This window comes from Sphingobium phenoxybenzoativorans (assembly GCF_018286635.1).
Taxonomy (GTDB): Bacteria; Pseudomonadota; Alphaproteobacteria; order Sphingomonadales; family Sphingomonadaceae; genus Sphingobium; species Sphingobium phenoxybenzoativorans.
The window spans coordinates 2268810-2323820 of sequence record NZ_CP073910.1 but is presented as its reverse complement, the minus strand read 5'-3'; the positions used below and the strand labels follow the sequence as shown (position 1 = coordinate 2323820).

Annotated in this window: 59 protein-coding genes and 2 tRNA genes (2 of these 61 running past the window's edge); 30 read left to right on the top strand and 31 right to left on the bottom strand. The window is 58.9% G+C overall.

The features are described 5' to 3' along the window. The 6 genes from KFK14_RS11250 to KFK14_RS11225 all read left to right on the top strand — a co-directional run. Positions 1-1537, top strand: partial view of a hypothetical protein gene (locus KFK14_RS11250; RefSeq protein ID WP_212610855.1) — the 3' portion only. The gene continues 161 nt to the left of window position 1, outside the view; 1537 of the gene's 1698 nt are visible here — the last part of the coding sequence; its start codon lies beyond the left edge, outside the window; its stop codon occupies positions 1535-1537. Next, complete coding sequence (locus KFK14_RS11245) at positions 1534-1785, top strand: hypothetical protein (protein ID WP_212610854.1); 252 nt, start codon at positions 1534-1536, stop codon at positions 1783-1785. Before KFK14_RS11250 ends, KFK14_RS11245 begins: the two co-directional genes overlap by 4 nt. Before the next feature lies 1 nt (position 1786). Continuing rightward, on the top strand, positions 1787-2215 hold the full coding sequence (locus KFK14_RS11240; protein WP_212610853.1) for a hypothetical protein: 429 nt from the start codon (positions 1787-1789) through the stop codon (positions 2213-2215). After that, positions 2212-2661, top strand: coding sequence for a D-Ala-D-Ala carboxypeptidase family metallohydrolase (locus tag KFK14_RS11235; protein ID WP_212610852.1), 450 nt, complete (start codon positions 2212-2214; stop codon positions 2659-2661). The genes KFK14_RS11240 and KFK14_RS11235 overlap by 4 nt, the downstream gene beginning before the upstream one ends. Continuing rightward, complete coding sequence (locus KFK14_RS11230) at positions 2658-2978, top strand: hypothetical protein (RefSeq protein WP_212610851.1); 321 nt, start codon at positions 2658-2660, stop codon at positions 2976-2978. Before KFK14_RS11235 ends, KFK14_RS11230 begins: the two co-directional genes overlap by 4 nt. 369 nt (positions 2979-3347) lie before the next feature. Beyond that, a complete protein-coding gene (locus KFK14_RS11225) occupies positions 3348-3872 on the top strand; it encodes a hypothetical protein (protein WP_212610850.1) in 525 nt (174 codons plus the stop codon). Here KFK14_RS11225 and KFK14_RS11220 read toward each other — a convergent pair. From KFK14_RS11220 to KFK14_RS11165, 12 genes are all read right to left on the bottom strand, one after another. Beyond that, positions 3841-4125, bottom strand: coding sequence for a hypothetical protein (locus tag KFK14_RS11220; RefSeq protein WP_212610849.1), 285 nt, complete (start codon positions 4123-4125; stop codon positions 3841-3843). The genes KFK14_RS11225 and KFK14_RS11220 overlap by 32 nt on opposite strands. Then, positions 4122-4448, bottom strand: a complete 327-nt coding sequence (locus KFK14_RS11215; protein ID WP_212610848.1) for a hypothetical protein — start codon at positions 4446-4448, stop codon at positions 4122-4124. The genes KFK14_RS11220 and KFK14_RS11215 overlap by 4 nt, the downstream gene beginning before the upstream one ends. Then, a complete protein-coding gene (locus KFK14_RS11210; protein ID WP_212610847.1) occupies positions 4449-5747 on the bottom strand; it encodes a hypothetical protein in 1299 nt (432 codons plus the stop codon). It abuts the gene before it with no gap. Further along, entirely contained in the window at positions 5744-6013 is a 270-nt protein-coding gene (locus tag KFK14_RS11205) for a hypothetical protein (protein WP_212610846.1), read from the bottom strand. The genes KFK14_RS11210 and KFK14_RS11205 overlap by 4 nt, the downstream gene beginning before the upstream one ends. After that, positions 6013-6165, bottom strand: coding sequence for a hypothetical protein (locus KFK14_RS11200; protein ID WP_212610845.1), 153 nt, complete (start codon positions 6163-6165; stop codon positions 6013-6015). The genes KFK14_RS11205 and KFK14_RS11200 overlap by 1 nt, the downstream gene beginning before the upstream one ends. A gap of 135 nt (positions 6166-6300) precedes the next feature. Beyond that, a complete protein-coding gene (locus KFK14_RS11195; protein ID WP_212610844.1) occupies positions 6301-6486 on the bottom strand; it encodes a hypothetical protein in 186 nt (61 codons plus the stop codon). A gap of 226 nt (positions 6487-6712) precedes the next feature. Further along, positions 6713-7177 (bottom strand): hypothetical protein, encoded by a 465-nt coding sequence (locus KFK14_RS11190; RefSeq protein WP_212607932.1) that lies wholly within the window; start codon positions 7175-7177, stop codon positions 6713-6715. Further along, entirely contained in the window at positions 7174-7668 is a 495-nt protein-coding gene (locus KFK14_RS11185; protein ID WP_212610843.1) for a hypothetical protein, read from the bottom strand. Before KFK14_RS11185 ends, KFK14_RS11190 begins: the two co-directional genes overlap by 4 nt. 46 nt (positions 7669-7714) lie before the next feature. Further along, positions 7715-8284 carry an MmcB family DNA repair protein gene (locus KFK14_RS11180; RefSeq protein ID WP_212610842.1) on the bottom strand — a complete coding sequence of 190 codons (570 nt, stop codon included), beginning with the start codon at positions 8282-8284 and terminating at the stop codon, positions 7715-7717. Between the two features lie 147 nt (positions 8285-8431). Further along, the gene (locus KFK14_RS11175; RefSeq protein ID WP_212610841.1) at positions 8432-8623 is read right to left on the bottom strand and encodes a hypothetical protein; all 192 of its coding nucleotides are present in this window, start codon (positions 8621-8623) and stop codon (positions 8432-8434) included. Then, a complete protein-coding gene (locus KFK14_RS11170) occupies positions 8620-9237 on the bottom strand; it encodes a hypothetical protein (protein WP_212610840.1) in 618 nt (205 codons plus the stop codon). Before KFK14_RS11170 ends, KFK14_RS11175 begins: the two co-directional genes overlap by 4 nt. Positions 9238-9407: 170 nt before the next feature. Further along, a tRNA-Val gene (locus tag KFK14_RS11165) sits at positions 9408-9482 on the bottom strand. A gap of 146 nt (positions 9483-9628) precedes the next feature. Here KFK14_RS11165 and KFK14_RS11160 point away from each other — a divergent pair. Further along, positions 9629-9757, top strand: coding sequence for an entericidin A/B family lipoprotein (locus KFK14_RS11160; RefSeq protein WP_212610839.1), 129 nt, complete (start codon positions 9629-9631; stop codon positions 9755-9757). A 33-nt stretch (positions 9758-9790) separates the two neighbouring features. On the opposite strand, the gene KFK14_RS11155 is transcribed toward KFK14_RS11160, so the two are convergent. Then, on the bottom strand, positions 9791-9985 hold the full coding sequence (locus tag KFK14_RS11155; protein WP_212610838.1) for a hypothetical protein: 195 nt from the start codon (positions 9983-9985) through the stop codon (positions 9791-9793). A 231-nt stretch (positions 9986-10216) separates the two neighbouring features. On the opposite strand from KFK14_RS11155, the gene hslV reads away from it, so the two are divergent. Both hslV and hslU read left to right on the top strand, forming a co-directional pair. After that, positions 10217-10759: an ATP-dependent protease subunit HslV gene (gene hslV, locus KFK14_RS11150; protein WP_139139226.1), complete on the top strand. Its 543-nt coding sequence runs from the start codon at positions 10217-10219 to the stop codon at positions 10757-10759. 94 nt (positions 10760-10853) lie between these two features. Then, positions 10854-12155, top strand: coding sequence for an ATP-dependent protease ATPase subunit HslU (gene hslU / locus KFK14_RS11145; RefSeq protein WP_212610837.1), 1302 nt, complete (start codon positions 10854-10856; stop codon positions 12153-12155). A gap of 336 nt (positions 12156-12491) precedes the next feature. On the opposite strand, the gene KFK14_RS11140 is transcribed toward hslU, so the two are convergent. From KFK14_RS11140 to KFK14_RS11130, 3 genes are all read right to left on the bottom strand, one after another. After that, positions 12492-15386 (bottom strand): M16 family metallopeptidase, encoded by a 2895-nt coding sequence (locus KFK14_RS11140; protein ID WP_212610836.1) that lies wholly within the window; start codon positions 15384-15386, stop codon positions 12492-12494. Between the two features lie 129 nt (positions 15387-15515). Further along, on the bottom strand, positions 15516-16850 hold the full coding sequence (locus KFK14_RS11135) for a DEAD/DEAH box helicase (RefSeq protein ID WP_212610835.1): 1335 nt from the start codon (positions 16848-16850) through the stop codon (positions 15516-15518). A 529-nt stretch (positions 16851-17379) separates the two neighbouring features. Continuing rightward, on the bottom strand, positions 17380-17850 hold the full coding sequence (locus KFK14_RS11130; RefSeq protein WP_070154592.1) for a pyridoxamine 5'-phosphate oxidase family protein: 471 nt from the start codon (positions 17848-17850) through the stop codon (positions 17380-17382). A gap of 140 nt (positions 17851-17990) precedes the next feature. On the opposite strand from KFK14_RS11130, the gene KFK14_RS11125 reads away from it, so the two are divergent. From KFK14_RS11125 to KFK14_RS11070, 12 genes are all read left to right on the top strand, one after another. Next, positions 17991-18560, top strand: a complete 570-nt coding sequence (locus tag KFK14_RS11125) for a NifU family protein (RefSeq protein ID WP_070154590.1) — start codon at positions 17991-17993, stop codon at positions 18558-18560. A gap of 70 nt (positions 18561-18630) precedes the next feature. Next, positions 18631-19224: a malonic semialdehyde reductase gene (locus KFK14_RS11120; protein ID WP_212610834.1), complete on the top strand. Its 594-nt coding sequence runs from the start codon at positions 18631-18633 to the stop codon at positions 19222-19224. Between the two features lie 32 nt (positions 19225-19256). Next, positions 19257-19886 carry a tRNA (adenosine(37)-N6)-threonylcarbamoyltransferase complex dimerization subunit type 1 TsaB gene (tsaB, locus tag KFK14_RS11115; RefSeq protein WP_212610833.1) on the top strand — a complete coding sequence of 210 codons (630 nt, stop codon included), beginning with the start codon at positions 19257-19259 and terminating at the stop codon, positions 19884-19886. After that, positions 19886-20356 carry a ribosomal protein S18-alanine N-acetyltransferase gene (gene rimI / locus KFK14_RS11110; RefSeq protein WP_070154584.1) on the top strand — a complete coding sequence of 157 codons (471 nt, stop codon included), beginning with the start codon at positions 19886-19888 and terminating at the stop codon, positions 20354-20356. Before tsaB ends, rimI begins: the two co-directional genes overlap by 1 nt. A 119-nt stretch (positions 20357-20475) precedes the next feature. Then, positions 20476-20898 carry a Ros/MucR family transcriptional regulator gene (locus tag KFK14_RS11105; protein WP_070154582.1) on the top strand — a complete coding sequence of 141 codons (423 nt, stop codon included), beginning with the start codon at positions 20476-20478 and terminating at the stop codon, positions 20896-20898. A 114-nt stretch (positions 20899-21012) separates the two neighbouring features. Beyond that, positions 21013-21435: a Fur family transcriptional regulator gene (locus KFK14_RS11100; protein ID WP_070154647.1), complete on the top strand. Its 423-nt coding sequence runs from the start codon at positions 21013-21015 to the stop codon at positions 21433-21435. Positions 21436-21625: 190 nt separating this feature from the next. Then, positions 21626-22186: a lysophospholipid acyltransferase family protein gene (locus KFK14_RS11095; RefSeq protein ID WP_343227814.1), complete on the top strand. Its 561-nt coding sequence runs from the start codon at positions 21626-21628 to the stop codon at positions 22184-22186. A gap of 8 nt (positions 22187-22194) precedes the next feature. Then, entirely contained in the window at positions 22195-23544 is a 1350-nt protein-coding gene (gene miaB, locus KFK14_RS11090) for a tRNA (N6-isopentenyl adenosine(37)-C2)-methylthiotransferase MiaB (protein ID WP_212610832.1), read from the top strand. A gap of 109 nt (positions 23545-23653) precedes the next feature. Further along, the gene (locus tag KFK14_RS11085) at positions 23654-24649 is read left to right on the top strand and encodes a PhoH family protein (protein ID WP_070154578.1); all 996 of its coding nucleotides are present in this window, start codon (positions 23654-23656) and stop codon (positions 24647-24649) included. Further along, positions 24642-25157 (top strand): rRNA maturation RNase YbeY, encoded by a 516-nt coding sequence (gene ybeY, locus KFK14_RS11080; RefSeq protein WP_212610831.1) that lies wholly within the window; start codon positions 24642-24644, stop codon positions 25155-25157. The genes KFK14_RS11085 and ybeY overlap by 8 nt, the downstream gene beginning before the upstream one ends. A gap of 5 nt (positions 25158-25162) precedes the next feature. Next, positions 25163-26119: a hemolysin family protein gene (locus tag KFK14_RS11075; RefSeq protein WP_212610830.1), complete on the top strand. Its 957-nt coding sequence runs from the start codon at positions 25163-25165 to the stop codon at positions 26117-26119. 354 nt (positions 26120-26473) lie between these two features. Next, positions 26474-26550 (top strand) — tRNA-Pro (locus tag KFK14_RS11070). A 165-nt stretch (positions 26551-26715) separates the two neighbouring features. Here the strand turns inward: KFK14_RS11070 and KFK14_RS11065 are convergent. Next, positions 26716-27279, bottom strand: a complete 564-nt coding sequence (locus KFK14_RS11065; protein WP_212610829.1) for an FMN-dependent NADH-azoreductase — start codon at positions 27277-27279, stop codon at positions 26716-26718. A 140-nt stretch (positions 27280-27419) separates the two neighbouring features. Here KFK14_RS11065 and KFK14_RS11060 point away from each other — a divergent pair, with 140 nt between their 5' ends. Beyond that, entirely contained in the window at positions 27420-27752 is a 333-nt protein-coding gene (locus tag KFK14_RS11060; RefSeq protein ID WP_246524994.1) for a winged helix-turn-helix transcriptional regulator, read from the top strand. A gap of 133 nt (positions 27753-27885) precedes the next feature. Here the strand turns inward: KFK14_RS11060 and KFK14_RS11055 are convergent, their stop codons facing one another. Beyond that, positions 27886-30318, bottom strand: a complete 2433-nt coding sequence (locus KFK14_RS11055) for a TonB-dependent receptor (RefSeq protein ID WP_212610827.1) — start codon at positions 30316-30318, stop codon at positions 27886-27888. A gap of 500 nt (positions 30319-30818) precedes the next feature. Continuing rightward, complete coding sequence (locus KFK14_RS11050) at positions 30819-31505, bottom strand: TetR/AcrR family transcriptional regulator (protein ID WP_212610826.1); 687 nt, start codon at positions 31503-31505, stop codon at positions 30819-30821. Between the two features lie 436 nt (positions 31506-31941). On the opposite strand from KFK14_RS11050, the gene KFK14_RS11045 reads away from it, so the two are divergent. After that, positions 31942-33288, top strand: coding sequence for an MFS transporter (locus tag KFK14_RS11045; RefSeq protein WP_212610825.1), 1347 nt, complete (start codon positions 31942-31944; stop codon positions 33286-33288). Positions 33289-33377: 89 nt separating this feature from the next. Here the strand turns inward: KFK14_RS11045 and KFK14_RS11040 are convergent, their stop codons facing one another. From KFK14_RS11040 to KFK14_RS11000, 9 genes are all read right to left on the bottom strand, one after another. Then, the gene (locus KFK14_RS11040; RefSeq protein WP_212610824.1) at positions 33378-34079 is read right to left on the bottom strand and encodes a glutathione binding-like protein; all 702 of its coding nucleotides are present in this window, start codon (positions 34077-34079) and stop codon (positions 33378-33380) included. Positions 34080-34213: 134 nt separating this feature from the next. Beyond that, positions 34214-34558 carry a hypothetical protein gene (locus KFK14_RS11035; protein WP_212610823.1) on the bottom strand — a complete coding sequence of 115 codons (345 nt, stop codon included), beginning with the start codon at positions 34556-34558 and terminating at the stop codon, positions 34214-34216. A 30-nt stretch (positions 34559-34588) separates the two neighbouring features. Beyond that, a complete protein-coding gene (locus tag KFK14_RS11030) occupies positions 34589-35077 on the bottom strand; it encodes a nuclear transport factor 2 family protein (RefSeq protein WP_212610822.1) in 489 nt (162 codons plus the stop codon). 7 nt (positions 35078-35084) lie between these two features. Then, on the bottom strand, positions 35085-37298 hold the full coding sequence (locus tag KFK14_RS11025) for a TonB-dependent receptor (protein ID WP_212610821.1): 2214 nt from the start codon (positions 37296-37298) through the stop codon (positions 35085-35087). A 137-nt stretch (positions 37299-37435) separates the two neighbouring features. Continuing rightward, a complete protein-coding gene (locus KFK14_RS11020) occupies positions 37436-38266 on the bottom strand; it encodes an SDR family NAD(P)-dependent oxidoreductase (RefSeq protein WP_070154552.1) in 831 nt (276 codons plus the stop codon). Next, positions 38263-38499 carry a hypothetical protein gene (locus KFK14_RS11015; protein ID WP_212610820.1) on the bottom strand — a complete coding sequence of 79 codons (237 nt, stop codon included), beginning with the start codon at positions 38497-38499 and terminating at the stop codon, positions 38263-38265. Before KFK14_RS11015 ends, KFK14_RS11020 begins: the two co-directional genes overlap by 4 nt. 160 nt (positions 38500-38659) lie before the next feature. After that, positions 38660-41431, bottom strand: a complete 2772-nt coding sequence (locus KFK14_RS11010) for an ATP-binding protein (RefSeq protein WP_212610819.1) — start codon at positions 41429-41431, stop codon at positions 38660-38662. A gap of 363 nt (positions 41432-41794) precedes the next feature. Next, complete coding sequence (locus KFK14_RS11005) at positions 41795-42175, bottom strand: Zn-ribbon domain-containing OB-fold protein (protein ID WP_212610818.1); 381 nt, start codon at positions 42173-42175, stop codon at positions 41795-41797. A gap of 2 nt (positions 42176-42177) precedes the next feature. Continuing rightward, positions 42178-43332: a thiolase domain-containing protein gene (locus KFK14_RS11000; RefSeq protein ID WP_212610817.1), complete on the bottom strand. Its 1155-nt coding sequence runs from the start codon at positions 43330-43332 to the stop codon at positions 42178-42180. 288 nt (positions 43333-43620) lie between these two features. Here KFK14_RS11000 and KFK14_RS10995 point away from each other — a divergent pair, with 288 nt between their 5' ends. Continuing rightward, positions 43621-45276, top strand: coding sequence for an AMP-binding protein (locus KFK14_RS10995; RefSeq protein ID WP_343227807.1), 1656 nt, complete (start codon positions 43621-43623; stop codon positions 45274-45276). Next, on the top strand, positions 45273-45821 hold the full coding sequence (locus KFK14_RS10990) for a carboxymuconolactone decarboxylase family protein (protein WP_212610815.1): 549 nt from the start codon (positions 45273-45275) through the stop codon (positions 45819-45821). Before KFK14_RS10995 ends, KFK14_RS10990 begins: the two co-directional genes overlap by 4 nt. A gap of 19 nt (positions 45822-45840) precedes the next feature. Here KFK14_RS10990 and KFK14_RS10985 read toward each other — a convergent pair whose 3' ends face one another. Then, a complete protein-coding gene (locus KFK14_RS10985; RefSeq protein ID WP_212610814.1) occupies positions 45841-46503 on the bottom strand; it encodes a TetR/AcrR family transcriptional regulator in 663 nt (220 codons plus the stop codon). A 381-nt stretch (positions 46504-46884) separates the two neighbouring features. On the opposite strand from KFK14_RS10985, the gene KFK14_RS10980 reads away from it, so the two are divergent. Together KFK14_RS10980 and KFK14_RS10975 are read left to right on the top strand one after the other, a co-directional pair. Then, the gene (locus KFK14_RS10980; RefSeq protein ID WP_212610813.1) at positions 46885-48681 is read left to right on the top strand and encodes an FAD-dependent monooxygenase; all 1797 of its coding nucleotides are present in this window, start codon (positions 46885-46887) and stop codon (positions 48679-48681) included. A gap of 435 nt (positions 48682-49116) precedes the next feature. Beyond that, entirely contained in the window at positions 49117-51390 is a 2274-nt protein-coding gene (locus KFK14_RS10975) for a TonB-dependent receptor (protein WP_212610812.1), read from the top strand. A 151-nt stretch (positions 51391-51541) separates the two neighbouring features. Here KFK14_RS10975 and KFK14_RS10970 read toward each other — a convergent pair whose 3' ends face one another. Further along, the gene (locus KFK14_RS10970) at positions 51542-52075 is read right to left on the bottom strand and encodes a cupin domain-containing protein (RefSeq protein WP_212610811.1); all 534 of its coding nucleotides are present in this window, start codon (positions 52073-52075) and stop codon (positions 51542-51544) included. A gap of 88 nt (positions 52076-52163) precedes the next feature. After that, positions 52164-52736, bottom strand: coding sequence for a VOC family protein (locus tag KFK14_RS10965; protein WP_070154535.1), 573 nt, complete (start codon positions 52734-52736; stop codon positions 52164-52166). Between the two features lie 158 nt (positions 52737-52894). Here KFK14_RS10965 and KFK14_RS10960 point away from each other — a divergent pair, with 158 nt between their 5' ends. The 3 genes in view from KFK14_RS10960 to KFK14_RS10950 are tightly spaced (at most 46 nt apart) and all read left to right on the top strand, a layout consistent with a single transcriptional unit that may run on beyond the window. Continuing rightward, positions 52895-53647 carry a glucose 1-dehydrogenase gene (locus KFK14_RS10960; protein ID WP_212610810.1) on the top strand — a complete coding sequence of 251 codons (753 nt, stop codon included), beginning with the start codon at positions 52895-52897 and terminating at the stop codon, positions 53645-53647. A 46-nt stretch (positions 53648-53693) separates the two neighbouring features. Further along, the gene (locus KFK14_RS10955) at positions 53694-54944 is read left to right on the top strand and encodes a CaiB/BaiF CoA transferase family protein (protein WP_212610809.1); all 1251 of its coding nucleotides are present in this window, start codon (positions 53694-53696) and stop codon (positions 54942-54944) included. Continuing rightward, positions 54941-55011, top strand: partial view of a carboxymuconolactone decarboxylase family protein gene (locus tag KFK14_RS10950; protein WP_070154531.1) — the 5' end (the start) only. The gene runs 307 nt beyond the window's last position; 71 of the gene's 378 nt are visible here — the first part of the coding sequence; its start codon is at positions 54941-54943; its stop codon lies beyond the right edge, outside the window. Before KFK14_RS10955 ends, KFK14_RS10950 begins: the two co-directional genes overlap by 4 nt.

The window sequence follows — 55011 nt, the reverse complement described above, 5'->3', positions numbered from 1 at the left end:
GCTGACTGGGAACCGGACTTATTATGTCCGAACGAACGGATCGGATTCAAATGATGGTCTGGCAAACACCGCTGGCGGTGCCTTTGTCACTCCGCAGAAGGCCATCGACACGGTCTATCGGTCGCTGGACCTCAACGGCTTCATCGTCACAATCCAGATCGCCGATGGCACTTACATTGCGCCGATCTCGCTGCGCGGACTTCCCCTCGGCGCTACCGCCGATCAGCCGCTGCGAATGATCGGCAATGAGTCCACGCCTGCCAATGTCATCTTCAATACCACCTCGGCCAATGCGCTAACGCTTCAGGGGAGTGCCTATCTCCTTCTGGCCGGCGTCACAACGCGGACCACGACCGCAGGGGTCGGTTGGAGCGTTCAAAGCAACTCGTTGCTAGAGCATCGGAACTGTCGCTTCGGCGCGGTCGCCGGTGACATGATCCTGACCCAGCATCATGCGTCGGTGAAAGCAATCGGCCCGACCACCATAGCCGGGAATGCTGTGACATTCCTGCACGCTACCAAACACTCAGTCATCGATTTCGCCGCGCAGACGCTAACATATGACGTCTCGATACCGAGCTTCTCGACCTACCTGATGGGTGTCAACGACGCGTCCATCAATCTGGACAGCGCCACGATCGTCAACAAAGGCTCTGGTCGTATTCTCGTCCATGATGGCGGCTCGATCAATGTGTCGAGCATCACCGGCAATTTCCTAGGTGGCTTCGCGCCTGAGGAAGAGGAAGGCGGCCACATCTACTACGGCGACGTCGAATCCACGCGAACGATCTACGTGCGGACCGCCGACGGCAATGATGCCAATGATGGCCGGTTCGACTCCGCTGCCCGCGCTTTCAAGACGATCTCGGCGGCAATCAATTATCTGGCGAAACTGCCGGAAGAGCCGAAGAGATGGGCGGCCGGTGCTGGCTGGGTCATCCAGCTGGCCGACGGAACTTATACCGAGGCCGTCAATCTTCGGGACGTTCCATATTTCGACGTCACTCTGAGGGGAAATAACAGCACTCCGGCTAATGTCGTCGTTTCAAGCGCCAGTGACGCCATCATTGGCATTGGCGTTCGGACGAAATGGAATCTCGAAGGCTTCCAGGTGGCCGCATCAAGTGGCCACGGCATTCGGGCTGAACAGAATGCCAATATCGACTTCCAAAACCTTCGCTTCGGCACATGTTCCGGCGCGCACATTTACGCCATCACCGGAGCCAATGTTCGGGCTACCGGCAATTATGCCATCCCAAACAATGCCGGGTACCACGCACTCGCGCGGCTCGGCGGTCAGATTGACATCCAGAACCGCACCGTAACGCTGTCCGGCACCCCGTCGTTCACTACTTTCGCCCTGGCCGAGATGACGGCCTCTATCCGCGCATTGAACATGACGTTCAGTGGAACCGGCGCGGCTGGGAAGCGGTACGAAGCAAACCTCAATGGCACCATCAATACAAATGGCGGCGGCGCGACCTACCTGCCGGGAAATGCTAGTGGGAGCGTGGCGACCGGAGGGCAGTACGCATGATCGACCACGCCCGCCTCGCCTGCCTGGCCGTCTGGTCCGTCCTCCTTATCTGGGCTGTGCTCGGCGCGCGCTACAGCCCCCTGCGCCTCATCATCGCCTTCCAATGCTTCTCCGCGATCGGCTTCATGGCGCGACGCATCTTCGCCCCTAATGACACCGCCCTGTGGATCGGCTGCTATGTTCTATCTGCCCTTGTTGCCTTCGGTTTCTTCTATGTTGGGCGGGCCTACGACAATGGGAGCCGTTGAGATGGCTGCGGCGGTGGCTGCGATCCCCGTCAAGACGGTGGGGTTGAGCCCTACCGCGATCGGCGTGTGGACGCTGGTTGCGGGTCTACTGCTTGGCATGATCAAGGTCTGGCCCGTCCTGCGCAAGCTGGGGATTGAGGCGGATGCGTCACTACGCACGGACCTCCTGAAGCGGATATCCACGCTGGAGACCGGACAGGCGGAAATGATCCGGGGCCATGCCGATGAGGTCGCTGGCCTCAAGCACGAACTGGCCGAGCAGCGTCGCAAATGTGACGAGGAACAGGCGTCTCTGCGAAAGCAGATGGACGGCCTGATGTCTATTATCCGGCAGTTATCCATGTCCAGCGGGCATGTGATCGACCTGTCACCCCTTGCGACGGAAGCGGGCGAGCGGACGCGGCAGATACAGCAGGAGAAGGGCGAATGAACCTCTCCCCCAACTTCACCGTCGAGGAGTTCCAGAAGAGCCAGACCGCGCTGCGCAAGGGCATTCCCAACGTAATGGGGCCTGCTGAGATAGCGGCGGCCAAGTTGCTCTGCGAAAAGGTGCTGGAGCCGCTACGGGCGCATTATGGACGCCCCATCGTCTTGTCGTCCGGCTATCGCTCCCCCGCCCTCAACAAGGCCATAGGCGGGGCGGTGACCAGCCAACATGCCAAGGGACAAGCGGCGGACTTCGAAATCCCCGGCCTCGATAACTACTCGGTCGCCAAGTGGATGGAAGCACACCTCAACTACGATCAGCTTATTTTAGAAATGCACACGCCGGGGCAGCCTAACTCTGGCTGGATCCATGTCTCCTACCGGGTGCCCTATCGTAATCAGGAACTGACCTTCGACGGCAAGCGCTATCTGGAGGGGCTTCGTGCGTGAACGGCAAGACAGCCTTCGCCCTGACCCTTTCGCTGGGGTTCATACTGTTGACCGGGATAGGGTTCTTCTGGCCGATCCCGCCGGAGAATGTGAAGTCGATCGACAGCGCCATGACGGCTTTGGGAACGGCCCTGGGGGCTGCGGTGATGGCGCTCCTGCGCAACAGCCAGGCAGACGAAGTACGGGCAGCGAACACGACCAAGGCGCTGGACACCGTACAGGCCGCGCTGAACGCCTCCCCGCCCACCGATACCCCGCAACAGGTGCAGGTCGTGAACAATCCGGACAGCCCTGTGCCAGTCGAGCAAGCGCCGTGAGGGCGTCTGTCCTCCGCATCATAGGTGCATCGGAGTGACCTTCGCCCTGATCGCCACCCATATCCTCAGCTTCATCGCTGGCGGGCTAGCGGCAACGCTCCTCCTGCTTGCGGGCGACAACAAGCATCATGACGAGGATAGGATGGATCGGTGACCGTCTTTCCGGCCTGTCATCGGTTTGCCCGGCTTTCGACGACCGGGCCTCACGCATCCAGCGCACAGCAGAGAACCTGCCTATGGGGCGACCAACCGAAACCCTCGCCTCGGAAACCAGTGCAGCGGCCGGATTTGCGGTCCAGTTGCGAGCGCTACTTCATGGTGCACCATGTCCATAGTCGCGCTGTCGATGTCGCACGGTCATTATAGCCCATGCTAGGACTCCTGCCAACCCTGGCCCTCCGCCACTGGAAACTGCTGCTGAGCGGGCTTGCTGTGGCCTTGTTGCTGGCATGGGGCGGCATAGGCTGGAACCGGGCGGGGCATTGGAAGAAGGCCTACAACGCAGAACACCAAGCCTACGGCATATTCCGCGCCCGTGTGATCGACCGGACCAAGGAAGCTACGGCAGCCCAAAACGCCCTCAACGCCGCAGAGAAGGAGAAATCCAATGAAGCTGCCCGCCAGTCTCAAGCGAACTTTGATGCTCTCCAGCGCCGTTATGCTGGCCTCCTGCGGGCACAAGGAAGTTCAGGTCAGAGCGGCCGAACCAATCCCGCCGCCCAAGACGACGCTGCCGGGGTGGCTGAAGGACTGCCCACCGCTCCCGGAAGCGCTGAGGGATCAGTGTGCATGACGAGCGAGAATATGGCGCGGCTGTCGGCCTATGCCGTTGGGGCACACGATCTCGCCGCCGATCTGGTGGCTAAGGGGCTGGCTGAATGGTCCCCAGAGTGATGTCGCTCAGCGGCACCCAACCGCCTGCCTCTGGCTTGGTCTCCACCGTATACCCGCGTGATGCAGCCATGCGGCGTATCAGTTCGATGTTCTCGACATGCACCGGGAACCCAGCGTCAAAGCCACGGTCTATGATCAGCGGAGCCTCGTCATCGATTTCCCGCCAGATCATCCCGGCTTCGAAACCGAGAGTGAAGGATTCGGAGGCGTCGGGAAATGCGAAGAGCATGCCGAGTTCGGAGTCGTTGGTCATGGGCGGCTCGCTTTGTAGGTATCCGCCCAATTCCACTGGACAGCGAACCCCCGATAAATCTTCGGGAAGGTGAGACGCGCGAATGTGACGTGCCAGCCTTCATCGTCAGTCGCCTTTCCGGGACCGACATGGTGCACGCAGAAGAAGCCGAAATTCCAGCGGCGATGCAATGCCCATCCAGGCGCTTGTTCGTTATACATGTAGAACTGCCACCCCCGACCAGGCTTGCTGCCGAACAGGCGGCGATGCCCTGCGATGCACTCCAGATTGTCGGCGCTGTAATACAGACCGGGGATGCGGCGAATTTTGAAACGCTGTCCCATCTACTCCCCTCCTCCCAGGGCTGTGCGTGCTGTCTCGCTGATAAAGGAAGTGTCCCGTCCTCCAGCTTCGCAGTAGGATTTGATCTTTGTTAGCGCCTCCAACAAAGCACCTGCGGATGGTTGGAGGGTGGAGAGGGCATCCTTGGTCGCAAGTTCATAGCTTATCTCATCACGCGGACCGTCAGGGCCATTGGGATGTGAATAAGAAATCGCCTCCTCCAGCGTGTAGCGACCGGCTTCGGCCTTATTCGAGGTGTAACCCTGCGCGTTCGGCCGGTAATAGTATCCGCCCTTCCGAATGAAGTATTCCGCTTCCTTCAGCCCCTCCGCTTCCTCCCCCGTATGCGTGGTTGTGGCGAGGGCGTTTCGGCCGCACCGTTCATTGAGGCGCTTCAATGCGGCTGCATGATCGTCAGGCGTCCAGTTGAAATCATCTATCGATCGAGCGCGTCGGAGCATCTCGATACAATCGGAGCACCCGTCCCAGCTATCGGCCCCGACCCACAAGATTGCGGCCCGGTATGCCTCCAGCGCTTCCACCTCCCTCTCCGGTTGCGGCGGGGAGGCGTAGAGCGGGATTTCTTCGTAACCCTCCGCTCTATAACGATCTGCCAACTTGCTATATTCATCTGCGAGAAAGTCACCGATCATTCCGTCTTTTGATCGATAGAAATATCCGAAAGGCTCTGCTGGCTGAACTTGGAGGGCGCGAGCCGCATCATGTCGCCAGTTTGCATAGTGTTCAGGTAAGATTTCCAAGCCGCGTTCGACTAAGCGACGCAATGGAGCATCCGCATTGATCTGGCCCTCAACAGCGTTTTTGATCGCCTCGAATTTCGCTGTTGGTATCAGCACATAGCCGGGATGATGGTTTTCACTGGTCATGTAATCATCTGCTATGTCTGCGCAGGCAACTTGCAAAGCCTCCCCCGCCACGTCCCCGGATGGCTCTTGAGCGGCAGGCGGTTCCGTTACATCATCGAAGTCAGGCAACCATTCCCACGCATCGCCGTTCCAGCGGTGAGACGCTTCTGTTCCGCCGACAGGGTAGAACGTATCCCCGACATAGCTGCCCGGCTCGTCAGGTTGACGGACCAACCTTTTCAGACGGACAGCGAGGCATTCGATGGCCAAGATGCGGCGCTCGTAGTCTAGCCGTTCGTCATAGGATGGCTCTTGAGCCATGAGGGAGGCTAGGGCTTCGATGATGTTTCGAACAATGACTGGATGGTCGCTGGCGTCAATAGCGGCCAACGCGCTTTCCAGCGCATCCTTGGCGGTGGTGAGTGTCATAGTCATCGGCGTAAATCCTGTTTCTGCTGCCAAGCGGCGCGATGCTGCTCGTCAAGCGTGACTGGTGGTTCGGACATGGCGTCTTGGGCCTGTCGTTCGGCGGCAGCGTCCAATTCATCATCCGTCATCGGACGCCAGCCATGACCGCAGCACGTTCCGCATTCGACCTCGTAAATACCGGGGCCAAGACGAGGTTGACGTTTCATGGTAAATCCGTTGCCGTCGCAGTCTGTGCATTCGACATCGGGCACAAAACCGTTGAGGTAGTGCATCACGCCTTCCCTTCGATTGCATGGTGAAGACACTCTTCCAGCGCCTCGGCGCAACGGCGGTTGTAATCGCGCAATTCCATGTTTCCGCTGGTCGCCGCCTCGCGCCAGAGCCTCAGCTTGTCTTCAAGCAATTCGATATAATCCTGTCGCATTGTCATTTCCAATACTCCCACCATGTCTGGTCATCGGGATTGAGGCGAAACGTACCGCGCCTCACGCGGTGAACATTGCGGAGCCATGCCCATTTGCCCGATTGCAATTTGACCGGGTGCCATGCGAACCAAAGGTCACTCATGGTTCTGATCCTCCATCTCGATTGCGACGAGCAAGGGATCGCGCCAGTTGACGATGCCGTCCCGCGCCTTCATCGCCTCGGCAATCAGGTCATATGCCTGCCCGAAGCGGCCATCTTTCCATCCGCCTGCTTCACCCTCGTACAGGTGGCGAGCGGGAATGCGGTCATAGCTGTCCATCACCCCTTCTCCCGCAGCAGGTCGCGGATGGCGAGGCCGAGGGCGCTGATCTGCCACCGCTTAGGCTTGCCGCAGTGCGCGATAAGGCCACGCTGGCGTAACGTTCGTCGCAAACTGTCCTGTGCGCGACTGGCAGGTAAAAGCCGTTGCCCATTCGTGAGGCGGTTTAGAATGTCCGCGTGCGCAGCGCCGAGGCAGGCAGCTATCTGCTTTACTGTCCTATCGGTCATGGCTTCCTCCGCGCACCCGCTCGAATTGCCGAGAAAAGCGCATCGTCCAGATGCTCAAGACCACCGTTGCCATCGACGACTATTTCATTCATGAATGCGTCTATCGCGGCTTCAATGTCCGGCTCGGCAAGGATTTCGTTTAGGATGTTGCGGGCAGCCAGATAGCAATTGCGCCGTTCAGTCTGATCAGACACATAGGATGCTATGTTCCGCGCCAAATCTGCCCCGGCGGTGTAATCGCTCGCATTCTGCTGTCCGTTGGTAAGCGTATCGGGGTCAGGCTGTTTGCCTTCCGCGCCGATCCAGTGCTCAGCCGAAAAATCGCCGTCATCACAGATGTTGCATTTGTCGTGCTCGATACGAGCCACCCAGGACGGCACATCCGGGAAGTCCGTGCGGCGGAAATCGACCGAGCGCTTGCATTTGCGGCAATGAAGTTCGATCATCTGCTTATCGGTCATGGCTCACCTTTATGGGTTGGGTCTTGGGGTGTGGAAGCGAGCGCACGGAATCTTTCCTTGCGCGCCTCATTTTCAGCCTTCTCCGCTTCAGTCGGGCGATACAGGACAGGGCGTGATGGCCATACATCGCCGCCGTCAAAGCAATACCAGTGACCGTCTGGCCATGTGCCTGAGTAATGCGTCTCATGGATGCCGGTACTGCCCGGCTCCACCGCGTCGAACGTGCTGCCGTCCTTCGGGCAGTAGATCGCTTCTCGCCAGCCCAGGTCCTTCAGCCGCGTGTAAGCCTCATGCATAAGATTGATTGCATCTTGCTCTGTCGGCATCAGGGCGGCGCGCGCTGCATCGCGGGCGGCGAACACGTCCGTGCTGGCGTCCCATTCTTCGGCAGTCACGCTGATACGGTTACTGCCATAGCGGCCGAACAATTCCGTAACATGCTCAGAACATTCCTTGTCGGCGTCGTGCAACGCCTGCAAACGGTCCTTCATAGATCCCTCGCCTTCATTGCTGCACTGGCAAGAGCAAGGGCGGGGGTCACAGGCCGAACTCCCATGCTTTGCGCCCCTGATTTTCGATGCTCTTGCGTGCGTGGGCTATCTGCCGCTCGGCATTGCGTAGCCGCAGCTTCAAGAGGTCGGTGTCGCGGTTGACGTTGCCACTGTTGCGGATCAGCGAGACGACCAGTTCCCATGTGGGCGCATCCTTGTCGCGGTAGGGCGCGTGGATAATGGTCTTGAACTTGCCATCACCATATTCGATCAACCCCGCCCAATCGGGTATCTCGTCCGGCTTCATCATCCCGGCGGGCGTGACGTAGAAGAACTGATCGGAGAATAGCCGTGCTTCCCGCTGCTTAATCGCGCTGTCACGCCGGAAGTCCGCGCGGGAGATTTTCACCTCGTAAGCGCGCGCCTTAAACCCCGCTGATGAGTTGGCGCTGATCGTCCATAGGTCGCAGCGGCGCGCGCCTTGGCAGAAGGCTAGTTCCGTCGCGAAGATGGCGTCACCCAAGGACGCGGACAACGCTTCGACGATCTGCTGAGCCAGTGGCACTTCCCTGCTTGGACCGGTAAGGGCTTCTAGGCGGGTGGATAACTCACTCATGGCTTAGCCCTCCGCTGCTTCCAACACCGATCGCAAACCTCGTCGCGTTCCAAGCTGCCCAGGACCATGAACTTTGACAGCCGCCACTCATGGAAGCCGAGCAGACAAGGAATGCGCCTGCGGAACCGCGCTATGCGGGACGATAACTCACTCATGGCCGTCTCCATGCGAAGTGTTGGGCCGCAGCAGGCTATAGATCGCGCAGAACGTGCAGAGCGCTATGTCGGCCTGGTCGCCTATGTCCCAATCCCGCCAGAGCGGTATGCCCATGCCCTTGGCAAAGAACATGGCGACGAGCGCGACCATGAGCGCGATCCAGATGCGACGGCCCGCGCTCATTCTCCGCCTCCCGTAGAGGCTTTGGCGAGGGCGGCGCGGAACTGTTTCAGCCTGCTTTCGGCGACCGACAGGGGCATGCGGTCGTACAGTCCAGCCAGCGCCGGGGGCTCTTTGCCGCTCTCTACGGGCACAAATGTCATCGTCGGATTGTCGCCGACCACATCTTCATGCTGGTATAGCAGCAATATCGTATCCGGCTGGGTGATGCGGATGGTGTGAATCTCTTCAGCATCGCACCAATAGCTGGCATATTTCCCGCCTGCACGATGCCGCTGATGCGACGACATGGCCAGCCAAATGGGATATAGATATTGAAACCCATCGCCTCCCAGAAGCGGTGTCCGCCAATGAAAGCATTCGTAATTGGCCTCTGGCGTGTGGTTGGAGATGTAATAGCGCAAATGCTCGCTCGCGCCCGCCAGCACGTGCGTCGAGAACGGATAGCGGTGGTCATGCGGGTTCACGACTTCCGGCGTCAGAGCGCCCGCGACGTCATAGAAATATGCCTTGATCGTCAGTTCCGGTGACCTGTGCAGGCAGAGGTAATCCAAGCCCTTTGCATGGAAATTGCGGAAGCTGTTCGCGGCGATGGTGTCGAGGTCGTCGGTCAGCATCCCTCCCCTCCTATGGTGGAGGGGGAGAGCCGCGCCTCGCTGCATGTTCGTACGGGTTTTGTACGAGCGAGCGTCGAAACTTGCGGTTTGTTCCCGCATTGTTCATGGCGATATTGGGATGGCCGCTTGGCCAAAATTCCACTAAATCGCTTTGATATAAGGCGATTTAGTGGTGGGCGCGGCAAGGATTGAACTTGCGACCCCACCCGTGTGAAGGGTGTGCTCTACCACTGAGCTACGCGCCCCCGTTTCCGGAGGGAGCCGCCATTGGCACCGGGCGGGACGGGAGTCAAGGGAAGCGCGGGCATCCCTCTGCTCAGTAACCCTTTTCCCCGCCGGTCCCTTTGGCTATGCAAAGATTACGGTTGCAGAACTACGGAGACAAGCGACGATGAAACGGAAGATTGCCCTGACCCTCGTGACATTGGGGCTGGTTGCCCTGACCGCCTGCAACACCGTTCAGGGCGCCGGACGGGACATCGAGTCGGTCGGACGCAAGGGCAAGGAAGTCATCAACTGACGCAGTAGATGGTCAGGCGGGCGGCATGCGGCCTTATTGCAGCGTGCCGCCGCCAAGGCCCGCATAGGGCGCGCGGTGGAGCTGCACTCCATCACAATCCGCCTCCCCGCAGGCGCAGGCGTGAATCTCATAACGAACGCCGCACATCACCAGAACATCATGATCGAAGGAATAGTTGGCGATCCCCGCCCGCTCGATCTTTTCCTGTGCTCTGGCCTTCAACGACATGCGCGAAACCTCCATCAACGAGTCGGCCGGGATAGCCGTTGCTGCATTGCACAATGGCCATCGTCTTGGATCAAGACGGTTTTCGATGAAGGGTGATGCAGGTGCGTCAATTTGGGACAGGTTGCGCCAGATGGCGTTTCCCCTGCGACAAGCCGCCGCCGCCTGCGCCCGCTTGCGTCCGTTCAAAACACCACCCATATGCTGGCCATGAGCGGAACACAGCATAGCGCCATGCCCACCTGGCACGGCACAACCATCATGTCGGTTCGGAAAGAAGGCAAGGTCATCGTCGCAGGCGACGGCCAGGTCAGCATGGGCCAGACGATCATGAAACCCAATGCGAAGAAGGTGCGCCGGCTGCATGACGGATCGGTCATTGGCGGTTTCGCTGGCGCGACGGCCGACGCCTTCACTCTGTTCGAACGGCTGGAGGCGAAGCTGGAGCGGCATAATGGCCAGTTGATGCGGGCCGCGGTCGAACTCGCCAAGGATTGGCGGACGGACAAATATCTGCGCAATCTGGAGGCGATGATGATCGTCGCCGACAAGGAAGTTACGCTGATCCTGACCGGCAATGGCGATGTGCTGGAGCCGGTCGGCGGTGTCGCCGCGATAGGTTCGGGTGGTAATTACGCCCTCGCCGCCGCCCGCGCCCTGGTCGATTATGAGAAGGACCCGGAAACGATCGCGCGCAAGGCGATGGCTATCGCGGGCGACCTTTGCGTCTACACCAACGATCAGTTGACCGTCGAAAGCCTGGATAGCGCGACCTAGGTTCGGTTCGGGCTGAGCCTTTCGAAGCCCTGCCCTTCCCTTGAAAAAAGCACAGCCCTCCGACAAGCTCAGGGCGAACGGATTTCTTAGCAATATGAACGACAATCTGACCCCCAAAGCCATTGTTGCCGCGCTTGACGCCCATATCATCGGCCAGAAGGACGCCAAGCGCGCCGTGGCCGTGGCGCTGCGCAACCGCTGGCGGCGGCAGAAGCTCGACGCGGCGCTGCGCGACGAGGTGACGCCCAAGAATATCCTGATGATCGGCCCCACGGGCTGCGGCAAGACGGAGATCAGCCGCCGCCTCGCCAAGCTGGCCGACGCCCCCTTCGTAAAGGTCGAGGCGACCAAGTTCACCGAGGTCGGCTATGTCGGGCGCGACGTGGAGCAAATCGTGCGCGATCTGGTGGAGGAGGCGATCCGGCTGGAGCGGGACCGCCGCCGGGAATCCGTTCGGGAGGCAGCATCCGAAGCAGCGATGAACCGCCTGCTCGACGCCCTGACCGGCAAGGAAGCAAGCGAGGCGACGCGCCTGTCCTTCCGCCAGAAGATCGAAGCGAACCAGATGAACGACGTCGAGGTCGAGGTGGAAGTCGCCGACGCCCCGAACATGCCGATGGAGATACCGGGCATGGGCGGACAGGTCGGGATGATCAACCTGTCCGACATGATGAGCAAGGCGTTCGGTCAGCAACAGAAGAAGCGCCGCCGCCTGCGCGTCGCTGACGCCTGGGACAAGCTGGTCGAGGAGGAGCAGGACAAGCGGCTGGACCAGGATGATGTCGCCCGCGTCGCCATCGCCAGCGCAGAACAGAATGGCATCGTCTTTCTCGATGAGGTCGACAAGATCGCCGTCAGCGACGTGCGCGGCGGATCGGTCAGCCGCGAAGGCGTGCAGCGCGACCTGCTGCCGCTGATCGAAGGAACGACCGTTGCCACCAAATATGGCCCGCTCAAGACCGACCATATCCTGTTTATCGCGTCCGGCGCCTTCCACGTCGCCAAGCCGAGCGACCTGCTGCCCGAACTGCAGGGCCGCTTGCCGATCCGGGTGGAGCTGAAAGCGCTGACCGAGGAGGATTTCGTCGCGATCCTCTCCGACACCAAGGCGTCGTTGGCAGAACAATATAAGGCGCTGCTGGCGACCGAGGGCGTGACCATAGATCTTCGCGAGGACGGCATTCGCGCTGTGGCGAAGATCGCCGCCGACGTGAACGAGCAGGTCGAGAATATCGGCGCGCGCCGGCTGCAGACGGTGATGGAAAAGCTGTTGGAGGATGTCAGCTTCGACGCCGAGGACCGGGTGGGCGAGACGCTCGTCGTGGATGGCGACTATGTGCGCAAGCAGCTTGAGGGCGTGGCGAAGAACACGGATTTGAGCCGGTACGTGCTTTGAGGCTTGCGGCGGGCTTCAGATAAAACCGTTCGGGCTGAACCTGTCGAAGCTGCACACTTTCCCTCGACGAGAAGGGCAGCCCCCTTTGACTGCCTGCCAAGGCAGGCGCTCAGGTTCGAACGAGGCGCGTGACTCGTTCGAAGCTTCGACAGGCTCAGGGCGAACGGACGGCAAAGTGAACGTGCTCCTGCGAAAGCAGGAGTCCAGTTCAGACGGTGGGACTGGGCTCCTGCTTTCGCAGGAGCATGCTTGTTCCCCGGTTTCGCGCTAGCTTCTCGACTTCGCTCGAAGCGAACGGATGTTTTTTGCCCAAGTGAAACGGCAGCGCGTTCCCGCTTACTTCCCCGCCTCTACGCCGTCCGGCAGAACCATCGCGGACCAGCTCTTGCCGGGCACGAGATATTTCTTCGCCAGCGCCTGGATGTCGGCGGGGGTCACGTCCAGCATATCGGGACCCATGCTTTTCATGACGTCGATATAGCGCGGATCGCGGGTCGCCCCTTCCATCTGCGACATCCAGAAGGCGTTGCCGGTGCTGGCGCGTGACAGCAATTGCCGCATCGGCGCGACCGCACGCTGTAGCTCGTCGTCATCGACCGGTTTGGAGGCCAGATTGGCGGCCGTATCCTTGATGAGCTTGAAGAAATAGCCGATCTTCTCCGGCTTGATCTGGCTGTTCACCAGGATGTAGCCGCCGCTGTCATAGGAGAAAGGCCAGTTATTCTGGACGCTTGGCGAATAGGCCGCGCCGTCGGTCGCCCGCAGCCCTTCAAAAAGCCGGTCATTGAATATCTGGGTCAGGATTTCGAGCTGCCGGCTCTCCCTGGAGGCTGCAAACCCGCCTGACGTTGGCCAGGCCATAACGGCCGAAGCCTGATCCTTGTCGCCGCTGTGGCGCAGGACCAGCGGCTTGTCATTATGCGCGGGGAAGCGCATCCGCCGGTTGGCGGCGGGCACCGGCTGCTCCTTGCGCTGCGGGAGAGCGCCGAATGTGGCGGCGACCTTTGCTATTGCATCATCCGCCTTCACCTGCCCGAAAATCTGGATCTCGATCGGACCGGAGGCGAGGATCGGTTCCCATGTCTTGCGGAATTGCTCCGGGGTCAGCGCGGCAATCTCCGCCTTGTCGGGCGTACGGTAGCGCACGTCCTTGTCGCGAAGCAGCCAGTTGAGGTCCCTGCTAAGCACGCCGTCGGGTGAGGAGGACATGGTGTCATAGGCGGCGGTGATCCCCGCCTTCAACCGCGCGATCGGCGCAGGGTCCCAGCGCGGCTCCGCCAGTTTCGCTGCAAACAGGCGAAGTTGATCGGCATAATCCGCCGGCCGGGTGACGGCCGCAAATTCAAACGCATCGTCATCGATGGAAAAACCGAAGTCGAGGCGGCGGCCATTGGTCAGGTCATCCAGTTCGCGCTGCCCCAGCTTGCCGATGCCGCTCGCCACCAGGGCATAGCCCGCCGCCCATGACGGCACGGGATTGGTGGGCGAGAAATCCTGCTGTCCATGGCCGAAGCGCACATTGATGCGCACCTTCTCCGTCTCCGCATCATTGGCGAACAGGGTCAGCTTCACGCCGTTGGAGAAAGTAATGATCTCCATCCCGTTGAGGCCGCCAGCCGGAACGCGCGAGACGACCGTGGCGGGCGGGCCGAATTTGGGCAGGTCGTCCATCGTTACAGTGCCGTCGGCGAGGCGGGCGTTCTTGGCCGCCTCCACCTGGGCCGCGAGAGCCGCCGTCAACTTCTCCTGCGCGCCCGGAATAGCCGTGGGCGTCATCAGTAATGCGCGCACCACATCGGCGGAAAAGAGCCTGCGGGTGGATTCCAGCATCGCCTGCGGCGTCATGCCGGGCTTGCCGGAGCGGAAAATGTCGAGGGCCGCCTGCGAGCTGACCGTGGTTTCCCGGATATCGACAGCGCTGACCATGTCAGACGCCTGTTTGGACCCAGCCTCCGTATCCTGATTTTCCACCTGAATGGCCAGAGCGGTGTCGAACTGCGCATATTCGCGGTCGATCTCCGTTTGCGTCGGCGGGGTCGCCTTCGCATCCTCAATGATCGCGCGCACATCGTTCAGCGCCTTTTCCCAATCCGCGCCGGAAGGCAGGATGGTGACGAAGGTCCCGTCCACGGACCGGGCGACATCCTGCTGATCTACGCTGGCCTGCAGGAAGCTGCCCCCTGCCCTTGCCGCCTGTTCCAGACGGCGGTTGATCATCTGCAGCGCCAGCATGTCGGTCAGCTTGCCCTGATTATAGACGATGGTGTCGGCGCGCGGGCGCCATGGGCGCTCCCACGCCAGATTGATGCCGGTTGGGATGCCCGGCTCCACAACCACGGCTGCCGCCGGATATTTGGGGCTTGGATCCCCGAAATCGGGGATTGGTTCGGCCTTTCCGGGCACGGTCCAGGCGGAAAAATGCTTCTTCACCAGCGCTTCCATGGCCGCCGGATCGGCATCGCCCGCAATGGAGATCACTGCGTTTTCCGGGCGATACCAGCGCTGATGAAACGCCTCCATCGCCGCGGCGGTCGCGGCGTTCAGGGTGGCGGCCGTGCCGATGGGGGAGCGTTCGGCCATTGGCTGCCCGGCGAAGAAGAATTTGCGGCTGGCGTCCGCTATCCGCGACTGGGGACCAGTGGACTCGCGCATTTCGGCGAGAACCACGGCGCGTTCCGCATTGACGGCGCCGTCGACGATATTAGGTTCCGTCATCATGCCAGAGAGAATCTTCATGCTCTCGTCCAGGCCCTCCGGGCTGGCCTGCGGCAGATCGAGCGCATAGGTGGTGCCGGTCGCGGTCGTTTGCGCATTGCTGTCGCTGCCGAAGGTCACGCCCAGCCTTTGCCAGATGCGCTTGGACTCGCCATCGGGAACATGCTTCGACCCACGAAAAGTCAGATGCTCCATATAATGGGCGAAGCCGCGCTCCTCCGGCCTTTCCATGAGCGCGCCCGCGTCAATCCGCAGGCGGATGGATACCTGCCCCGGAGGCACGCCGTTGCGCCGGATGGCGTAGCGCAGGCCGTTGGGCAGTTCGCCGAACAGCCATTCCGGGTCGATCGGCACGTCGCTATTTTCATAGAGCCAGGGGCGCTTCTGCGCGGTGGCGATGCCCTGTTTGGTGGAGGCGATGGGCGACGCATTGGCCAAGGCAGGCGGCGCGGAGCCGGCAAGCAGGATAGCGAGGATGGACGCGGAGGCGGCTGTGCGCCGGAAGGAAGATGTCATAGGCGCAGGAACCTAGCGCCATTTTTCTGAATAACCACTGACAAAGCGGTCGGGCGATGTCCGGTTATGATCCGGCCATGGTCCAGTCCGGCCCCCGCGCCTGCTCCGGGCGGGGGCCGGCGGATCAGCCTATCGCGAGCCGCCCGTGCGTTGCACAGCGCCCTTGTGCGCGCCAACGCCGTTGCGCCGGCCGCGGAACGGTTTGCGCGGACGATCGCCCTCAGGACGGTGCGCCCGCTCGGAGCTTCCCCGGCCGCCATTGTGCGAACGGCCGCGCTCGCCAGTGGTGACGGCGCGAGGCGCTGGCTTGGGCAGGTTGCGCACAGCTTCGGAGAAATTCTCCGGCAAGGGCACGATTTCCAGCTTCACGCGCGTCGCGCGCTCGATGGACTTGAGGTAGGGCCGCTCATCATCAGCGATAAAACTGATGGCGATGCCCTCCGCCCCGGCACGCGCCGTCCGGCCAATGCGGTGCACATATTGCTCCGGCACGTTCGGCAGTTCGAAATTGATCACATGGCTGACGCCCGACACGTCAATGCCGCGCGCGGCGATGTCCGTCGCGACCAGCAGCTTGATCTCGCCGGAACGAAACGCCTGCAACGCCGTGGTGCGCTGCGCCTGGCTCTTGTTGCCATGGATCGCCATCGCCCGGATGCCAGCGCCTTCCAGGCCGCGCACAACCTTGTCGGCGCCATGCTTGGTGCGGGTGAAGATGAGCGCTCGGTCGATCGGTTCGCCCTTGATGGTCAGGGTCAGCAGCGCCTGCTTCTCGCCCTGGTTGACGAAGCTGCCATATTGGCGGACGCGCTCGGCTGTGGTCGATTGCGGCGCGACCGAGACGCGCACCGGATCGTTCAGGAACTGCGCGCCCAGATCGGCGATCGCCTTGGGCATGGTGGCGGAGAAGAACAGGCTCTGCCGGTCCTTGGGCAGCATGCGGTCGATGCGCTTCAGGGGCTGGATGAAGCCCAGGTCCATCATCTGGTCGGCCTCGTCGAGCACGAAGATTTCCACATGGCCGATCGTCAGGGCGCGCTGATCGATCAAATCCAGCAGGCGGCCCGGCGTGGCGACCAGGATGTCAACGCCGCCGCGAAGCTGATTGATCTGCCGGTTGATCGGCACGCCGCCGAACACCGTCGCGACCGTCAGCTTCATGAAGCGGGCATAGTCGCGGAAGCTGTCGGCGATCTGCGCGGCAAGCTCGCGGGTGGGCGAGAGCACCAGCATCCGGCACGCCTTTTGCGGCGTATGCTTGGGATGATGATGGAAATAGTCCAGCGAAGGCAGCGCGAAGGCCGCCGTCTTGCCAGTGCCTGTCTGGGCGATGCCGCACAGATCGCGGCCGTCGAGCAGCGCGGGAATGGCCTGCGTCTGGATAGGCGTCGGAACGGAATAATTCTTGGCGGCGAGCGCCTTCAAAATCGGCTCGGCGAGGCCAAGGTCCTTAAATTCGGTCAAGTTAGATACTCACATGTGAGCGATGCGCTCACGGCATGCAGACGCACACCGGGCGCAAGGCGGGTTACGAAACGACCCGCGTGAAAAGGGAAGCCTCAGGCAAAGCGCAGGTCATTGGCCGGTCCTTTGCCCTTCGGGAGCTGGGACGATCACGCTGCCAATCGCTACGGGGCCGAAATGGCCCGGTTGCTGCGCTGCGGCGCATATGGCGGCGGCGCGGCAAAAATGCAAGCGGTTTCAATAGCGAAACGCAACCTTTGAGAGCCTGCAGGAGAAGAACAGGCTATGGATGGACGATTGCCGGACAGTCCAATTCGCATATTTGCCTGTCCTACAATCGCCCCATCAAGTCATCCTTGGGCTTTACTACAGGGCCACCAGACTATGCCGGATTATAAAGAAAAAGCTTTCTTTTTCATACCCTTATCGGAATCTTCCCAAGATATGGAAGCCCGGCGCGGAAGTTGCGGGACGACATACGTCCGATACCCGCAACTTCCGCAACTTCGTAGGACATCGTTCGAGGACCCTACAGGGCCACCTCCGCATGCTTGCCCTTCTCCTCTGCGGCGACGGATTTGCCGATCATCATGCGGAAAATGCCCTTCAGGGACATATCGGCCAGCCAAATCTCTGCGTCGCCCAGTTCGAAACGCAGCATCAGGAGGTTGGGATCGTCGCGTCCGCCGGGATACCAGGCCGCGACTTCGTTGGACCAATATCGGTCAATGACGGCCGGATCGGTCTCCTCGACCAGCGTTCCGGCGATGCAGGCGAACAGATGATGTCCCTGATCCGCAAATTGGGCCATGGCAGGGCCGCCGCCGGCGAGCCGGTTGTCCCTGGAGGTGTAGAACCAGAAGGCATGATCCGCATTCTTGTCCAGTTGTGCGGTCATGGGCACACTGTGCTGATGGCCGCCATCCAGAGCCACCATCAGATAAGGACTTTCGGCCAGTTCCTTCCAGAAACGCTGCTTGATTTCGGCTTGGCTGCTCATCTTTCTCTCCATCGGTTCAGTATGAAACCAATCCCTCACCGGCCATAGGGTTCCAGCCTAAGGGGGCCAGACACACCGACGGGCAGAAAGTCGAGAGAACTTCGCTTGATCTGGCGCGCCAACCGCCCCACATAGCGGCCATGCTGATCGAGACCGAAACAACGCCAAACCCTTCGACCCTGAAGTTTCTGCCTGGACAGGCGGTGATGTCAGGCGGCACGCGGGACTTTGCGGATGCGCAAGAGGCGGAAGCGTCTCCGCTGGCGGAAGCGCTGTTCACCCTCGGCGATGTCACAGGCGTGTTTTTCGGGCAGGATTTCGTGTCCGTCACTGTAGGTCCCGGCGCGGCCTGGACTGATGTGAAGCCGGATGTGATCAGCATATTGCTCGACCATTTTTCCGCTGGCATGCCGTTATTCCGCGCTGGCAGCGCCGCTGACATCTCCGTCCCGGACGATGCGCCGGCCGACAACCCGGAGGATGCGGAGATCGTCGCGCAGATCAAGGAATTGATCGAAACCCGCGTCCGTCCCGCCGTGGCCAATGATGGCGGCGATATCATCTATCGCGGCTTCGACAGCGGCAAGGTCTATCTGAAGATGCAGGGCGCGTGCGCAGGATGCCCCTCATCCACCGCGACGCTCAAGCAGGGCATTGAGTCCCTTTTGAAGCATTATGTTCCGGAAGTGACCGAAGTGCGCGCCGTCTGAACACCCTGTTTGGGCGCTCCGTGACTACGCGGCCGCCACTATAACGCTCCCTACCCAAGGAAAACGCCCAATGACCAAGCCGTTGCCGCAGGAATCCCTCGACCAGATCTTCCTGACCGCCCGGAGTTTCAACGGCTATCTCGACACACCGGTTTCAGAAGACCAGATTCACGCCCTCTGGGACCTGATGAAGATGGGGCCGACATCGGCCAACCTTCTGCCCGCCCGTCTGGTCTGGTGCGTCAGCCCGGAAGCCAAGGAGAAGCTCGCCGCGCTCGCGCTCAACACCAATGGCGACAAGATTCGGAAAGCGCCTGTCTCCGTGATCATCGGCATGGATATCGATTTCCATGAACAGGGGCCGGAGCTGTTTCCCCATGTTCCGAATATAAAGGACTGGTTTCCCGATCCGGCGGTGCGCGAGGTCATGGCGTTGCGCAACAGTTCGCTGCAGGGTGCCTATTTCATCATGGCGGCGCGCGCGCTTGGGCTGGACACCGGTCCGATGTCGGGTTTCGACAATGCCGGGGTGGACGCCGCCTTTTTCGGGGACACGCCGAATATAAAGTCGAATTTCATCTCGACACTTGGCTATGGGGACCGCGCGACGATTTTTGATCGCCTGCCCCGCCCGGCATTTGGCAAATTCAACCGGATCGACTAACCGCGTAGCTTCATGCGGTTCAGGGGTGAACATTGCGGACATTGGTGATCGATACGGCGACACAGGCGTTGTCGATCGCCCTGTTCGACAATGGCGATCTGATCGCCCACCATCATGAAATCGCCGGCCGCGGACATGCCGAAAAGCTGATGCCCGCCATCGCGGCGCTCCCCGGCGGCGGGCGCGCGAATCGGGTGGCTGTCGATGTCGGCCCAGGCAGCTTCACCGGCGTTCGCATCGGCATCGCCGCCGCCCGCGCACTCGCCTTCGCCTGGCAGGCGGATCTGACTGGATACAGCGCGATGACGCTGATCGCCGCAGCCGCCCGGCAGGACGGCGCAAAGCAATGGCCGGTGGCGGTGGCCATTACTGGCGGGCATGGCGAACTGTTCTGGCAGATGTTCGACAGTGAACTTTCCCCCGGTGGCGATCTGGAATCCGTCCCGATCGCTGCGCTGGCGGCGCAAGTGTCGGCAGAAGTCATATATGGCTCAGGCGCGGAGGCGCTGTGCGCGGCGCGAGGAAATGGTCTTGCCGTCCCGCTTCATCCTGACAGCCGCTTGTTCCCGCACATTCCCGAACATGGCTTGGTTCCGCCCCACCCCCTTTATGGCCGGGGCGCGGATGCGAAGCCGATGGCGACACCGGCAGGTGCGGGTTGATGTACGGTCTCACGCTGATACTGCATGAACGCCCCGGCAGGCGCGCGCAGGCGGCGGCGATGTCGGTCATGGAGCGCGCCTTTGATCCGGCCTTCGGCGAGGCATGGACGGCGCCGCAGCTTGCGGGCCTGACAAGCCTGGGTGGATGCTGGCTCACATTGGCGCAAATGGACGGGGCGACGCTTGGATTTGCGCTCGTCCGTTCGATATTCGATGAATCGGAACTACTGCTTCTGGCCGTGGACCCCGCCTGGAGACGGCATGCGATAGGATCGGCTTTGCTGGATCACAGCGTCGCTGCGGCGCGATCGCGCAACATAAAATCCATGTTTCTGGAAGTCCGCGCGGATAATCCGGCAGTCGCGTTGTATAGAAAAACTGGTTTCCAGCATGTAAATACGCGACCTGATTATTATCGCGGCGACGACGGTAAACTATATGATGCATTAAGCTTCCGTCTTGAGATATGATTTTCATGCCTACGCCTTGAATTGATGCAGAAATGGGCCTACTGACGGCGCGTCCAAGCCTGAGAATCCAAATGATTCAGGGCCGGGTCGTCACACAAAACCAAAAGGAGCATCGGGCAATGGAGCAAGAATCGGCAAAAGATGAAATGCTGATCACTCTGACGTCAGATATTGTCGCCGCACATGTCACCAACAATACCGTCGCGGTTTCTGATCTGCCGGTGCTGATACAGAATGTGTATTCCGCGCTTTCCGGTCTTTCGGCCAGCCCTGCCGCGCCCGAAGTAAAACTTGAGCCTGCCGTATCTGTACGGTCGTCAATCAAGCCTGACTATATTGTCTGCCTTGAGGACGGAAAGAAGTTGAAGATGCTCAAGCGCCACCTGATGACCCATTATCAGATGACGCCGGAGGATTACCGGGCCAAGTGGAACCTGCCGCTGGACTATCCGATGGTCGCCCCCAATTATGCAGAGCAGCGCCGCACCCTGGCGAAGAAGATCGGCCTGGGCACGAAGCGCCGCCGCCGCGGCGCGAAATAAGGCTTTCGAGGCTTTGGGAAAAGGGAGGGAACCGGCCACGGTTTCCCTCCCTTTCGCGTACGCAAAAAAGCCGCTAGGCTGCCCCATGTTATCGTTAAGATGGAAACGGAACCAATGAACCGCAAGATCGATGTCGAAGCACTTTGTGCCGAAAAAGGCCTTCGCATTACCGAACAGCGCCGGGTCATTGCGCAGGTTTTATCGGAAGCGGAGGACCATCCCGACGTTGAGAAACTTCATGCGCGCGCTTCGGCGGTGGATCCCGGCATTTCCATCGCCACCGTCTATCGGACCGTGCGGCTTTTCGAAGAAGCCGGCATTCTGGAACGGCATGATTTCGGCGATGGACGCGCCCGCTATGAAGCCGCGCCCGAATCCCATCACGATCATCTGATCGATGTCGAAACCGGCAATGTGATTGAATTTGTCGACCCGGAACTGGAGCAGTTGCAGCGCCAGATCGCCGAAAAGCTGGGGTTCCGCCTCGTCGATCATCGCATGGAGCTTTACGGCGTTTCCCTCGACCGGAAGAACTGACCTGCGCAGTCGGCTGCGCCGATGGCGGCGCATCGCAGCATTGCTGGGTGCGTTGCTGGTCTGCCTTCCCCCGCATCTCCTGTGGAAACTGTCGGGGAGGCGCTCTCCCTGGCCGCCCATTTTCCTGGGCCTGGCGGCGCGCGCCGTTGGCGTTGACCTGCTCATATCCGGTGTCCCCCTGACAAAAGATGTGTTCTTCGCCTGCAATCATGTGAGCTGGATGGACATCCTTGCGCTGGGCGGTGCGACGGGGACGGCGTTCATCGCCCATGACGGCATAGAAAAATGGCCGGTGATTGGCTGGCTGGCGGCGCAGAATAATACTATCTTCGTCGCGCGGGAGCGCCGCAGAGGCGTGACCGAGCAGGTGGATGTCCTGCGCTCGGCGCTGCGCGAGCATCAGCCGGTCACATTATTTCCCGAAGGAACGACCGGCGACGGCCTTGCCCTCCTGCCCTTCAAGCCCGCCTTGTTCGCCGTCATGATGCCCCCGCCCCGCGATCTGGACGTGCAGCCCGTCTATCTGGATTATGGAAGCGCAGCGGCGGAAATCGCATGGCATGGCGACGAAAGCGCTGGTGCGAACGCCACACGGATTTTAGGCAGGAAAGGCAAAGTGCGGCTAACCCTTCACTTCCTCGATCCCTTCGATCCGGAAGATATGCCGGATCGAAAGGCGATAGCGGCCGAAGTGAGGAAAAGGATCGAGGCGCGTCTCCAGCCTTCCTTGGTCTCGTTCCCGGCTGTATAGAGGGACCAATGAATCAAACGCGCGCCCCGAAGTCCCCGGCTACATTCCACGTCAAATCCTTTGGCTGCCAGATGAACGTCTATGATGGCGAGCGCATGGCCGAGATGCTTGGCGCGCAGGGCATGACACAGGCTGCTGAAGGATCGGAAGCCGACATTGTTGTCCTGAACACCTGCCATATTCGCGAAAAAGCGGTGGATAAGGTCTATTCCGACATAGGCCGCCTGCGCCGTGAGGATGGCAGCCGCCCGATGATCGCTGTCGCGGGCTGCGTGGCCCAAGCGGAGGGGGCGGAGATTGCCCGGCGCGCGCCGACCGTTGATATTGTCGTGGGTCCGCAGGCCTATCATCGCCTGCCCGACCTGATAGGCAAAGCGGCGCGCGGCGAGGAAGCGCTGGACACCGACATGCCCGCCGCGTCGAAGTTCGGCGCACTGCCGGGCCGCGGCAAGCAAAGCCGCCCGACCGCCTTCCTGACGATCCAGGAAGGATGCGACAAATTCTGCACCTATTGCGTCGTGCCCTATACGCGGGGCGCAGAGATCAGCCGCCCCTTTGCCGCCATCATGGACGAGGCGAAGGCGCTGATAGATGGCGGGGTGCGGGAGATCACCCTGCTTGGGCAGAATGTGAATGCCTGGAGCGAAGATAATGACCGGGGCGCCGCAATCGGTTTCGACGGCCTGATTCGCGCGCTTGCCGACCTGTCCGGCATTGATCGCATCCGTTACACCACCAGTCATCCCAACGACATGACCGATGGCCTGATCGCGGCGCATGCCGAGGTCGAGAAGCTCATGCCCTTCCTCCATCTGCCCGTGCAGTCCGGCTCCAATCCGATTTTGAAGGCGATGAACCGCAGCCATACGGCGGATAGCTATCTGGCAATATTGGACAAAGTGCGTGCCGCCCGGCCGGATATCGCCTTGTCCGGCGACTTCATCGTCGGTTTCCCCGGAGAAACCGATGCGGATTTCGAAGCGACGCTCGCCCTGGTCGAGCGGGTCCGGTACGCCCAATGCTATTCCTTCAAATATAGCCCCAGGCCCGGCACGCCGGCCGCCGACATGGACCGGCAGATCGCGCCGGAAGTGATGGACGAGCGGCTTGCCCGGCTGCAGGCGGCGATCAATCGCCATCAGGTGGAGTTCAACCAGGCAATGGTGGGACGCAGCACCAGCATCCTGCTGGAACGTCCCGGCCGCCATCCCGGTCAGATCGTCGGAAAGACCCCCTGGATGCAGTCCGTGCATGTTCTAGCGGAAGGCGCCGTCATCGGGGACATGATAGATGTCGATATCGTCTCGGCCGGGCCGAACAGCCTTGCCGGGGAATTAGTGAGGAGGAAAGCCGCTTGAACCCAAATCCCATCGCCATATCCACCCGTCCGCCAGCATCATGCCAGGGACCGGACAAGGGAAGATGGCTTTCCGCTCTGGCGGATCCAACGGGAGGGAGAAAAGCCTGATGGCCAAGCGACATATCCGCGCCGAAGCGGGCGAACGCGCCCGGTTGGAAGTCACTTTTGAAAAGCCGCATCTGCTGGGCACACTGTTCGGCCAATATGACCAGAATCTGGTGGCGATCGAGAATCGGCTGGGCGTCTATATCGCCGCGCGGGGCAACAAGCTGCAGATTGAGGGCGAGGCCGAGGCGGCGGGCCGCGCGCGCGACGTGCTGTCCGGCCTCTACAACCGTATCGTCGCGGGCCAGGAGATCGATTCGGGCGCCGTCGAGGCCGTGATCGCCATGTCGTCCGAACCGACATTGGACGGCATCATCCGCCATGATGTGGCCGAGCCGCCCAAGGTGATGATCCGCACCCGGAAAAAGACGATTGTTCCCCGGTCCGCGACGCAGGTTACCTATATGGAGGAACTGGCGCGGCAGGACGTGATCTTCGCGCTTGGGCCAGCAGGCACCGGCAAGACCTATCTGGCCGTCGCGCAGGCGGTAAGCCAGCTTATCTCCGGCAGCGTGGATCGCCTGATCCTGTCCCGCCCTGCGGTAGAGGCCGGGGAGCGGCTGGGCTTCCTGCCTGGCGACATGAAGGAGAAGGTCGATCCCTATCTCCGTCCGATCTATGACGCATTGTACGACACCCTGCCGGCCGAACAGGTCGAGCGGCGGATCGCCAGCGGCGAGATTGAGATCGCTCCCCTCGCCTTCATGCGCGGCCGCACTTTGGCCAACGCCTTCATCGTACTGGACGAGGCGCAGAACACGACCATTGCCCAGATGAAGATGTTCCTCACCCGCTTCGGCGAGAACAGCCGGATGGTCATTTGCGGCGATCCCAAGCAGGTCGATCTTCCCCAGCCCGGCGTATCCGGCCTGGCCGATGCCGTCGCGCGGCTTGAGGGCGTGGAAGGTGTCGCCGTCGTGCCCTTCAATATCGCCGACGTTGTGCGGCATCCGATCGTCGGCCGCATCGTCCAGGCTTATGAGGGCCCGGATGCTTGATGTCGCGGTGCTCCGGGAAAGTGCGGAATGGCCTGAGCTGGATTGGGATGCCCTGGCTCTGAAGGCGGTGACCGCTGCCCTGCGCCACAGCCCCAATGCGGATTATGCCACGCAGGCGGCGACCTATGAAATCGCGGTCAAACTGACCGATGATGACGAGGTCCAGTCGCTCAACCGCAGTTACCGGGGTAAGGACAAACCGACAAATGTCCTCTCCTTCCCCATGGTTCAGCGCGACCTTCTGGAGGCCATGGCCAATACCGACGATGGCGAGGTTTTGCTGGGCGATATCGTGCTTGCAGCGGGCGTCTGCGCGGCCGAGGCAGCCGAAAAAGGCATAGCCGTTCCCGACCATGCTGCGCATCTAATCGTTCACGGGACTTTTCATTTGCTCGGTTATGACCATATGATCGACGTGGAAGCCGAGGAGATGGAGGCGCTTGAGGTACAGGCGCTCTCCAGCATTGGCCTTCGCAATCCATATCTGGATACAACAGGGGATCATTGAACATCATGGCTGACGACAGCCCATCCACCCCGAAAGAGGCGGACAGTAGCAGCGCCAACAGCAGTGAAGGCGGCAGTATATGGCAGGGACTGAAGTCCCTGATCTTCGGCGACGAGAGCGAACAGAGCCTCCGCAAGGAGATTGAAGAAGCCATCGACGAATATGATGGCGAGGAACAGGAGAGCGGCAGCGCTTCCTCCACAGCGAAAAAGGGCGACCTGTCCGCGATCGAGCGGCAGATGCTTCGCAACCTTCTGCATTTCAGCGAGCACACGGTGGACGATGTCGCCGTTCCCCGCGCGGACATTATAGCGATCGAGGAAAAGGCCAGCTTCGCCGAACTTGCTGCCCTGTTTGCGGAGGCCGGTCACAGCCGCATCCCCGTGTATCGCGGTACGCTCGACACGATCATCGGCATGATCCACATCCGCGACGCCTTCGCCATATTGGCGGGGGCAATGCCGCCCCCGGACACATTGGAACCGCTGATCCGTCAGCCTCTCTATGTGCCCGAAAGTATGGGCGTGCTGGATCTGCTGGCCGAAATGCGGGCGAAGCGGACGCATCTCGCCATCGTGCTGGACGAATATTCCGGGACCGAAGGGCTTTTGACCTTTGAGGATCTGGTCGAGGAAATCGTCGGCGAGGTCGAGGACGAACATGACGACGCCCCGCAGGCGATGCTGGTCCCCCTGGACGGCGGCATGTGGGATGCCGATGCCAGGGCCGAGCTGGATGATGTGGCGGAGGAAGTCGATCCCAAATTGTCGGAAGTCGAGGAGGATGTCGATACGCTCGGCGGCCTTGCGTTCGTCATCGCGGGGCGCGTTCCCGAAATCGGTGAAATCCTGCTGCATGACGAAAGTGGGTGGAAGCTGGAGATACTCGACAGCGACAGCCGCCGTGTGTCCCGGCTGAGGCTCCATCCCCCTGCCCATGTGGAACTTGCCGAGGACGCCTGACTTTTCGGGAAGCCATGCGCTTATCCGGCCTCAGGCGTGCGCGACCAGGCGCTCTATGGCGAACCTCGCATTATGGGCGTGACGTTGGAAACAAGGTTCTGAAGATCGTCCAGCGCTCTTAGCCGCCAGAGCTACAGCTCACGCCCGGGAACGTCCGGCATCCTTACTCGTTATTTCCGTATCACGAGAAAATGGAAGGATGCCGTCATGGGCAAGGGAATTTTGTTATGGCTGCTGGGCGTGCCAATTCCGCTGATCCTGATCGGCTGGCTGATATTCCGCTGAAAAAAGGCGGCAGTTTGTCGAATAAAGGTGCCTTGCCTTGAGTCTCTTTCGCTCCTAATGCGCATGCGTCGGGGAGTAGCGCAGCCTGGTAGCGCATCTGCTTTGGGAGCAGAGGGCCGGAGGTTCGAATCCTCTCTCCCCGACCACTAATCCCTACAGACCAATTGGCTTTCTGAACTCCGGTGTCAGGAAATGAGGATGTTGGTCCCCTGATCCGGCTGTCTAGTAACGGCATAATCCGGCATTATTGCTGGAATGCCCATGCAAAATGGCGCGGCAACATGTGCCGCGCCATTCCGCCCCCAAATGGGTTATGCAGCGAGTGCGAGGATCGTCTGGCCCGCGCCAGCCAAGGCAGCTTCGCGATGCTCCGGCCCGACCATGACACCCTCTGCGACAATGAATTCGGGCTTGATGCCGATGAAGCCGAAAACGCCGGTGAGGTAGGTCTGGAGATGCTCGTTTGCCGCGGACGGCGTATCCGCGCCGTAGAAACCGCCCCGTGCAATCGCGATGATCACCCGCTTGTCGCCCACAAGGCCGACGGGACCGGTTTCGCTATAGCTGAACGTCTTGCCAGCGACGAGAATGCGATCGATCCACGATTTGAGCTGGCTTGGAACGGTGAAATTATACATCGGTGCGCCGATAACGATCACATCGGAGGCGAGAAACTCATCCAGAACGGGCGTCGTGCCTGATGGACCCGGAAGATCGGCGAGCGTGAAATGACCAAGCGGGTCGGCAGCAAGATCGCGATGGGTCACTTCAATGGAACCATTGGATTCGACAAGACGCTTTACAATGTCCGCAGTGACCTGGCGGCTGACCGAACCGTCTCCTGTAATGGCGCTATCGATATGAAGAAGTTTCATTTTGTTACTCACTTTCATTTTGTGACCGGCGCAGAAATGGTCTAGACAGGTCGCACGGACAAGACGGCACATTTTGGTAACAAAGGCACATAAAAGTGACTAATTCCTCGACCGTTCACCACACTTCAGAATGTGTGCGCGTGAGTGAAGTGCTCGCCCGTGTCGGTGATAAATGGAGCATCCAGGTCATCGCCACGCTGGGAGAAGGCCCACGGCGTTTCAGCGAACTGAAACGCGGCATAGACGGTGTTTCCCAACGCATGTTGACCCTTACGCTGCGCGGGCTGGAACGCGATGGGCTTATCACCCGCAAGGTAACGCCAAGCATCCCTCCCCGCGTCGATTATGCATTGACCGACGTGGGAAAATCCCTGCTTGAACCGGTAAAGGCGTTGGGCGACTGGGCGATCGCGAACCGCACCACTGTCGATGCGGCCCGCAGCATATATGACGCCCGCACCGACGATATGTGACGGACCTTCGCAACGAGCCGTCAAATGGGTGGTAGCTTCGTCATAGGATAACCGCACGGGCGGCCGCCGTGCTGGCCAACGATTTGGCCCGCTCTCAAAGGAAAACGGGCCAAATTCGTCAAACAGGCGCAGTTTAATCACGCTCGCTTCCGAACGACGCCCGGATTTCTATGCCGAACATCCGCGGTGCGCCGACGCCGACATAATAGGTTCCCTGGCCGTTGCCGCCCAACGTGTTTACGCCGTAGGAATAATAATAGTTGTTCGTGATGTTATTCACGAACAGACCGATATCGATCCCCTTATTATAGATATTCTTCCAGTCCAGGCGGAAATTCGCAATGCCATAGCCGGGCAAAATGCCATTGTGGTTGTAGCATGGGACATACACCACGCCCGCCGGCAATGTGCCGTTGCCTGTGCAGTTCGGAGAATTCAGCTCATTGAATTGCCATGCTTTTGAACGATAGCTGTAGTTCAACGACGCCGATATTTCGCCAATATCTTCCGGCACCGGCAGCGTCAAAGTGCCCGCCAGGTTGAGCTGATGCTTGGAAATATTGACGAAGTGGCTGCCCCTCTGATCGATAATATAGGGCGTTCCACTGACGACGAGCGTGTCGCTGAAGCTGTCATATACCGGCTTCGTATAGGCATATCCCGCCAGCAATTGCAGCGCGTCAAACGGCCTTATGTCCAGCTCGACCTCTCCGCCATAGATATGGGCCTTCGCGGCATTGACCACTCTGTTGAACAGCGGCACGCCCGGAGTGAAGATCGTCGTTTGCCGCTGGATGTCGTTATATTCGCTATAATATCCGGCGAGGTTCAGCGTGGCGGGACGTCCGCCGATATCGAATTGGTTTTTCGACCCCATTTCAAAGGCGTCGACCGTTTCCGGCTGATAGGGCAAGCCTGCGATTGCCGGGTTTGTGGCGGTAATCGAATATCCGCCAGTGCGGTATCCCCGGCGATAGGAAGCATAGAGCAAATTATCCGGTGAAGCTTGATAATTCACGGTGAACTCGCCCGTCAGCCGGGTAAAATCCGTCTTATATGTCGAATTGCACTGACTGGTTCCGCTGACGATCTGGCCAGTGAGGAGGCACCGGTAATCTGTGGAACCCGTCGCGAGCTGCCTGATGTGATGGGCGCGAAATTCCCGCTCATCGCGGCTGATCCGCAGACCCCCGGAAATGCCCAGCCCGGACACAACGCCCGAAAGGTCGACCGTCGCGTCCGCATAGGCCGAATAGCTCGTATTGCGGGTCTGCGAACTCAATATGGTCATTGGCGACAATGTCGATGCCGGTGTCGGCGTTCCGATCGGCGACGGCGATGTGATCAGGCTGGCGAAATCGGTGACTTCCGAACCATTCGCGCGGAACAGGAAAAGCCCCCCGACATAGGTGACGATCCCCGCTGTCCCGGACAGTTGCAATTCTTCGCTATATTCCTTGATCCGGTCGACCAAGGGTGTCTGGATGAATTGCGCGCGGGTGCCGTCACCATCCGGCGCGGCCTGGTCATAAATATTCCGGTAGCTGATGATGTTCTTGAGCACCGGCCCGCCAAGATCGAACGAGGTGGTGTTTTGAACGCTATAAGTCCGATTTTCATTGCTGGGATCGGAGAAGGGCGCGCCAGGCTCGTAGCTGTCCACGAACTCATATTTTCCAAGGTTCTGATAGGCCAGGAAAGACCCAATGAGCGTCGGATTGGTCACGGGCGCGCCAGTAACCGCAATCAGCTTGGCCGAATTGCCGGTCGAGCGTGCGCGGCTGTAGGTCCCGATAGTCGTGGACTCGATGCCCTCGCTGGGCGTCCACTTGATCGACAGACGCGCCGATTGCGCATCGATGCTGTCATAGTCGATGTTGGAGATGACCTGACGCATATAGCCATTACGCGAGGTCGATTTGCCAACCGCGCGGACCGCCAACGTATCGCTCAGCGGTATATTGGCGACGCCCTCAATATCGCGGAAGCCATAATTACCCGCCGAAGCCCGTATATAGCCGCCAAAATCGCGGCCCGGACCTTTGGGCGTGATAAGCACCGCGCCGGCTGTGGCATTGCGCCCGAACAATGTCCCTTGCGGGCCTCTCAACACCGCAACGGATTCAAGATCGATAAAGGCGCTGTTTAACCCTTGCGGCGAATTTTGCGGCGCTTCAGCAAAATAGACACCCACGGAGGGATCCGCGCCCGACGTGCCGTCGCCGTTGCGCTGCCCGCGAATGGCGAAAATCAACTGGTTGTAGCCGCGAACACTGGAAGGACCAGCGACCAGACCCGGCGCGGCGCGCATGAGGTCTGACGGGTTCGTAATCGCCCTTTGTTCAAGCGCCTCGCCTGCAACGGCCGTGACGGCGACCGGAACATCCTGAATATTTTCATTGCGGCGGCGCGCCGTGACAACAATCATGCCCGCATCGTCGGCCGGCGGAGATTCGGACGCAGATTCAGCCGTTTGCGCTATTACTGCACTCGGCGCGACCATCATCGGAGCAGTTGCAACGGCCATCGCGAACATCGAGATGCGAACTTTACCGAGATTTTTCATTTCACCCCTCCCTCACCAATTGTTTCAGTGAATTATTATTTTCGAGGATCGATCTCATCACTCAAACACGCACCGAATGAAGCTGCATGGCGCCTCTTGCCGTGACAAAATAGGGCTACAGCGCGATTGGCTGGAGCATGTTCGGCTGTAAGGATAAAAATGGCGAGATTCAGCCATGAACCGGACGGCGTGCCCGGGCCTTTTTCAGATCATCTCCTCTTTCGACTGCCGCCTATTTCGACGGTCAGAAAACTGATCATCTGATCAGCAATTCATTGCATATACGGAATCAACTTCCCGTAGCAAGCCAAAATTGTCATGATATTCAGGCGACAATGCAAAAATTCTGATCATTTGATAAAGCGATTGGCGCTATCGACCACTGTGGGACGGCAACTCCACGCTCACCGCTCGAATTACCGTAAAGAAAAGCGAAAGCTCCCCCCTCTCTCCCGCAGCTGCGCCGCAGCGCGATCATGTCATAGGGACAACGGCCAGCTTCAATCGTCGAGAAATACGAACTGATTTATCAGGGAAATTGTGCCCTCAATTTCCTCGGCGCTAAACGGGCTTTTATTGGTGAGGATTTGATATTCCGCCGAAACGGCAAACGGCACCGCGGACATCGCGTTGATTGCGAACCGCAAACGGGCCGGGTCAACCATACGGACCTTACCCTCCCTCTGCGCTTCGACAATCAACGTCGTCATATCGCGGAAGCTTTTCCGCGTATGGCGCTCACACATCCATAGCAGCCGGTCAGTGATCTGATGACCTTCCAGAGTCATCAGGCGGTGCAACGACGGTGAATTCGCAAAGAAACGGACAATATCCTCGATCAGCAAACGGAGCCGTTCGCTGGCGGACAAGCTGTCATAATTGGGATGGCGCTTTTGCCCTGTATCGATTTCTTCGTACACGCCCTCCATTACCGTCCGCCACAAATCTTCCTTCGAGCGGAAATGATAGAGCACCAGCGGGAGCGATGCGTGGGCGTCCTTGGCTATGCTCCTGACAGACGCGCCCTCGAAGCCATAGGTGGCGAATGCCGTAAGGGCAGCGCTTAATATACGCTCCTTGACTTCTTCCGGCCGCCGCCTGCGCTTCGTCCGCTGCCCCGATGATGTGTCGGTTTTTTTGGGGCTCCGGGGCTTTTTTGCCGGTTTAGATGAAGTTTCGCCGTTCATTTGTCTTCCGCGTGTCAGTCGCTCAATATCCGCATTAGCCATTTATTTTGGCTGGAACCATTAATATGTCATGCAATCTGCTTATCATTGAAGCGGTGTAATCGGGACGGCGCGCCTAATTTCAAACGAACCAGAAGCAAATCCGATAGGATTTATGGATCAGTCAGTCAACTGAACCGGTTTCTGGCAACTTGCTCCTTTTCGCGACACCCCTCTAACTAATTCGGTCGTGAATGATTGAGCGACCCCTGCTTCACACCGCTGATTGATATTGATCTAGTGAACAATTGCGCTACGCTGAGTTCGGCGGGGATAAGACAAAGCGTGAGGGAATAGCCGCCGTTTTTCCTTGATAATGTTGCAGGACGCCATGGAGCTATCTGGCCGGCATAGGTTCGGGCGGCGGTTTCATTAAAAATAATCCGGGGAGAGAATAATGAATCCGACTTCGCAAACCGGCGGCCAACTTAGCCGCTATTCCCTTATGGTTGTTGCGATTTGCTGCCTGGCCGGGATTGTCGAGGGCTTTGATTACGCTGCAGCGGCTTTCGCCGCTCCATTCATAGGCCGCGCGTGGGATGTATCAAATGCCCTTATCGGGATAATTTTCACGGCGGCCGGTCTGGGCGCCATATTGGGCAATATTTTCCTCGCTCCTCTTGGCGATCGATGGGGACGCCGGCCTGCGATAATCTTCAATCTCCTGCTCACCGCATTGGCCACCTGTGCCGGCGGCCTTGCAACCAGTATCGAGATGCTGGCGCTTACCCGCCTTGTCTGCGGCATCGGCGTGGGCGGCCTCTATCCCAATCTGATCGCCTTGGGGCTGGAATATCTGCCGACACGGCACAAGGCGTTGGGCGCGGTCATAATCGCATGCTCCATGCCCGTGGGACTAAGCATAAGCGGATTCATTTCTGGCTCTCTTGGGGCCACCTATGGCTGGCCGAGCATATTCTATTTTAGCGCATTCATCAGCGCCATCGTCGCGATTGGCTGCTTGGCGTTGCTTCCTGAATCTCCGCAATATCTGATCCGCTTTGAACGGCACAGAGCCAAGGCCCATGAGATTATGGGGAAAGCGTTTCCAGACGCCGATCAGCAACTTTTGGACGCTGCGTCAACGCAACCAGCCGCGGATATCAGGAAAGAGGGCATCATCGAGAAATTCACGAGCCTGGTGTCCGAGAAACATCGCACAACGACGCTCCTGATCTGGGTGATCACCTTCCTGACGATGTGCATGAACTATTTCTTCTCCGGCTGGCTTCCGACCGCATTGTCCAAGGAAGGAATGGATATTTCGGCCGCCACGCGCGCGCTTTCGGTTTTCACGATCGGAGGTTTGGCCGGCAGCCTGATAACCTCCAAAGCCCAAACCCGGTTCAGCCCGGCGGCGGCATTAAGTTCATGCTATGTCATTGCGGCGATGGGGCTGCTCTTTCTCGGCCAGATCGCCCTTAAGGATGGGCCGCTCCTGCTGATCGCCATGTTCTTCGTCGGTTGGGGAATATTCGGCGGGCAATTCAGCTTGGTCGTCATAACGGGCCGCTATTATTCGGCCGAAATCCGTTCGACCGGCATAGGCGCGGCGACCGCCATCGGTCGATTGGGAGGGATGGCCATCTCGCTTCTCGGCGGCGTTTTGCTGGCATCCAACCTGAAGGTGTCGCTGATATTTGTTGGCTTATCCGCGCCAGCGCTGATCGCCCTCTTTGCGATTTTCGGCCTATGGTCGCTGACTTCCAGGGACAAGAAGGCGGAGTATCAAACCGCGACATGATAGCGGACTAAAAACCCAAAAAAAGGGGCGCTGGCCGTAACCAGCGCCCCTTCTCAAGCCTAAGGGTGCGACCCCAGGGCTGTGGCGGGTCAAGCAGCGCTTTGACGGTTGAATATCCGGTCGAACTGCGCCGGCGTCGCCGCCTCTGTAGCCTTGACATCCTGCTTCTTGATTTCCGCGCTGAACGCCTCCGCACGCATTACGGCGGGCCGTTCACCGATGCGCTTCAGCCAGCCCTCAACGGCTGGCGCAATCTCCCGTTCAACAAGATCGCCGTAGATCAGCTTTATCCACGGATAAGTCGCCATATCGGCAATCGAATATTCCTTGCCGCCAAGATATTCGGCCTGATTCAACCGCTGATCCACGACCTTGCACAGCCGCCGCATTTCCGCCCGGTAGCGCGCCAGTCCATAGTCGCTTCCCGCAGGCGCAAATCGCAGGAAATGGATATATTGGCCGAACATCGGCCCAATCGTGCTCATCTGCAGCATGAGCCACTGCATCACCAAGGAGCGGGCGGTCGGATCGGTTGGCAGGAATGCCTTCCGGGTTTCCGCAAGGTGGATGAGAATCGCCCCGGATTCCATGACGGCCAGAGGGTCCCCCGGCACTTCGTCATCGACAATCACCGGAACCTTGGAATTCAGGTTGAGTGCAAGAAACTCGTCGGTGAACTGTTCCCCATCGAGCAGGCGGACGCGGTTCATCGACCAATCCGCTGAGATTTCCTCAAGCATGATGATAACCTTCACGACATTCGGACTGCTCATCCCATAAAGCTTGATCATGCTATCTCTCCTTCGATCTGCGGGTCTGTTTCGCATCCGCCTGGCTGCAGCAATCCATCCCGCCAATGCGAGACAGGGTGAATGGCCGGAGCAGGGGTCCGGCCGTTCATGCACGAATTTACCGAGGTTGAGCGTTAATCAACCATCTTCACGAACACCGGTTCGAACACCGTCGACTTGTCGATGAATTCGTTAAACTGGTAACGGCCCTCGGCCTTCGCCTTCTCGATATATTCCCAGACTTCCTTGAAATGGTCGTCGATATTGTCCGCCTCAATCTCGTACAGGGAAACATATTTCCACTGGTTTTCCATGGCGAACTCATAGGATTTCATATCCAGCGCCTTGTATCGTCCCAATACCTTCGTGTTGGGCACGCCCTCATATACGGGCATGGCGACATTATCATAATAGTCGTTATATTCGTCTTCTTTACCCGCGATCGGGTTCGTGAAAGCCAGCACCATAAATTTAGCCATTTTCACTTCTCCAAAGTTTACTCAAAAATCCTACGCACGCGCCATTTTGGGCTTCACGACGCGCCCCGATATCCGCCAACCGGCCTCGGAACGCCTGAACTTATCATGATATTCGGCCAGCACCGTCGCACCCGCCAGAATTCCCACGCCATCTTCCGACATGGGCGCCTGATAAAAGGTCAGATAGGATATGCAGTCGGCCTCATCGCGGGTGACTGAACCGAAAAGCGGCACCGTGATGACATGCATCGATGCCATATCTTCGGGTGACTCTTTCAGCATTTCAACCAATTCAACGCCGCGCATTCTGTTGCCGGGCCATTCAATAATGCAGTCGCTGGTCATCAACCCCAGCAGTTCATCATAGCGGCGATTATCGATAAAATGCGCAAAGCGATTAATCAGCTTCACGCATTCTCCTTCGATCCGCCATGCTTCACTGTCATCAAAAAGAGTTTGTTGATCCATGCCTGGCTCCTGTGCCGGATCGGGGGCCACCCCCGATCCGGTATTGATCATGGATGGCCTAAAAACGCTTCGTAACGGACAGGCCATAGGTGCGCGGAGCGCCCAACTGTCCAACCACCTGACCGCCGATGAAATCCGACGCTGCCGTGGCTGCGACACCATAGGTCTTGTTCGTCAGATTGCGAACGAAGAGACCGCCCGACCAGCCGCTGTCGCCCGAATTATAGTCGAGGAAAAGGTTTACCTCGGTGCGGGAAGGCTGGCTGACGAATGGGTGGTTGAACTGTGAGAAGTAGATGCGGTCAACCCAGATGACATTCGCCCGCGGAGTGAAATCGCCTGCCCCAGTGTGAATGGTATACCCGATCTCTCCATCAATCTTATATTTGGGAGAATAAGCGAGCTGATTGCCACGCAGGTCGAATGCTTGCGTGCCATCCGGCAGGGTGATGGGTCCCTGGCCCGGCAGCGAAGGGTCTGGCGAGATATATTTGGTATATTCCGAATGCAGCCAGGAAAGGTTTAGCTTGAGCTGCAGGTCGTCGACCGGAAGTGCGGTGAATTGTCCCTCAAGGCCGTAGATTCTGGCGCCCGCCGCATTCCGGGTGACAGTCCTGATCCCTTCGACGACGGTCACCTGCAGATTGGTGTAGTCATACCAGAAGCCCGCGATATTCGCCCTCAGCTTCCGGTCAAACAGATCCGCCTTCAGACCGACTTCATAGTCCTTGATCTTTTCGGGAGCGAATGCGGTTTGCAGATAACCGAAGTTGAAACCACCGCTCTTGAACCCCTGCGAGTAGGTCGCATACCCAAAGACGGTATCCGCGAACTGATAGTGGATGGTGGCCTTCGGATCGGTGGAGTTCCACGATGCCTTCTGGCTCTGGAAGGTCGCAAGGGCCGGGTTCGGGATGAACAACATTGCCGGGTTAAAGACATTGGCGATGTCAAACTGCGAGTATTCCGCCAGGCTCCGCTTCTCCTTGCTGTAGCGAAGGCCGAGGTCGATACCGAGCCGGTCTGTGATATTCACCGTTACCTGCGAGAAGGCCGCATAGGCATTGGTTACCTGCGTGCCAGCGTTCAAGGCGCCCTGGAGCATCGGGGTCACCGGCCCTCCGAACAATGCCGGCGACAGTTGTACGTCGCTGCCCCCGAAATTCTTTTCATGGAAATAATAGGCGCCGAGCAGGATATCGACCGGTCCGATGCTGCGGGCGAGACGCAATTCCTGCGTGAACTGCTTGGCCCATTCCCTCTGGTTGGTCGAGACATAACCGCCAGTGGTGCCGTCAAGCGGAGCCGCCAGGAACTGCTTGAAGCGGCGATAACCGGTCAGCGACGTAAGCTGGGTGCCGCCAAGATCAAGCGAGACGGTTGCCGAGCCGCCATAGCTTTCCATCTTCTGCCGCGGGTCCGTTCCCGCAACATCCCGGACATTATCGGGCTTTACAAAGCCCCTGATGATGCTGGGAGGCGTGAAACCCGGTTGCTGGGCGAGATAGTGGAAGCTGCCGCTATGATCATCCAGCTTGTAGTAATCAGCTTCAAGGATGATCTTCAGCGAGGACGAAGGCTCAATCTTGACCTTGGCGCGAACGCCGCGCGTCCGCTCATCGTCAACATCCTGTCCGGTGGAGATATTTTCGCCATAGCCATTGCGGTCGCTCGTCTGGAAAGCCAGCCTGGCCGAAACTGTGTCGGACAAGGGACCACCGACAGCGCCTTCCGTCCTGATCAATCCATAATTGCCGACCGTAAGCGTGCCATAGCCATCCAGGCGGTCGCCGGGATCGGTTGTGATGATGTTGATCGCGCCAGCCGTTGCATTGCGACCATAGAGCGTGCCCTGCGGCCCCGCGAGCACTTCGATCCGTTCAACGTCATAGAAACCCAGCAGGGCCGCCTGCGAACGGGCGCTGATGATACCGTCAGTGTAGATCGCGACGCGGGAATCCTGACCTTGCGAAATCGCGTCAAGGCCAATGCCGCGAATAAAGACTTTGGTCGTGCCGTTGTTACGCCCGAAGGTGACGTTGGGCACCTGGGTCGAAAGGCTTTCAATGTCCACAATCTGCTTTGAGCGGAGGGCTTCGCCACCAACAGCGGAGATGGCGATCGGCGTACGCTGCACGCTCGCCTCGCGCCGTTCCGCAGTGACGATAATATCCTGGATCTGACCCCCGCCAGATGCATCATCCGCCGCGGCGGCCGGCGTTTCTGAAGTCTGCGCCTGAGCCGCGCCGCCAAAAGCCGTAGCCAGCGCCATAACGCCGGACGCTGAAATCAAAGATTTCCGGAAAAACTGTACCGACATAATATCTCTCCATCCCTTCATTTTCTTATATGATTGCCTGCTCTGCGCGCACCCGAACGGATCATCTCCGACAGGGTGCGCGCCTGCATTCAAGTGTCGAACTCAACCCCACGGCTCACGGCTTCCCACCGCTTGCGTTCTTGTAAAGTCTGCTCCGCCGATGCCACGAGCGCATCGAATGCGCCCGACGTGAATGGCAACCGGAACGGGGTATCGTCCGCATCCAGCACCGCTACGATCGCACGCGCTATCTTGGCCGGGTCGCCCTTTTCGTTCCCGGCGACTTCCTCGACATGCTCGATCAGCCCGCCGACCGTTGGGTTGTAAGCGGGACCGAACGGCGATTGGGTGATTGCAGGCCCCGCAAAATTGGTGCGCATGGCGCCAGGCTGCGGCACCATCACCTTGATACCCAGCGGCCGCACTTCCTCCGCCAGCGCAATCGAAAGCCCTTCCAAAGCGAATTTGCCAGCCGAGTAGGCCGACATGCCCGGCACGGACATCTGCCCAGCCTGACTGCTGATGTTGACGATCGCGCCACTGCCGCGCTCGCGCATTTTGGGCAGCACAGCCTGGATCAGCGCCACGGGGCCGTAGAAAATCAGCTCCATGAGAGAGCGCAGATCTTTTTCCGGCGTATCTTCGACCGAACCAATATGACCGCGGCCAGCCGCATTCACCAGCACGTCAATCGCGCCATGCTGTGAGAGAAGGTCGCCAACGACGCCACGAATCTGGGCTGCGTCGGTAACATCAAGCTGCACCGCCGAAGCGCGATCAGGATAAGCGGCGACGACCTCAGCGGCTCCGGACGGATTGCGATCAGCCAATATGGCCTTGTCCCCGGCGGCAAGCGCCGCTCGCGCGATTTCCCGGCCAAGTCCTGAGGCAGCGCCCGTGATGAGCCAAGTGCGAGTCATATGATGAAGTTCCTTTTGCAAGTGGATTCCGGTTCAGAAGTTGCTGGCTGGCGCGAGGACGGCATCACGGCTTCGCTCGCTGCCGAAGCGAAATTCCCGTGCGCGCAGCCGCCCGTTTCGGCGCTGCCATGCCAGTGCAAATGAGTGGTGGGGCGTCCAAGGCCGGTAATCAGCGCAAGGTTTTGCATCGCCTGGATCTTCTCTCCTGCTTGGTAGATGACCTTTGCGGCCATTCTGCGCCGCTCCGGCCATGGGGCTGAGCGACGAGGAGAAGATGCCAACAGACCCGCGCGAAACGCGAGTTTAAGGTTGTTAGAGGTTGTTAGATCGCATTAGCGACGGGGCTATTTTCGGCGATTTTCCGGGCATTGCGCCATATTGCGGCGCGAGATTCTATCCGATCGTGTGCCCCAATTGTTCAAGCAGACTACTGGCCGAAATCAGATCACCAGTCGCAAAGCCCTCGTCGAAGCGGTTCAGCACCGCCTCCAACCTGGCGCTTACCGACTCGCCCCGTCCCTGATCAAGCATGAGCCGGGCGAGGCTTATCTCCGATCGCAATTCCCAGGAGAGCGCACCCTGCCGCCTGGCAAGATCGATCGACGCGTGCAGACTGTCCTCGGCCATCCTGGTTTCACCAGAGACCGCCTCCAGCACGCCGCGGATGCGAAGCCATTCCGGCAGGTCATAGGCGCCGCCGATTGAATTAATCTGTTTTATGCGGGCATCCACCGCGCACCGCGCCTCACTCGACCTTCCGGTCGCGCCAAGCGCTTTCACAAGAGAGCGCGCGAATATAGCGCCATAAACGCCATATTCGCGCGCGCGCAGCAGCAGTAAGGCCTCCTGCAACCGGTCGATCGCCTCGGCGAACTTGCCCTGCTCGACAAGGGATTGACCTGCAAATCCCATGGCAACGGCCTGATAGGGCGCCATGGAATAACGGCGCGCCTTTTCCCGCAGCTTCGCCCCAAGAAAATCTGCAGAGACATTGTCCCCGATCTCCCGAAATACGACGGCAGCGGAGGACAGGCCCATGCAGGAGAAAAGAACGGACGGCGAATCCGTGCTTATCAGCTTGGCGGCGCGAACGGCCTGATCAGGATAACCCCGTATCCACAGGGTCAGCGAAAATCCGATCCACGGATCGCCCACGAAAGCATAATCCGCCGGGCTGACAGGATCAGAAACCGAGCGTTCCTTGATCACCTGTTCGAAAAGCTGCTGCGCCAGCGGCTGATCGCCCATCAAGCCGTGCGAACAGGCGACCATCTGCAATGCGCTGGTCGCGCAATGCGGCTCTCCGATCTTATCGGCCAATATCTCCAGCCGTCGCGCCATTGGGAGAAGATAGTTGAATTCCCCGGCGTTGAGCCGGAGCAACTGCATGCAATAAATCAGCCGGTACTCGACGCGGGAATCGCCAAGCCGCTCGGCAATAACCAAAGCGCGCTCCAGAGCCGCTTGCGCTCTTTCGCCATTGGTTTGCGTCATGATGAGAACCGCCCCGTGAGCAGCCTCAAGGTCCATTTCGAGCGCGCTGCCGCGCTCCGCCTCCTCAAGCATGGACATGGCATGCTCAATCCAGCGGCCGGCCTCGTCGAAAAGCGAGAAGGGAATGAGAAATGGCCCGCATTGCGCTGCAAGCCGCAGGCCCAGAGCACGATCGCCCTGTTCCGAGAAGGTCCAGGGCAACGCGACGCGAAGATCGCCAAGCAGGTCGGTCGCCTCTCGCGTGACGCCTTTCAGGGCGATGCTCGCAATATCGATTGAGGCGAGTTTATCCGCAACAAATCGCGCATGGCGGTGCGCAATCTCCCGCGCTCCGCCACTTTCCGCCAACTTCGCATGCGCATAGGCGCGCGTTGTGTCGAGCAACCGGTAACGCGCTGTCTCGTCACCCAGATCAACGGAGATCATTGATTTAGCGACAATATTTTCAAGCAGTTCGTCGATGACATCCGCTTCACGCTTGCTGTCCGCCATCATTGATTGAACGGCCTCCAGGGTGAAAAAGCCCGGAAATACCGAAAGCTGCTGGAGCGCCGCTTTTTCGCATGAGGAGAGAAGCTCGAAACTCCAGTCCAGCGTTTCATACAGCGTTTGATGGCGCGGCATGGCGCTCCGGCGTCCACGCCACCGGAGCCGGAAACGTCCGTCAAGAAGCTGGGCGGTTTCGGCAAGGCCGTGCTGGCCGGCGCGGCTGGCGGCAATCTCTATCGCCAGCGGCATGCCGTCCAGAGCATGGCACATCTCTGCGATGACTGCGGCGTCGCCGTCGTTCAGTTCAGCGCCAAGCCCCGCGGCGGCGGCCCGCTCCACGAAAAGCCGCGCTGCGGGAAATTGCATTAGCGCCGACGCGGGCACAGATTCGTCCCTGGGCGGGAGGTCCAGCGGCGCGAGCCGGATGACCCGCTCACCGATCGCGCGGAGGGGTTCCCGGCTGGTCGCGATAATCGCAACCGCTGGCGCTTCCCTGTAGATGCTTTCACCAAGAGCCGCCGCCCGTTCAACCACATGCTCGCAACTGTCGAGCACGATCAATGCGCGCATATCCCTCAACATGGCCAGGACGGCTGGTGTCGGATCGCTCGAATCCACCAACAGGCCGAGCGCTGAAGCCAGCGCGCTGACAACCAGAGACGGGTCCTTGATCGGCGAAAGGTCGAGGAAGACGACATTATTGTCGAAAGCTTCCGCCTGTGCGCTGGCGATGCTGGTGGCGACGGTCGTCTTGCCGATCCCGCCTGCGCCATGAATAGTCACGAAGCGGTAGGCGAGCAGGTTTTCGGTAATCTTGTCGACAATCTCCTCGCGCCCGATCACATTTACGGACGATCGCAGAAATTGCTGCCGTTGCAGCCTCGGCGCTACAGGTTGAATATTCGCAGGTTCGTCAATGGCGAGCGGCGCAACAAAACAATATCCGCGCCCTGGCACATTACTGATATACCGCGCGCCATCCACGCCATCCCCCAGCGCCCTGCGTAAAGTGGCGATCTGGAACCGCAGACTGCCTTCATCGACCGTCAACCCGTCCCATACCCGCGCCATCAGCGTGCGCTTTGAAACGACCTCGCCACCGCGTTCGACGAGAGCAATCAACAATTCCAGAGCGCGGCTTCCGATATTGATTGGCTGCCCGTCCCTTTCCAGCAGCCGCACATCGCCGTGCAGGCAAAACGGCCCAAAAGAAACCGAACTTCGTGTGAGTTGATCCACAGGCCTCACCCTCGCGATTCCTCCAAGGGCAGAAACCCTCAGGGATAGTTTCGCAGATGCATCTCGAAGCCCGCCCGCCAAGCAGACCCACCGATTGCACCCACAGCCACCTCGCACCACGAATAACGGGCGGCGATTAAGTTTTCTCGTCCTTCTTCCGACGCCCGCTTCCGGAAGCCTACGTCAGATTGTCAAATCGCCTATCCGCCTGTCACGCGATCCGTAACTGGACGGACTTTCACGCCTTCAAGTTTCCTCCATTATGGATTCATCCTAGTTACACCGCACCGGGCTGGCAATTGGCGGTCAGGCGATCGGATGAAAGAACGCCGATTGTTGATCGTCGTCCCCTTTGACAAATAGCAGCTCAACCTCATCGCCTATCTGGAGCCGGTCAAAATCCGGCGCCAGCAGATTGGTCAGCATGGTCACCCCTTCCGTTAGAGTGATATAGGCGGTGACATAGGGCGGCGTGGCCTTGCGAACCACGCTGTATGAATAGATATGCCCGCGCCCGCCGGCCTGCAACCACTCAACCTCAGCGGAAGAACAGAAGGGGCAAATGCGGCGCGGATAATAATGAGGCTTGTCGCAGGCAGAGCAATGTCCAAACAGCAGGCGCGATTCATTGGCGGCCTGTTGAAACGCGGCTGCTTCGGGCGAGGCGTCGGTTGCTGCGGTGATCATCGTCAAACTCTTTCAAAAATGGCCGTCGCGCAGCCATGCCTACGGTCCAGCATCCCGCCGGTCCCATGCGCAACGGCAAGATCGCAATTCTTCACCTGCACCGCGGGATGAGCTTCACCCCGCAATTGGCGGACAGCTTCAATAATCTTCGTCACGCCGCCGCGATGGGCGGGATGGTTGTTGCATAAGCCGCCACCGTCGGTGTTGACCGGAAGGCGGCCGATACCGGAGATTAATTGCCCATCCTCGACAAACCGTCCGCCCTCACCCTTGGCGCAGAATCCCAAATCTTCCAGCGCCAAAAGGACGGTGATGGTGAAGCTGTCATAGGTCGACAGATATTTGATATCGGCAGGAGACACGCCCGCCTGCGCAAACGCCTGCGCGCCGGATTTCTTGCCAGCGGTCGTGGTCAGGTCAAAGCCCGGCCCAAGCTGATATTTAATGGATTCGCCCGCCCCGCGCAAACGAACCAACGGACGGCGAAGGCTGCGCGCGATTTCTTCCCGCGCAACGATGATGGCCCCGCCGCCATCGGTGGTCACGCAGCAATCCAGGCGATGCAACGGGTCGGCGATCATTGGCGACCCAAGCACGTCATCGACGGTCACGACCTTGCGCAACAAAGCGTTTGGATTGTGCTGCGCGTGCTGGGATGCGGCCACCTTCACCCACGCAAGCTGCTCGCTTGTGGTGCCAAACTCATACATGTGGCGTTTTGCGCACATGGCGTAAGATGCCGCCAACATCGGCCGGTAAGGCAGCTCAAACAGGCTTTCCGGATAATCGGTATATTCAGTAACCAGCCCTGCCCGCTCCATCGCAGCGCGCGGGCGTCCGGCCAGGGTTATCAGCGCGACATTGCATCGACCCGCAGCGATCGCCTGAGCAGCATGCGCAACATGGGCAATCGGCGCAGATCCTCCGATGTCGGTGGAATCGGCGTAGCGGACATCCAGTCCGAGATATTCGACGATGGAGAGAGGGCCGATGCCGGGCGCATCGCCTGCGCATAAATAGCCATCGACATCATGTCGCGAAAGCCCGGCATCCTCAAGCGCTCCTATGGCGACCTCGGCATGAAGCTGAGCGACCGATTGCTCGACCGCCAACCGGGTCGGATGTTCGAAGGCGCCGACGATGTAGGCTTGAGACATGAGTTCCGGGATTCCTGCGCACCAAGGCGCATCACTGGGTTGCGGGTACAAGCCCGTCAAAACGGGCATTTTCAATCTTGATCATTATATCAGTATTAGTCAATAATGGATGAGAAACGACCAGCGGGCATCCGCGGCGAATGCGGAATAGCCTCAGCATATCGCCGGATTTTCCGGGATTTGGGTCACAAAAATATCAGGCGGAAGCGATTTTTATTGATCTAATGGACAATAAATTATCCCTGCGCTATTGATCCATCAGATCAGCCCGCATGCTGCGCAATATATATGGAGAGACAGATGGCGTCGTCCGTTTACGACCAGTTTCGGGATACCGCGACACAATCCCCTGATCATGCTTTCCTATGTTATCCAATGTCCGACAGCCGCGGCTATATGGCTGCGGGTGGAGAAATATTTTATGGCGAAGCGCTGCGCATAATCGATGCGCTTGCCCAGCGCTATGAGGCGGCGGGCTATGGTCCGGGACACAGGGTTGCGCTGGTTGCCGGCAACCGGCCGGAGCATTTCTTCCATCTGATGGCCCTGAACAAGATTGGCTGTACGGCTGTTCCGCTCAACCCCGACTATCTGAACCATGAATTCGCATTCGGGATAGAGTTTGCGGAATGTTCGCTGGTCATCGGCGCCAATCCGCGCCTTGATGACTTGCAGCAGGTCACAGCCGCACTGACCCCCCCAGTGCCTCTTGTAGATGCGGAACGGTTGCCAGAGACGCTACCCAAGCCAGCGCGAGCAGCCGCCGTTTCATCCCCCACCGTCGGTGAACGGGAGGCGATGATCATCTACACCTCCGGCACCACCGGGCGTCCCAAGGGATGCATCATATCCAATATTTCATGCCTGGCGTCGGGAGAAAATTATTCCACGGCGGGCGGCCTGCTTGACTGGGAAAAAGGGAAAGAGCGGCTCTATATCCCCCTGCCCTCCTTCCATATGAACTTGTCGATCTACACCCTCAATACCATGGTGCGGATGCATTCCTGCCTTGTGATTCAGGACCGTTTCCGCCTGTCGAACTGGTGGTCCGATATCGTCGAAACCGGCGCGACCTGTTTCCACTATATGGGCATCATTCCCGCATTGCTGATGAAAGCGCCGGAATCGGAGATTGAAAAGCATCACAAGATAAAGTTCGCGCAGGGCGCTGGGGTAGACGGATCGATCAAAAAGGCGTTCGAGAAGCGCTTCGGCTTCCCGCTTATCGAAGCCTGGGGCATGACGGAAACATCTCGCGCGATACAAAATAGCCGCGAGCCCGTGGAACCGGGCGCACACGCGTTCGGGCGGCCCAGGGCGCCTCTTGAGGTGATGATCGCTGATGACAACGATCAGCCCGTCCCCTTCTCGACACCAGGCGAACTGCTCATCCGCGCACAAGGCCCGGATCCCCGCCACGGCTTTTTCTCCGGCTATCTGAAACAGCCGGAGGAAACGGAGAAGGCCTGGAGAAATGGATGGTTCCACACCGGTGATATCGTTACCCAACGCGACGATGGGATGCTGTTTTTCGTTGAACGACGGAAGAATATCATTCGGCGGAGCGGGGAAAATATCGCGTCTGCCGAGATAGAGGACGCCCTGATCGACAACCCGGAAGTCGCCAGCGTCGCTGTCATGTCGGTGCCCGACGAACTCCATAATGAGGAAGTCATAGCGTGCGTCGTTCTCGCCAAGGGTGTCCAGGCATCTGCGGATAAGGCGATGGAAATTCAGGACCGTGCGCGCGCCAAACTGGCTTATTATAAATTGCCTGCGTGGATCGCCTTTATCGACAAGGTGCCTGTGACCGGCACGCAGAAGGTTCAGAAGGGTCAGATTTTCGTTGATATCGATGACCCGCGCGAAGACCCGCGCACCATCGATTTACGCGCGTTCAAGCGTAGAAAGGCAACTGCAAACGCTGCCAGCAAAGCCTCATGAGCCGCCTCCCTCCCCTGCTGGCGGAAGAAATGACCGCCGAGCAGGCGCGCGCGCATCATGATATTGTGTCCGGTCCGCGCGGCGGGATCGCCGGGCCTCTGTCCATATGGGTGCGGATACCCGCACTGGCCGACCATGCGCAGAAGCTCGGCGCATATTGCCGCTTCGGCACAAAGCTGCGGGGGGACCTGCGCGAACTGGCGATCCTGATCACGGGCAAACATCTTCGCTCCGGCTTTGAATGGTGGGCGCATGAACGCATCGCCTTGTCCGAGGGACTGGACCCCGCGATTATCGCCGCCGTCAAAGATGACCTTCCCATCCCGGACGATCTTCCAGAAATGCGGGCGATGTATGATTTCTGCTCCGAATTGCTGCGCACCAACCGGATCTCCGGGGTCAGCTACCGTATTGCGCAGGATCTGTTCGGCACCGAACAACTCATAGAAATTGTTGCCGTCGTCGGATATTATTCGCTGATCTGCCACACCATAAATGCGTTTGAGGTGCCGGTGCCGCCCGATGAGCAGGACCCATTCCCATAGGTTGAGAGGGATCGCCTGATCAGCTCACGAAGACAAATTGATTGATCAATGCGATCGTGCCCTCAACCTCATCTGTGCTGAACGGATTTTTGTTGGTAAGCAATTGATATTCAGCCGACACGACAAACGGAACCGCCGCCATGGCGTTGATGGCGAAGCGCAGACGCGCGGGGTCAACCATACGCACCTTCCCTTCTTTCTGACCGTCGATAATCAGCCTGGTGATGTAGCGCATACTGTCTTTGGTGTTGTGCTCAAATATCCACAGGAGCCGATCGGTAATGTTATGCCCCTCCAGCGTCATCAGACGATGCAGCGAAGGCGTATTGGCGAATTGGCGGACAGTATCCGCGATATATCGGCGCAGCCGTTCGCTCGCAGGTAAATCCTCTCGTTCATCCGGGATGAAGCGGTGGCGAACGTCCTGGAGAACATACTCCATCATCCGTTTCCACAAATCTTCCTTGGACCCGAAATGATAAAGCAGCAGCGGCAGCGATGTATGCGCATCCCTGGCAATCTGCCGTATCGATGCGCCCTCAAAACCATAATTTGAAAAGGCCGTCAGCGCGGAATTCAAGATTCTCGCCTTCACCTCGTCGGGGTCGCGCCGCGCCTGCCTTTTTCTGGGCGATTGCGAATCCTTTGAAGACGCACTTTCCGGAGTAGCGTCGTCAACCATCGGCCCGCCCCGCCAGCAGCAAATCCGCGATAAGCATGCTCCGCATCATGCCGCCGTTATCCTGCACGGTAGCGCCGACCACCCCCATCATCCCGAAATTCTCTCGCCCCAACAACTGATCTCATGATCAATATCATGATCAGCGCAAAACGGCCAGCGCGATTGCGCGAATATCCCCAAATATGGACATTTTTGACGATAAGCAGCAATGTCGCCTCAGCAATCCTGCTGCCCTGCACAATTGCGGGATCGCAATTTCCTTGCTGATCATACGATAAGTATGTTGACGCTTTCGGGATTCGTGAATTATGTAAAAATTGTGCTGCGGGGGGTTATCCCTAGCCATGAGAAGCTAACCGATCACCACAGAGAGGCGATGTCGTGAATAAACTTAAGACCCAGGTTCTGATTGTTGGCGCTGGCGGAAGCGGTCTGGCACTTTCCATTTTCCTGGGCGACCTCGGCATTGATGCTCTGACCTTTGAGCGGCATCCGGCCACGTCCCATCTTCCCAAGGCCCATTATGTCAGCCAGCGGACTATGGAAGTGTTTCGCCAGCATGGATTTGCAGAGGCTGTGGCCGCGAAGGGGGCCAAGCCGGAAAATCTGCAGCGCGTCCGCTGGCTTACGTCGGTAGGCGGCGATGGCCCGTTGGACCGGATCAAGATCGTGGCGCGCCCGGTTTTCGGCGGCATGGAGGATCGCGCCGACTATGAGGGCAAGGGCGTCATTCCCCCGACCAATATTCCGCAGGTCAGGCTGGAGCCGATCCTGCTGGAGGTCGCCGAAGCGCGGCGTCCCGGACGCATCCTGTTCCAGCACGAGTTTCTAAGCTTCGAGGAAAATGACAGCGGCATTGTCGCGACGATCCGCAACCGGGAAACTTCCGAGGAATTCCAGGTTGAATGCGACTATCTCATCGGCGCTGATGGCGGCAAGACCATCGGCGAAATGGTCGGCGTCAAAATGGAAGGGCAAACCGATCTTGGCGAGATGTATACGATCTGGTTCAAGGCCGATCTGAGCGGTCTTCTTGACGAAGACGACATTCCGATGCGGCGCATCTGGCATCCCAGCGATCCTTACGCGATGACCTCGCTCCTTGCCTTTGGGCCGAAGAATTTCGATCGGCACAGCGAGGAATGGACCTCGAATTTCGGCCGCGTCTGGCGCAAGGACGATCTGGACGATGATGGGAAGCCGGTCAGAAGGGGCCTGACGGAGAAGGAAATTATCGAGGAAGGCCTGAGAAAGCTGAAGCTGGATGTTCCGGTGGAAGTCATCAAGGTCAACAGTTGGACCCGTGAGCAGGTAATCGCGAACAAATTCTCGTTCGGCCGGGTCCACCTTATCGGCGATGCCGCGCACCGCCATGGCGCGGGCGCGGGGCTTGGCCTCAATTCCGGTTTTCAGGATGCGCACAACATCGCTTGGAAACTTGCCCTGGTTCTGAAGGGTCAGGCTCCGGCTTCTCTGCTCAATTCCTTTGAAAGTGAGCGGCGACCCGTCGTCAGTTGGAATGCCGAGTGGTCGACACTGACCATGAGCAACCTATTCCTGCTTTCCGGCGCGATGGGCGCAGTTCCCGGCGAGCCGCCCGAACAAACCGTAAAACGGTTTGAGCTTCTCATGTCGGATACCCGGATGGGGGCAACGAAGCGTGCGCAGATGGAGGAAATATTTGCGACGCAGCGTATCGAATATGCCGCACACGATATCGAGATGGGGTTCCATTACGATGACGGAGCAGTGGTTGCCGACGGATCGCCCGCTCCTTGGCGCGATCCCATGGGGCATGAGTATCGTCCGACCAGCAGGCCGGGATCACGCCTGCCGCACGCCTGGCTGCATTGCGGTGGCGAACGCGTCTCTACCCATGACCTCATTCCCACGGGCGGCTTTCTGTTGCTGACAGGAAAAGATGGGCAGGAATGGTGCAACGCCGCAGCCGTTATTGCTGCTGAAACCAACCTGACGATACGCACCGTTCGCGTCGGCGATAATGGTGACGCCAGTGATCCTGCAGGCGCCTGGGACCAGGTGCGGGAGATCAGCGACAACGGGTGCATCCTTGTGCGCCCCGATGCCCATGTCGGCTTCCGCTCAATGGGCCGGGCAGCCGATGCCGTGTCAGCGCTCAGATCAGCGGTCGAACAATTGTTGGCGGGAAGGGCCTGATCTGGTGGCTCCGCACAGTCTTTCAACGCAGAGACTGCATCATGAAAGGGCGTCGCCGGGCAAAGCAGTGCGACCGGATTTTCTGTGGAATCCAGCCGGCAGCCGCTGCCCAACCGGTTAGCTATGAAGTGATGGAGTTATATTGCGGTAAGAATTAATCGAAATTCTCATATTTCGGCATTACATTAATACAACTGCTTAAAAATTATGATATTTCACAGGTAAAATGGTATCACATATGTAACTTTGGCAACAAAATGTGCCTCCTTGTGAAAATAATATCTCCAGTTTACTGATTTTATTGTCCGAATTTTTTGGTTTCATTTTCATATTACCGATTGAATTTCATTCGATTATCGAAATTTTACCGGTTCAATATTTTAAATATGAAACACTATTGCGGCGAAAAGATAATCACGGGAGAGGAGAATAATCATGAAGAAGTCAGATATCTGGTGCTTGACCAGCTCATCGTTGCTGGGGATCGCAGCCCTTATAAATCCGGCACATGGCCAAACCACATCGCCGGAAAAAAGCGAAGAATCCCAGCGGATCGAAGATATCGTTGTCACGGCCGAACGGCGGGTGTCGTCCGTGCAAACAACGCCAATCGCCATCAACGCCGTCACCGGCGACTCCCTGCAAAGCCAGCAGGTCAGCAATATTGAGTCTCTGACGGCCAGACTCCCCAATATCAGCTTCTCGCGTAATGGCGGAGACGCGCGCGTATTCATTCGAGGCATCGGCGTGGACGCCATTGCGCCCGGCTCTGATCCTCGCGTCGCGATCTATACAGATGGCGCTTACAATGCTCGCGTTCAGGCGGCGATGGGGTCTTTCTTCGACGTAGAACGCGTGGAAGTGCTGAGCGGTCCGCAAGGCACGCTCTATGGCCGGAATGCTACTGCAGGCGCGGTCAATATCATTTCGCGGGATCCAGGTGACGAAGTGAACGGCTATGGCCGCCTTACTGTCGGCAATTACGCGACCGTCCGCACCGAGGGTGCAATCGGCGCACCCCTGTCTGATACCGTTGGCGTTCGCCTGGCTTTTCAAACCAGCGACCGGTCCGGCTTTGGCAAGAATATCGTGACCGGTGGCGATGTTGATGATGAGCGCACTCGCGCGCTGCGCGGCAAGCTGAAATATGATGATGGCGCGCTCAAGATAACGCTGCAGGGCGACTATTTCCTGGAAGACGACCATAGCGCAGGCTTCCGGTATCTCCGCCAGCCTCCGGGCCAGCAGCTTTATGCTGTGAGAGTGCTCGGCGCGTCCGTCCCCGGTCCGCGCGACTTTGCCGGCCCAGGTCCGAAAATGCGGGTGGAGGCATATGGCGGAACAGGTACGCTGGAATATGATCTCGGCGATCTGACGCTAACATCGATCACGGCGTTCAAGCATTTGGACTCTCATTCCTACAGCAGCCCGGATGGATCGACGCTCTCCGCAAAACTTCAGCCGGCTGACTTCGTCGAAGATTCCGACAGTTACACGCAAGAAGTCCGGCTGGGCGGCAAACTCGGCATTCTGGATATGGTCGTAGGCGCCTATTATTTCCACGAGAAGAATTTCGCCGGCATCCGCGGCGGCAATAATCTTCTCTACTTCACTGAGAACGCGCCAGGCGGCCCAATCGACTTTCTGACCGAGGGAGCCGTTTTCCGCGGCACACAGACTACGGATGCCTATGCGCTGTTCACGCAGAACACGATCAACGTGACCGACAAGTTTGGCATCGATATCGGCGCGCGGTACAGCTACGAGAAGCGCCGCGCGACGACAATCAATCGCTTCAATCTTGCGACGCCCTATGTGCGCTATCCGCTGTTCCCATCGGATCCGACGGATGTCAGCTTCACCGGGACGGATTCCTGGTCCTCCTTCGACCCGAAGGTCGGAATACATTTTCAGGCTTCCAAGGACCTGTTCCTCTATGCGTCCTATTCCACCGGCTTCAAGAGCGGCGGCTTCAATGTCGCCTTCCTGCAACCGCCCTACGATCCGGAGGACATCAAGGATTTCGAGGCCGGCATAAAGGCGGACCTGTTCGATCGCAGATTGCGGCTGAACATGGCGGCTTTCTATTATAAATATTCGAACCTGCAGGTGAACCTTGTCGGCGGCCCACTCGGCAATCAATTGATCACCGACAATGCCGCGCGCGCAAAACTTTACGGCTTTGAATTGAACGCCATCGCCCGTCCGGTCGATGATCTTCAGATCAATTTCGACGCGGCCTATCTGCATAGCGAATATCAGGATTACACGACGGCGGACTTCACTGGACTCTATGTCGGCGTTCCCCTGCCCAACGGCACGCTGCCGAACCCGGACGGCACATATAATCTTGCCGGCAATCCGCTGACCTATGCACCTGAATGGAGGATACATGGCGCCCTGGCCTACACCTTCCATTCCGGGGCGCTGGATGTCACGCCGCGGGTAGACGCCACCTATACCAGCCGGGTGGAGCATTCCGTGCTTCAACTGCCCTTTTCTAGTCAGTCTGGATATACGTTGCTTGACCTGTTCGTTGACTTCGAACTGCCGGATCAGGGATTGTCGGCGAGCCTCTTCATGAAGAATGCGACGAAGAAGCTCTACACCGTGTCCAGCACCGTCGGGTCCAACTATTTCGGGTTCCCGATCGTCGGACAGTTTGGCGCGCCACGCACGTTCGGTATTTCGATCAGCAAGAAGTTCTGATCGGAGACATATAAATCGGCCAGTTGGGTAAAGTCCCGGCTGGCCGATTTACCGAAATCCACTATCCAATAAGAAACCCCGCCATCGAAATGGCGGGGTTTCTTATTGGAAAAATCCTAAAGTCAGTGCGGCGCAGATGTCCGCAAGATGATCAGTGCCCGTCAACCAGAGCGTGATTGGCGCCTATGCTGACCGCGACCATATAACATGGCTTGTCAAAGGGATTGCTCCATGCATGGATGGTCCCGCCCTGAATGAACGTGTCACCCGCATGCAGGGTCATGGTCTCACCGTCGTCCAGTTCGCACACGACGCTGCCTTCGACGATGAAGCCGACGTCGACGCTCGCACTACGATGCATGCCGGGCTTGTCATTGTCGGTCATATGGGACAGCGCGCTGGGCTTACCATCATCGAGCTCCGCTTCGACAGTATCGTGACCGGCGACAGTGTGCGCGTCTATTACAACCTGAATGCAGCGGAAACCGCCGACTGGCGGAAAATACCAGGGAACGTCTTGCCGCTCACCCGCATCGGGCAACTGCATATCCGCGGCGGCCCACACGTCACATATTCTCCAGCCTTTCATACCGGGCACGGGATCCATGGGAAGCTGAACATCGCTCGCAACGATGGCGCGCTTGTCCTTATGGGCGGTAACCACTCGCCTGCGCGTAACAAACATTTTCCGTCTCCTAATCACATAACCGCCTCCAGCGATCGCCGGGCGGATCAAGCGCCTAATTATTTATCAGGTGATAAACTAAACAAGGTTATTGCGGAGGCACGTCTGCGCGGCGCAGGAGGTCTGCGATATCCGCTCCACTCTCCACCTTGGCCAGAAATTCATCGGGATCGAAATTGATCCCGCTGATATCCGCCTTGTAATAGGAGGAGTCGAAAAAGGCGCGCGTATCCTCCGAAGTCGCGAAATTATCGACCTGCAACTCGATGCGGTTTCCGTCCGGATCCTTGTAATAAAAGGAGGTCGTCGGACCATGATTCACAGCCCTGATCGGGCGGATGCCGCCATCACGCAACCGAACATAGGTAATCAGCAAATCCTCAATATTTGCGTAGCTGAACGCAACATGATCGATGCCCGCGCGGTTCTCGTCATGCTCTTTGATCGAGCCTGAACGGTTGACCACCGCAATCCGGTGATGCTCCTCATCATAGGTCAGGAACGTCGCCAGTTCGTTTGCGAAAACGATCTCTGCGTTAAAGAATTGGCGATGCCAATTCACCACTTCCTCATAGCGCAAAGCCCGCACGACGAAATGCGCGAGCACTGGCAAGCGGCTTAGGCTTTTGTTCGCCAACAAGGCTTCCGGGGACCCACTCATTCATACCTCCTAGTCTGCTGCGCAGCGAACATGTGGCGCACTTTCAGTGATCACTCTTGACTCATACTGTTCAAATGATCAATAGAGAGATGCGTTTTTTGCCATGAGCCGATCATCATTTTGCTCTTTGGCCTACGCAATACGGAGGTTTTGTCGCGATGAATCGGGTACAGGGTAAAACGGCCATCGTGACCGGCGGTGCCAGCGGCATTGGCGAAGGAATCGTGCGTGCGCTTGTCGCCGAGGGCGCGAATGTCGTGTTTGGAGATATTGACGCGGACAAGGGACGCGCTCTGGCCGAAAGCCTGGGCGCGAAAGCCGTTTTCCAGCGGCACGATGCCACCAGCGAGCAATCCTGGCGCGATATGCTGGCCGCAGCCGAAAAGGCCTTTGGCACCGTAAATGTCCTTGTGAACAATGTCGGCGGCCTTGAGGCCGCCCCTCTCGAAACCTGGGATGGCGCCAAGTTTCAGCGCGCGTTGGACCTGAACCTTTTCAGCGCCTTTTTCGGCGTGACCGCGGTTACACCGATAATGAAAAAGGCGGGTGGCGGCTCGATCATCAACATCGCTTCCATGGCTGCCATGCGCGGCTATCCCGCGATCATCGGTTATGTCAGCGCGAAGTGGGCTGTCCGTGGCATGACAAAGGCTGCTGCGGTCGAGCTTGGCGCATATGGCATACGCGTGAATGCCGTGCATCCAGGGCAGACGCAGACGCCTGCGACCGAAAAAGCCCCCTTCAAGACGGAACATGTTGCGCTCAAGCGCCTCGGCCAGCCCGACGATATCGCCCAGATCGTATTGTTCCTCGCCAGCGACGACGCGCGCTGGGTGACAGGGGCGGACTATATGGCGGACGGCGGCGAACTGGCGGGAGACGCGACCTATGCCGGCTATCCAGAGGACTAATTTCTCGCTGGACCAGAAGAACAGAATTTCAAGGGTGGATAACTGAATGTCGACGTCGAGCGGTGCATTGTCGAACTGGGCTGGCCCCCTCCAGGGGACGAGGGTCATTGACCTGACGCGAATCCTGTCCGGCCCCTTCGCCACCCAGATGCTCGGCGACCTCGGCGCAGAGATCATCAAGATCGAACGCCCCGGCACGGGCGATGAGACGCGCGGTTTTGCGCCCTTTATCGGCGGAGAGAGCCACTATTTCCTGGGCGTCAACCGGAACAAGAAAAGTCTGGCGCTTGATCTTTCCGACCCTCGCGGACGCGACATCCTCATCGATCTCGTTCGCGAAGCTGACGTTCTGATTGAAAATTTCCGGCCCGGCGTGATGGAGCGGCTGGGTTTGTCCTATGCGGTTCTGGCCGAAGCCAATCCCCGTCTCGTCTATTGTGCGATCAGCGGGTTTGGCCAGGACGGCCCTCTGCGCGATGCGCCTGCTTTCGACATAGTTATCCAGGCGCTGACCGGCGTGCTTAGCCTCAATGGCGAACCCGGCGGCGTTCCCACGAAGCTTGGCATCCCGCTCGGCGATATGGCCGGCGGCCTGTTCGGTGCCATCGCCATCCTTGCCGCTCTGAACGAACGCGCAAGCACGGGCGTCGGACGTCAAATCGACGTCAGTCTGTTCGATTCCCTGATCGGCATGCTCGGCTATTACGCTCAACTGGCTTTCGTCACTGGCCGGGACCCCGAACCGACAGGATCCCGGCACCCCAATATCGTGCCCTATGGCGTGTACCCCGCTTCGGACGGATCAATGGTCATTGCATGCCTTACCCAGATCTTCTGGGTAAAGCTCTGCGCAGGGCTAGGTATCTCGGACATGGCGGAGGATCCGCGTTTCGCGACGGTTACTGGCAGGGTCGCGCACCGTGACATCATAGACGCCGCGGTGTCCGAGCGGACTCGAACCTTCACCGTGGAGCAGCTCGGCAAGATTCTTCAGGACGCGGATATTCCAAGTGCGCCGATCCTGGGCGTCACAGCCGCCCTGACCCATCCGCAGTCCGTGGCCCGGAACATGGTGGTGGAAGTCGATCATAGCAGCGCCGGCGAGATGCAGATGACCGGCCGCTCGATCAAATTTCCGGGAAGCCCGCAATCCGCATCCTCGGCCCCGCCACGGATCGGCGAAAATGGCCCGCAAATCCTGCGTGACCTGCTCGGCATGTCGGATGGCGACATCGCCCGGCTGGCCGACGCCAAGGTCATCGAGACACCCAATTCAGTTTTACAGGAGAGCGCATGAGCACGCAGCTTGAAATTGGCCGGAAAAATCTGCGCGAAATAATCGGCGACGAATATTTCGAGAAACG

What these genes read in the sequence shown, in the direction of transcription:
- KFK14_RS11160 (WP_212610839.1), top strand. Translation starts at nt 9,629, where the DNA reads ATGAAACGGAAGATTGCCCTGACCCTCGTGACATTGGGGCTGGTTGCC.
- KFK14_RS11195 (WP_212610844.1), bottom strand. Translation starts at nt 6,486, where the DNA reads ATGGACAGCTATGACCGCATTCCCGCTCGCCACCTGTACGAGGGTGAA.
- KFK14_RS10965 (WP_070154535.1), bottom strand. Translation starts at nt 52,736, where the DNA reads ATGAGTGGGTCCCCGGAAGCCTTGTTGGCGAACAAAAGCCTAAGCCGC.
- KFK14_RS10955 (WP_212610809.1), top strand. Translation starts at nt 53,694, where the DNA reads ATGTCGACGTCGAGCGGTGCATTGTCGAACTGGGCTGGCCCCCTCCAG.
- KFK14_RS11180 (WP_212610842.1), bottom strand. Translation starts at nt 8,284, where the DNA reads ATGAGTGAGTTATCCACCCGCCTAGAAGCCCTTACCGGTCCAAGCAGG.
- KFK14_RS11020 (WP_070154552.1), bottom strand. Translation starts at nt 38,266, where the DNA reads ATGACTCGCACTTGGCTCATCACGGGCGCTGCCTCAGGACTTGGCCGG.
- KFK14_RS11045 (WP_212610825.1), top strand. Translation starts at nt 31,942, where the DNA reads ATGAATCCGACTTCGCAAACCGGCGGCCAACTTAGCCGCTATTCCCTT.
- KFK14_RS10995 (WP_343227807.1), top strand. Translation starts at nt 43,621, where the DNA reads ATGGAGAGACAGATGGCGTCGTCCGTTTACGACCAGTTTCGGGATACC.
- KFK14_RS11200 (WP_212610845.1), bottom strand. Translation starts at nt 6,165, where the DNA reads ATGCGACAGGATTATATCGAATTGCTTGAAGACAAGCTGAGGCTCTGG.
- KFK14_RS11205 (WP_212610846.1), bottom strand. Translation starts at nt 6,013, where the DNA reads ATGCACTACCTCAACGGTTTTGTGCCCGATGTCGAATGCACAGACTGC.
- miaB (WP_212610832.1), top strand. Translation starts at nt 22,195, where the DNA reads ATGAATCAAACGCGCGCCCCGAAGTCCCCGGCTACATTCCACGTCAAA.
- KFK14_RS11235 (WP_212610852.1), top strand. Translation starts at nt 2,212, where the DNA reads ATGAACCTCTCCCCCAACTTCACCGTCGAGGAGTTCCAGAAGAGCCAG.
- KFK14_RS11225 (WP_212610850.1), top strand. Translation starts at nt 3,348, where the DNA reads ATGCTAGGACTCCTGCCAACCCTGGCCCTCCGCCACTGGAAACTGCTG.
- KFK14_RS11025 (WP_212610821.1), bottom strand. Translation starts at nt 37,298, where the DNA reads ATGGCGCTGGCTACGGCTTTTGGCGGCGCGGCTCAGGCGCAGACTTCA.
- KFK14_RS11105 (WP_070154582.1), top strand. Translation starts at nt 20,476, where the DNA reads ATGGAGCAAGAATCGGCAAAAGATGAAATGCTGATCACTCTGACGTCA.
- KFK14_RS11210 (WP_212610847.1), bottom strand. Translation starts at nt 5,747, where the DNA reads ATGACTATGACACTCACCACCGCCAAGGATGCGCTGGAAAGCGCGTTG.
- KFK14_RS11220 (WP_212610849.1), bottom strand. Translation starts at nt 4,125, where the DNA reads ATGACCAACGACTCCGAACTCGGCATGCTCTTCGCATTTCCCGACGCC.
- KFK14_RS11050 (WP_212610826.1), bottom strand. Translation starts at nt 31,505, where the DNA reads ATGAACGGCGAAACTTCATCTAAACCGGCAAAAAAGCCCCGGAGCCCC.
- KFK14_RS11055 (WP_212610827.1), bottom strand. Translation starts at nt 30,318, where the DNA reads ATGAAAAATCTCGGTAAAGTTCGCATCTCGATGTTCGCGATGGCCGTT.
- KFK14_RS11215 (WP_212610848.1), bottom strand. Translation starts at nt 4,448, where the DNA reads ATGGGACAGCGTTTCAAAATTCGCCGCATCCCCGGTCTGTATTACAGC.
- ybeY (WP_212610831.1), top strand. Translation starts at nt 24,642, where the DNA reads ATGCTTGATGTCGCGGTGCTCCGGGAAAGTGCGGAATGGCCTGAGCTG.
- KFK14_RS10960 (WP_212610810.1), top strand. Translation starts at nt 52,895, where the DNA reads ATGAATCGGGTACAGGGTAAAACGGCCATCGTGACCGGCGGTGCCAGC.
- KFK14_RS11140 (WP_212610836.1), bottom strand. Translation starts at nt 15,386, where the DNA reads ATGACATCTTCCTTCCGGCGCACAGCCGCCTCCGCGTCCATCCTCGCT.
- KFK14_RS10985 (WP_212610814.1), bottom strand. Translation starts at nt 46,503, where the DNA reads ATGGTTGACGACGCTACTCCGGAAAGTGCGTCTTCAAAGGATTCGCAA.
- KFK14_RS11035 (WP_212610823.1), bottom strand. Translation starts at nt 34,558, where the DNA reads ATGGCTAAATTTATGGTGCTGGCTTTCACGAACCCGATCGCGGGTAAA.
- KFK14_RS11120 (WP_212610834.1), top strand. Translation starts at nt 18,631, where the DNA reads ATGACCAAGCCGTTGCCGCAGGAATCCCTCGACCAGATCTTCCTGACC.
- KFK14_RS11030 (WP_212610822.1), bottom strand. Translation starts at nt 35,077, where the DNA reads ATGATCAATACCGGATCGGGGGTGGCCCCCGATCCGGCACAGGAGCCA.
- KFK14_RS11065 (WP_212610829.1), bottom strand. Translation starts at nt 27,279, where the DNA reads ATGAAACTTCTTCATATCGATAGCGCCATTACAGGAGACGGTTCGGTC.
- KFK14_RS11015 (WP_212610820.1), bottom strand. Translation starts at nt 38,499, where the DNA reads ATGGCCGCAAAGGTCATCTACCAAGCAGGAGAGAAGATCCAGGCGATG.
- KFK14_RS11000 (WP_212610817.1), bottom strand. Translation starts at nt 43,332, where the DNA reads ATGTCTCAAGCCTACATCGTCGGCGCCTTCGAACATCCGACCCGGTTG.
- KFK14_RS11005 (WP_212610818.1), bottom strand. Translation starts at nt 42,175, where the DNA reads ATGATCACCGCAGCAACCGACGCCTCGCCCGAAGCAGCCGCGTTTCAA.
- KFK14_RS11170 (WP_212610840.1), bottom strand. Translation starts at nt 9,237, where the DNA reads ATGCTGACCGACGACCTCGACACCATCGCCGCGAACAGCTTCCGCAAT.
- KFK14_RS11245 (WP_212610854.1), top strand. Translation starts at nt 1,534, where the DNA reads ATGATCGACCACGCCCGCCTCGCCTGCCTGGCCGTCTGGTCCGTCCTC.
- KFK14_RS11185 (WP_212610843.1), bottom strand. Translation starts at nt 7,668, where the DNA reads ATGAAGGACCGTTTGCAGGCGTTGCACGACGCCGACAAGGAATGTTCT.
- KFK14_RS11040 (WP_212610824.1), bottom strand. Translation starts at nt 34,079, where the DNA reads ATGATCAAGCTTTATGGGATGAGCAGTCCGAATGTCGTGAAGGTTATC.
- KFK14_RS11155 (WP_212610838.1), bottom strand. Translation starts at nt 9,985, where the DNA reads ATGTCGTTGAAGGCCAGAGCACAGGAAAAGATCGAGCGGGCGGGGATC.
- KFK14_RS11075 (WP_212610830.1), top strand. Translation starts at nt 25,163, where the DNA reads ATGGCTGACGACAGCCCATCCACCCCGAAAGAGGCGGACAGTAGCAGC.
- KFK14_RS11240 (WP_212610853.1), top strand. Translation starts at nt 1,787, where the DNA reads ATGGCTGCGGCGGTGGCTGCGATCCCCGTCAAGACGGTGGGGTTGAGC.
- hslU (WP_212610837.1), top strand. Translation starts at nt 10,854, where the DNA reads ATGAACGACAATCTGACCCCCAAAGCCATTGTTGCCGCGCTTGACGCC.
- KFK14_RS11130 (WP_070154592.1), bottom strand. Translation starts at nt 17,850, where the DNA reads ATGAGCAGCCAAGCCGAAATCAAGCAGCGTTTCTGGAAGGAACTGGCC.
- KFK14_RS10975 (WP_212610812.1), top strand. Translation starts at nt 49,117, where the DNA reads ATGAAGAAGTCAGATATCTGGTGCTTGACCAGCTCATCGTTGCTGGGG.
- KFK14_RS10970 (WP_212610811.1), bottom strand. Translation starts at nt 52,075, where the DNA reads ATGTTTGTTACGCGCAGGCGAGTGGTTACCGCCCATAAGGACAAGCGC.
- KFK14_RS11175 (WP_212610841.1), bottom strand. Translation starts at nt 8,623, where the DNA reads ATGAGCGCGGGCCGTCGCATCTGGATCGCGCTCATGGTCGCGCTCGTC.
- KFK14_RS11190 (WP_212607932.1), bottom strand. Translation starts at nt 7,177, where the DNA reads ATGACCGATAAGCAGATGATCGAACTTCATTGCCGCAAATGCAAGCGC.
- KFK14_RS11100 (WP_070154647.1), top strand. Translation starts at nt 21,013, where the DNA reads ATGAACCGCAAGATCGATGTCGAAGCACTTTGTGCCGAAAAAGGCCTT.
- KFK14_RS10990 (WP_212610815.1), top strand. Translation starts at nt 45,273, where the DNA reads ATGAGCCGCCTCCCTCCCCTGCTGGCGGAAGAAATGACCGCCGAGCAG.
- hslV (WP_139139226.1), top strand. Translation starts at nt 10,217, where the DNA reads ATGCCCACCTGGCACGGCACAACCATCATGTCGGTTCGGAAAGAAGGC.
- KFK14_RS11125 (WP_070154590.1), top strand. Translation starts at nt 17,991, where the DNA reads ATGCTGATCGAGACCGAAACAACGCCAAACCCTTCGACCCTGAAGTTT.
- KFK14_RS11085 (WP_070154578.1), top strand. Translation starts at nt 23,654, where the DNA reads ATGGCCAAGCGACATATCCGCGCCGAAGCGGGCGAACGCGCCCGGTTG.
- rimI (WP_070154584.1), top strand. Translation starts at nt 19,886, where the DNA reads ATGTACGGTCTCACGCTGATACTGCATGAACGCCCCGGCAGGCGCGCG.